Raw genomic sequence first — 56,591 nt, 5'->3', positions numbered from 1 at the left:
TTTCCGGAGCCGGTCAAATCGATCCTTCACCAGCTCCCTCACCATATTCTGAGCGTTGTGGAGGAGGTACGCATCCGTGAAGGCAGGCCGCTGGAGATCAACGGCGCAGGCTCACACCACTATGTTACGGGACAAAGCACGCTGACGCTGGATGCGGACAAGGCGTACAAGCCGCAGCGGGAGGTCAGCCGAAGGCTGCTCGATCTGATCAGCAACCATTCGCTGTACACGATGGAGGAAGAGCTTCGCAAAGGCTTTATCACCATTCCCGGCGGACACCGCATCGGTTTGGCAGGTAGAACGGTGCTTCACGCCGGACATGTCGAGCATATCCGCGATATCAGCGGATTCAATGTGCGGATTGCCCGGGAAGTGAAGGGTGCCGCTGACGGCATCCTCCCCTTTCTGATCGATAGGGAAGGAAACAGGATTCGGCATACGCTTCTGCTCTCGGCACCGCAGCAGGGCAAGACGACCCTCCTGCGGGATTTGGCGAGACAGATCAGCAGCGGGCTTCCCGGGCTGGGCAAATCCAGCCTGCCGGGGATGAAGGTGGGCATCGTCGACGAGCGTTCCGAAATCGCCGGCTGCCTCAAAGGCGTGCCGAGCTTTGACGTCGGACCCCGCACCGACGTGATGGATGCCTGTCCGAAGGCGGAAGGCATGATGATGATGATCCGGTCCATGTCGCCGGATGTTCTCATGGTGGATGAGATCGGCCGGGGAGAGGACGCCGAATCGGTGACGGAGGCGCTGCATGCGGGCATTACGGTCGTCGCCACGGCGCATGCCGGCGGCATCGAAGAGCTGAAACATCGGCCCGCCCTGGCCGGACTCATAGAAACCGGAATGTTTGAGAGGTACGTTCTTTTAAAAAGGAAGGCACAAGGGTTAAGCTGCCGGATCCTCGACCAGCAGCACCGGCCGCTGCAGCTTCAGACGGGCAGCCAGAGAGGGGTGAACTTCCTTGCTTAAGCTTTTTGGCGCCGTGCTGATTCTGCTGTCCGGCACACTTGCCGGATTCCATCAGGCCAGGCAGTTTGCCAGCCGGCCGAAGCAGATCCGGGAGCTGATCCTGGCCCTGCAGCGGCTGTCTACCGAAATCACCTATGGATTTACCCCACTTCCGGAAGCACTTCGCAAAATAGCGGATCAAATGCGGGAGCCTCTCCATACCTTTTTTCTGAATGCAGCACGTGAGATGGGGCCGGCCACAGGACTGACCGCCCAGGAGAGCCTCCAGCGTTCTCTCCATGAGAACTGGAAGCGGACCTCCATGAAGGCACCTGAACGCGAGGTGCTGCATCAGCTCAGCTTCACGCTCGGGACAAGCGACCGACAGGACCAAATCAAGCACATCCAGCTGGCCGTCGAGCAGTTGAAGCATGAAGAAGCAACAGCCAGGGACGACCAGGCCAAATACGAGAAGATCAGTAAAAGTCTCGGGCTGCTCATCGGAGCATTGATCGTTATTTTGATCTTTTAGCGAGGTGCCTAGGAATGAACTTTGAAGTGAACGCAATTTTCCAGATTGCGGGAATCGGCATCATCATTGCCATGATTCACACAGTGCTGAAGCAAATGGGAAAAGAGGATATGGCTCATTGGGTGACGGTCATTGGTTTTGTCGTGGTGCTGTTCATGGTCGTCCGGCTGCTCGATAACCTGCTGCAGGAGATCAAAACCATCTTTTTGTTCCAGTAGGGGTTGCTAACCATGGAAATTATTCAAGTGGTAGGCCTTGGGCTTCTGTCCACGATTCTGATCCTCGTCATCAAGGAGCACAAGCCGATGTTCGCTTTCGTCCTGGCCGCCGCGACCGGCGTGCTGATCTTCATGTTCCTGATCGGCAAAATCGGTATGGTGATCCAGGAGCTCCAACGGCTTGCCGAGGCGTCGGGAGTCCAGATGATCTACCTGAAAACGATACTGAAAATTATAGGGATCGCTTATATCGCCGAGTTTGGGGCGCAGCTCGTCAGAGACGCCGGGCAGGAAAGCATCGCTTCCAAAATCGAACTCGCGGGCAAGGTGCTGATCATGGTGCTTGCCATCCCCATTATCGGCATTATCATCGAAACGGTGCTTAAGCTGCTGCCAGCCTGAAGGAGAGGGGTGAAGACATGCCGGGACTGCGGAGGCTGCCGGACAAGATGCACATCGTTATTTTGTTTATCGTGTTCATGGTGGCAGGGATCACCCGGGTCTTCGCGGCTTCACCCACGGATCAGCTGATCCAGAGCCAGGCGGAGAATTTGCCGAAGGATCAGGTGGAGAAGTACTGGGACACCTTGATGAAGGAATACGGGGGATTTTTTCCGGACCAGAAAACACCATCCTTCATGGATATGCTCCTTCCCGGCGGCAGCGGCTTCAGCCTCAAATCGGTGCTGACCGCGGCAGGGACCTTTATGTGGCATGAGGTGCTGTACAATGGCAAGCTGCTCGTCACGATCGTCATCCTGAGCATCATGAGCATGATTCTGGAGACGCTTCAGGCGGCTTTTGAGAGGAAAACGGTCAGCAAAGTCGCATACGCCCTATGCTATATGGTTATCATCGTGCTGGCCATCAACAGCTTCAACGTCGCGATCGGATATGCCAAAGAGGCGATCGACCGGATGATCGACTTCATGATGGCGATGGTACCGCTGCTGTTCGCACTGCTGGCTTCAATGGGCAACATCGTCACCGTGTCCGTTACGCATCCGCTGATCATCTTCATGATCAATACGATCGGAACGCTGATCCACGTCATGGTGTTTCCGCTGCTCTTCTTCTCAGCCGTGCTTCATCTGGTCAGTTCGCTGTCGGATAAGTACAAGCTGACGCAGATGGCGAACTTGCTGCGCAACATCAGCGTGGGGCTGCTCGGGGTGCTGCTGACGATCTTTCTCGGCGTTATCTCCGTGCAGGGCATCACGGGATCCATCACCGACGGGGTGACGATCCGGGCGGCCAAATACGTCTCCGGAAGCTTCATTCCGGTCGTCGGCAAAATGTTTGCGGATGCGACGGACACGGTGATCTCGGCATCGCTGCTGGTGAAAAACTCCATCGGTCTGGCAGGCGTCATCATCATCCTGTTCCTTTGCGCCTTCCCGGCCATCAAAATCCTGACGCTCGCGCTGATCTATAAAGTATCGGCAGCCATCATGCAGCCGCTCGGCGATTCCCCGATCACCGCCTGCCTGGACACGATCGGCAAATGCATGATTTACGTCTTTGCCGCCCTGGCGGCGGTCGGACTGATGTTTTTCCTGGCGATCACCATCATGCTGACGGCTGGCAACGTGACCGTCATGATGCGGTGAAGGGAGGGGAAGCCCGTGGAATGGCTTGGAAACTGGCTGAAAGAGGTCGTCATGGTCGTGCTGCTTGCCACCTTCGTCGACATGCTGCTGCCGAGCAGATCCATGGAGCGATACGTCAAGCTGGTCCTGAGCCTGCTCGTGCTGGTCACCCTGCTCAATCCGCTGATCCGGATCGTGACTGACGCGCCGCTCGACAAGCTGAGCGCAGCGATCGGCCGGATGGACCGGCAGCCGGGCGGCAGCGGCTCCAAAACCAGCCTCGAGCAGATTATGGACGAGGCCGAACAGATCAAGCATCGGCAGCAGAAACAAACGCTCCAGTGGGCGGGAGAGCAGGTGGCTTCCACCATGAAGGAACAGATCAAGCAGCAAACCGGCGAGGAACCTGCGAACGTGCAGGTTGTTCTCGGACTGCCGAAGTCTAATGACGATCCGAATGCCGGAGCCGGCCAGTCACAGCCATACATTAGCGCAGTCACCGTTACAATGAGGGATTCGCAAGGCGATTCGGGCAGTTCGGACGGCACCCGGGGGGAGAGCGGCATCCAGATCGAGCCGGTGAAGCCGGTTCACGTGCAGGTCACGATCGAGCCGGATGAGAAGCAGGCTGGAACAGATCAAATGAATTCTGATCCGGGTGAGGATCAAGCGCAGGAGGCCGCAGGCGCTGTGGATGACAAGAGCGCCGGCGAAGTCCGCAAGCTGCTGGCAAGCGAATGGAATATCGATCCGGAAGTAATCACGGTACGAAGCGGATCCGGGCAGGAGTCCCGGTTATAAAGGCGGAGGTGAAACGATGGGGAAGTGGCTGAAGAAGCTTGAGCAGTGGCTGGGGGGCGGACAGGGAGGGACGAAGCGAGTACATACGTTCAGGTGGCTGATTATCGTCGGCTTGATCGGGGTGGCAATCGTGCTGTTCAACTCCTTTGTCAATGTGAAGAAACTCGATAACGAAAACATAGGGAGGGAGCCTCCGGCTGGGGCTGAGTCCCAGGAAACGTTCCAGAGCTCGGCAGGTCAGACTTCGGACTTTGCAGCGATTGAGGAAACGGCCGAAGGCAGGATGAAGGACATTTTGGAGAAAATCGTTGGCGTAGGCACGGTGGACGTCATGGTCACGGTGGATTCCACGGAGGAAATCGTCTATCAACGGAATGTGAAAGACTCCCAGCAGCAGTCGGAAGAAAACGACGCGAACGGCGGTCAGCGCCATACGACCCAGTATACCCGGGATGGCGAGATCGTCACCTACGAGCAGTCGGGAACGCAGACGCCGATCATTACGAAAAAGGTAAAGCCGCAAATTCGCGGTGTGCTGATCGTAGCCAAAGGTGCAGAGAACGAAGTGGTTCGCAACTTGATTGTGGACGCGGTGGAAAAAGGCCTGAACGTACCGGATTACCGGATCTCCGTCGTTCCGCGCAAGCAGGGGTAAGCCGATTTCCCCGATATAATCCAGTTGACTTATGAGGAGGATTTAACGAATGAACAGTAAAAGACAAACGATTTGGTTGGTGTCGATGCTCAGTTTGATGGTAGTCCTGTCCGCTTATTATCTGTTTACCGAGGACTCCGGGACGTCGAAGACGCCGGTCGCCGACAGCCAGCAGGTGGACAGCAAGACAGACAAAGACGCCAAGACGACGGCCTCGGCCGGCAGCAAAGACAACGGGGTTGTCGTAGACGAAGTCGTGACATCGGGCCAATCGGGTGACAAGACTGCGGATGCGGGCAAGGCCGACGGTTCCGCCGCGAAGGATACAGCCCAGGATACGTCGAAGGAAGACGCGGCTAAGGACGCGACAAAGGATACCGCAGCTGCTGGGAGCACGGCCGATAAGGACGCTGCAGCCAAAGACACAGCCAAGGATACGGCTGACGCCGGACAAAAGAGCGCAGCGACAACCGACAAAGCTGCGGACGATAAAACGGCATCCACAAGTAAAACAGACGCCGGCAAGACAACCGCAAGTACGGAAAAAACGGACGATGAGATCCTGAAGGAAGTGGCTTCCCAGGCTTCGACAGGCAGCAGCATGCTCGAATCTCTTCAATGGCAGCGGTCGCAGACGAATGCTCAAAAAACAAATGACCTGATGGCGGCGATCAATGACATGAGCAAGGACAGCGAAGCTTCGGCCAAGGCGAGCCAGGAACTGCAGGCGCTCGAAAACAAAGAGACGATCATCGAAAGCATCGAGGAAGAGCTGGAGCAAAAATTCTCCTTTGCGAACGCATTCGTGAAGGAAAATGACGACAAGTACCAGGTGCTCGTCCTGAGCGACAAAATGGATGCCAAGCAGGCAGCGGGCATCGTTCAGCTGGTGATGAAAGAGCTGAAAGTGACCCAGGACAAAGTCAGCGTGAAAGTCGTCTCCGAGTAAAATGGCGGAAAAACAGAAATATCGTCGAAAGAGTCCGGGACAGCCCAGGACTCTTTCCATTTCTTCCGATTATGTTATAATACTTATCGTTATGTGTATGAATTGTCCGAAGCCACGGCTTCCACGCAGCTGAAGGAGTGAATTGCGAATGTTTAAATTGAACGAGATAAAAGAATTGATCAAGCTGGTCGATGAGACCTCCGTACATGAACTTGAACTTGAATCAGAAGGAGCACGCCTTTCCATCCGCAAGCCGGGCAAAACCGAAGTGGTTAGCGTTCAGGCTGCGCCTCAATTTGTACAGGCCCCTGCCGCACAGCAGGCTCCGCAATACGTACAGGCACCCGCCGACAATGCGCAGGCCCCTGCAGCAGGACAGGCAGCAGCACCGGATGCGGCTTCTTCCTCACTACATAAAATCGTCTCCCCGATGGTAGGAACGTTCTACAAAGCCTCTTCTCCGGACGCCGCGCCGTTTGTCAGCGTCGGTGACCGCGTTGACGAGAAAACGACGGTTTGCATTATTGAAGCGATGAAGCTGATGAATGAGCTCGAAGCAGAAGTAAAAGGCACCATCGTTGAGATTCTTGCGGAGAACGGACAACTGGTGGAATACGGGCAGCCTCTGTTTCTGGTGAAGTCGGAATAGGCACCGCACAATGGAGGAGGTTACTTGCATGAAATTTCAAAAAATTCTGATTGCCAACCGCGGTGAAATCGCAGTCCGGATTATCCGGGCCTGCCGCGAGCTCGGCATTTCCACCGTTGCGGTTTATTCGGAGGCCGACAAGGAAGCGCTGCACGTCCGTTTGGCGGATGAGGCATACTGTATCGGCCCTACGCTTTCGAAAGACAGTTACCTGAATTTCACCAACATTATGAGCGTCGCCACGTTGACGGAGTGCGACGCCGTTCATCCGGGATACGGATTTCTCGCCGAGAATGCCGATTTCGCGGAAATTTGCGAGTCCTGCAACATTACCTTTATCGGACCTTCGGCCGACGCCATCAACAAGATGGGCGACAAAGCGGTTGCGAAGCAGACGATGAAGAGCGCCGGCGTACCGGTCATTCCGGGTTCCGACGGCCTGGTTGAAGATTTGGATGAGGCTGTAATGATCGGCCGGGACATCGGCTACCCATTGATCATCAAAGCGACGGCCGGCGGCGGCGGAAAAGGAATCCGCATCGCTGAGGACGAGCAGGCGCTGATTAAGCAAATCACGGCGGCACAGCAGGAAGCCCAAAAGGCGTTCGGCAATGCCGGCGTTTATCTGGAGAAATATTTGACCGGCATGAAGCACGTTGAGATTCAAGTGATTGCCGACAACCACGGCAACGTCGTTCACCTGGGCGAACGCGACTGCTCCGTACAGCGCCGCCGCCAGAAACTGATCGAGGAAGCGCCTTGTCCGGTGCTGTCCCCCGAGATTCGTCAGCGGATGGGTGAAGCCGCAGTCCGCGCAGCCCTTGCCGTTAACTATTCGGGTGCGGGCACGCTCGAGTTTCTGCTCGGCAACGACGGCCAGTTCTACTTCATGGAAATGAACACCCGAATTCAGGTGGAGCATCCGGTTACGGAAATGGTCACCAATGTGGATTTGATCAAAGAGATGATTTCGGTCGCGGAAGGTCACCCGTTGTCGTTTACGCAGGAAGACGTTCAAATTAACGGCTGGTCGATCGAATGCCGCGTCAACGCGGAAGATCCGGACCGCAACTTTATGCCGGCTCCGGGCAAAATCCAGTTTTACCTGCCTCCGGGCGGTCCTGGTGTACGGGTGGACAGCGCAGCCTATCCGGGCTACAGCATTCCTCCGTTCTACGATTCCATGATCGCGAAGCTGATCGTATGGGCGCCGACGCGTCAGGAAGCGATTGCCAAGATGAAACGGGCGCTGTCCGAATTCGTAATCGAGGGCGTGCACACCACCATTCCGTTCCATCAGAAGCTGATGGAGCATCCGGTGTTCAACCGCGGCGATTTTGACATCAAGTTTTTAGAGGAAAACGAAATCTGACGCCAGCTTCGGATTGTTTGTCATAAAGTTCCCCAAATGGTATAGTATGAATGATTAGGGGCAATCCTGCTTTCGTCTGAAGCGGTTTTATATATTATCTGAAAGGTGTGTTGATTCAGGGATGAGCACATTACCGAGTGAATTTGAACGTACGGACATCGGTGAAATTCAAATAGCACCTGAAGTGATTGAAGTGATCGCGGGTCTGGCTACGGTGGAAGTGAAAGGCGTCGCCGGCATGAGCGGCGGATTTGCCGGAGGCATCGCCGAGCTGCTTGGCCGCAAAAATTTGTCCAAAGGCGTGAAGGTGGAAGTCGGACAGCGCGAAGCGGCTGTGGACGTCTCGGTGATTATCGAGTACGGAAACCGCCTGCCGGAAGTGGCGACGGAAATCCAGCGCAATGTCAAACGCTCCATCGAAATGATGACAGGCCTTACGGTCATTGAAGTCAATGTGCATATCCATGATGTTTACTTCAAAAACGCGGAGAGAGCCGAAGACGTTGATTACAGTCAGCGCGTAAAATAAAGGATTCAATTGGTCACCATAACCCCCGACACCCGAAATGTCGAGGGTTTACTCTAATTTAAGGAGGCTGTGCTGTTCGTGGCTAAGATACTGGACAGACTTCTGCTGTTTATTTACAGCTTGAGTATCGGAGTAATATGTGTATTTGCCATCCTCCTCATGAGTGATTTGGTTCCATCTCCGGATGAACTGCTGAACACAGCCGAGCTTCAGCTGACGGTCATCGTGGCAGCGGTGATCCTCTTTTTACTCAGTATCCGCTTTTTCTATATCTCGATTCGCCCGGACAGAACGCATGTCCACTCGATTGACCAGAGGACCGAATTCGGCGACATTCAGATCTCGGTCGAGACGATCGAGAACCTGTGTCTCAAGGCGGCTTCGCGGGTGAGGGGCGTCAAGGACCTGAAGGCCAGAATCCATGTGACGGAAGCGGGCCTTGAAATTATGATTCGTGCCGTCGTTGACGGCGATGTGTCTATCCCGGCCATGACCACCGACGTGCAGAAGCAGGTTCATGATCACCTTCAGGAAACGACAGGCATTCCGGTCTCTAACGTGGCGGTATATATAGCGAATGTGGCCCACGCACCAGTGATCAAGAGTAGAGTGGAATAGAGGTGAATTCTCCGAGTGATCTGGAAAGAAATTTGGGAGAGTCACAAAGGACGGATTACCGGTATTGCCGGCGGTATTTTTTTCGGTTTTATTTATTTGTTTGCGGGTTTTTGGGATATGTTGTTCTTTGCATTGGTAGTGTTCATAGGATATTCTGCCGGCAAAAGGAAGGATCTTCGGATGGATTCCTTTTTCCGCTGGCGGGAAATGGGTCAGTGGCTCTCCGAGCGCTGGCGCCCCTTTAAATGAACCCGTGATATGCCTTTCTCCGGAAAAAGAGCTGCAGCTTCTTGAAGCCCATATTCTGGAGATTGACATGCTCACGGTTTTTTTTGTGCAAATCACGATGTTTTTATTCCCGCGGTGACCCATAATAAGGACAAGAGGAAATTTCAAGGTTCTAGGAGGAACATAATGAAAAGACGTGTAGCCAGGGAACTGGTCGTTCAGTGCCTGTATCAGATGGAAATGAACGAAGCAACAAGCGAAGAAGCGCTGGAAATGCTGCTGGAGGATGCCGCTGAAGAAAATGATACCGAGCGGACCATCACCGATGAAGCGGAACTGAAGGAATTTGTGCTGGGGCTCGTAAACGGCATTTGGGGCAGCAAAAAAGCGGTGGACGACCTGCTGGAAAATTATTTGAAGGGCTGGCAAATGAGCCGCCTCTCCAAGGTGGACCGCCAAATCCTCCGCCTCGCCGCCTATGAAATGCTGTATCGCGATGACGTGCCGGCCAAGGTTGCCGTCAATGAGGCGATCGAGCTGGCCAAGCATTTCGGAACCGAGGATTCGGGCAAGTTTGTTAACGGAGTTCTGGGGAACATGATCCGCGAGCTGGATCAATTGAAGTCATAGTCTTGCATAAGGACGTTTAGCCGTCCGCTTTGCCAATCTAAAACATAGGGGAGAGAGCGACATGACAGCATCTATTATCAATGGAAAACAGGTTTCTGAGGATATCCGGACCGGAATTGCCGCCGAAGTCAAGGAGCTGGCCGCCAAAGGCGTCACTCCGGGGCTTGCCGTCGTGCTGGTAGGCGAGGATCCGGCTTCCCAGGTTTATGTGCGAAACAAGGAAAAAGCGTGCCACGACCTCGGATACTATTCGGAGGTTCACCGGCTTCCGGCTTCGACAACTCAGGAGGATTTGCTTGCATTGGTGGACAAGCTGAACAAGCAGGACACCATTGACGGCATCCTCGTCCAGCTGCCGCTTCCCGGGCATATTGACGAGAAGGCGGTCATTAACGCGATCGCGGTAGACAAGGACGTTGACGGATTCCATCCGGTAAACGTCGGCAACCTGGTCATCGGAGATGACAGCCTTCTTCCATGCACGCCGGCAGGCGTCATCGAGCTGATCAAGCGTGCGGGTGTAGAGCTGGCCGGTAAGCATGCCGTTGTCATCGGCCGCAGCAATATCGTCGGCAAACCGGTTTCGCTGCTGCTTCAGCGCGAAAACGCGACCGTGACGATGTGCCACTCCCGGACGATCGGCATGGCGGACATTGCGCGTCAGGCCGACATTCTGGTCGTTGCGATCGGCCGGGCCAATTTCATCGATGCAAGCTTTGTGAAACCGGGTGCCGTCGTCATCGACGTGGGCATGAACCGGCTGGAGAACGGCAAACTGGCCGGAGACGTGGATTTCGAAAGCGTTAAGGAAGTATCTGGCCCGATCACGCCGGTGCCTGGCGGTGTAGGACCGATGACGATTACGATGCTGATGCAGAACACCTTGATCGCGGCCAAACGCCACCACGGATTGGCATAACGGAGCGGATGCCATGGAACCGCAGCGTATTTTTTCAATCAAGGACTTGAATCGTTATATCCGGATGAAGATGGACTCGGACAGTCTGCTGTCCGACGTCTGGATCCGGGGTGAAATATCGAATTTTACCCACCATTCCAGCGGGCATATGTATTTCACGCTCAAGGATGAAGGGAGCCGCATCAAAGCGATCATGTTTGCCTCCCACAACCAGCGGCTGCCGTTTCGACCCAAGGAAGGCTCAAGGGTCATCGCTAGAGGGAATGTTACGGTATACGAGCGGGATGGGCAGTACCAATTTTATGCCACCCAAATGCAGCCCGATGGGATCGGCAGTCTGTATTTGGCTTATGAGCAGCTTAAGGAAAAGCTGGAGAAAGAAGGGCTGTTTGCTGCAGACCGCAAGCGGCCGATTCCGGAGTTTCCGGAGACGATCGGCGTCATCACATCACCGACAGGTGCGGCCGTACGCGATATTATGACGACGCTTGAGCGGCGTTACCCGCGGGCGCGGATCATTCTCGCCCCTGTCCTAGTCCAGGGAAAAGGGGCCGCTCCTTCGATCGTGAAGGCCATTCGCACGATGAACGAGCTGGATGAAGCGGACGTGCTGATCGTCGGCCGCGGCGGCGGCTCACTGGAGGAGCTGTGGGCCTTTAATGAAGAAATGGTCGCGCGGGCGATCCGCGCCTCGCATATTCCGGTCATTTCGGCCGTTGGGCACGAAACCGACTTCACGATCGCGGACTTCGCTGCAGACCTGAGAGCGGCGACTCCGACCGCGGCCGCGGAGCTGGCCGTGCCGCATGCAGGCGAGCTGAAGGCGCGGCTGCAGCAGCGGGAACGGCTGCTGCTCCAGCTGCTTCAGCAGCGGGTGAAGCGCAGCCGCCAGCAGCTGGCGTCACTGCAGCGCTCGCCCGTGCTGCTGCATCCGCGGCGCTACATGCTGCAGCATGCGGAGCGCCTGGACATGCTGCGCCAGCGGCTGAGCGGCAACCTGCGTTCCCGGGTTCAGCTGAACCGGGAAAAGAGAAGCCGCATGTACCATGCGCTGATGCGGTACAATCCGCAGGAGCAGCTGACAGGGGCCCGGAGCCGCAACGATGCGGCGCGCCGGCAGCTGCTTCAGTCGATGCAGAACATACTGAAAGACAAGAAATCCCAGCTTACTTCCAGCGTGCGCCATCTGGATGCCCTCAGTCCGCTGAAGGTGATGGCCCGCGGCTACAGCCTCGTTTATGACGAGCAGGAGAAGCGTTTAATTAAATCGATTCATGAGGTACAGCCTGGCGACGTGGTCCAGATCAAAGTGAACGACGGCCAGTTATCCTGCCAGGTATGGGAACTGAAGGAGGATGCACAGGAACATGGGGAATGAAAAAGAGCTCAGCTTTGAGGACGCAATGATTCAGCTCGAGGATATCGTCGGAGAACTGGAGCACGGCGACGTTCCGCTCGAAAAGGCGATCGAGCTGTTCCAGCAGGGAATGAAGCTGTCCCAGCTGTGCGGGCAGAAGCTCGAACAGGTGGAACAGAAAATCGAGATGATCGTTGAAGAGGATGGAGAGCTTCGCAAGAAGCCGTTCGGCGGCGGACAGCTCGATCAGAGCGGCGGTGAAGTTTTTGAGTGACCGGGTTTCGTTCCAGGAATACATGCAGCAGATTTCCGAGAAAGTAACCGCCTCGTTGGAGGACAGCCTGCCGCATCATTGGCAGGTTCCTTCTTCTTTAAAGGAATCCATGACGTATTCCTTGATGGCCGGAGGAAAGCGACTCCGTCCGCTGCTGGTGATTGCGGCATGCGAAGCGCTCGGAGGCAATGGGGAGGCGGCCCTTGATGCGGCATGCGCCGTTGAAATGGTGCATACCTACTCGCTCATTCATGATGATTTGCCAGCTATGGATAATGATGACTACCGCCGGGGCAAACTGACCAATCATAAAGTATATGGCGAAGCTACCGCCATTCTGGCCGGAGACGCCCTGCTGACGCATGCCTTTTATACGATCGCCCGAATCTCGGCGAAGCATGGCATTGATGCGGCCCCGATATTGGCCATTGTGCAGGACCTCGCGGAAATGGCCGGTCCAAGAGGCATGGTTGGCGGACAGGCGGCCGATATGGAAGGGGAGCAGGGAGTCACGGATCTGGAGCATCTTCAGTATATCCACCAGCACAAGACGGGCGATCTGATTATTTTCTCCCTCCTTGCCGGCGGACGGATTGCCGGAGGCTCGGAGCGCGAGTTGGAAGCGCTGCGTACGTTTGGCAGCCGCCTGGGGCTCGCCTTTCAAATTCAGGACGATATCCTGGACCTGGTTGGAGACGAGGCAAAACTGGGTAAGAAGACACAGAGCGACATCAAGCAGGAGAAGGTGACATATCCTTATTTTATCGGCCTGGAAGCTTCGCAGCAGCAGGTCGAATTATTGACTCGAGAAGCCAAAGCGGCTGTCTTGAACGCCGGTTTTCAGGATCCGGAGCGCCTGCTGGAGATCGCCGATTATTTAATGCACAGGGACCATTAGAGCATGATGCTTTATGTATGATGGGCATTTTATGATATAATGGCGAAAAGAATCTAATCATGGAAGAATGTCATGGATAACCATACACTAATTACGAAGGAAAGCGGGGAGATTGCCGTGCTGCTTCCACAAATTAACGAGCCAGGACAATTGAAATCACTATCGGTTGACGAGCTCACTTCTCTGGCGGCCGAAATCCGTCAATTTCTGATTGAGAAGCTGTCGGTCACCGGGGGGCATCTCGCATCAAATCTGGGAGTGGTGGAACTCACGCTGGCCCTGCACTATTGCTACAACAGCCCGCGCGATAAATTTATTTTTGATGTAGGACATCAGGCGTACGTACACAAGATGCTGACGGGCCGGATGGATCAGTTCGACACGCTGCGGAAATACAAGGGGATGTGCGGCTTTGTCAAACGCAGCGAAAGCGAGCATGACGTCTGGGAAGCCGGGCACAGCAGCACCTCATTGTCCGCGGCTATCGGCATGGCCGTTGCCCGGGACTTAAAAGGGGAAAACAACAAAGTGATCGCCATGATCGGGGACGGTGCGCTCACCGGCGGCATGGCATTCGAAGCCTTGAACCATATCGGACATGAACAGAAGGACCTGATGGTCATTCTGAACGACAACGAGATGTCGATTGCGCCGAACGTCGGCGCCATGCATAACTATTTGAGCAAAATCCGCTCGGACCGCCATTATTTGCGTGCAAAAGACGAGCTTGAGATGATGCTGAAGAAGATCCCGGCGATCGGCGGCATGCTGGCTAAGACCGGATCCAGGCTGAAGGAAAGCCTCAAATACATGATGGTTCCCGGCGTGCTGTTCGAAGAGCTGGGCTTAACTTATCTCGGACCGGTGGACGGCCATGATATCCACAAGCTGATCGAAACGTTCAAGCAGGCCGACAACGTGCGCGGACCGGTATTCGTGCATGTGCTTACCACCAAAGGCAAAGGATATAAACCCGCAGAAGCGGATTCATATAAATGGCACGGGGCATCACCATACAAAATCGAAACGGGCCAGGTGCTCAAATCGGTAGGAAATCCGATGTACACCGACGTGTTCGGCAAGACGCTGATCGAGCTTGGGGAGCAGGATCCGCGTCTGATTGCGGTAACTCCTGCAATGCCAAGCGGTTCAGGTCTCATTCCGTTCAGCGAACGGTTTCCGGACCGCATGATCGACGTCGGCATTGCGGAGCAGCACGCGGCGACGATGTGCGCCGCGTTGGCGATGGAGGGCATGAAGCCGGTGTTCGCCGTCTATTCCACGTTCATGCAGCGTGCGTATGACCAGATCGTTCACGATATTTGCCGCCACAACGCCAATGTCATGTTCGCCATCGACCGGGCAGGTTTCGTAGGAGCCGACGGCGAGACGCATCAGGGTGTGTTTGACATCGCGTTTATGCGCCACATTCCGAACATGGTCATGATGATGCCGAAGGATGAAAACGAACTGAGACATATGATGAAAACCGCCCTGGAGTATAACGACGGACCGATTGCTTACCGCTACCCGCGGATCAACGGCCTGGGGGTTCATCTGGACGAGGAGCTTGTGCCGATTCCGATCGGTAAATGGGAAACCGTCCGTGAAGGCGAAGGGTACGCCGTCTTGGCCTGCGGCCCGATGGTTCAGGTTGCGCTCGAGGCAGCAGACCAGCTGAAACGGGAAGGTATTCACCTTCAGGTGGTCAACGCCCGGTTCATGAAGCCGCTGGATGAAGAAATGCTGCTGGAGCTAGCCGAGAACGGCACGAATATGGTGGTGCTTGAGGAAGCCAGCGAAGCGGGCAGCTTGGGCAGCGCCGTACTGGAGTTTTATGCTTCGAAGCATATATTTGACACGAAAGTGTCCTTGATGGGTGTGCCCGACCGCTTTATCGAGCATGGCAGCGTGAAGGAGCAGCGGGAGGAGACCGGTCTAACGGCAGCAGGAGTCGTCGGCGAAATCAAGAAGCTGATGTCCCTGCATCCTTACGAGATCGGCAAAACCCAGTTTCCTTCCTAATGGACGCCGAAATCGCCGTGCAGTCAGGAGATAACGATGAATTTGCCTAAAGAACGAATCGATGTCCTGCTCGTTGAGCAGGGCTTTTACGAGAGCCGGGAAAAAGCCAAGGCGGCGATTATGGCCGGGCTGGTCTTAGCCGCAGAAGAACCGGTCGAAAAGGCGGGAACGAAAATTCCGCGCGATACGCCGCTTAGGGTCAAGGGAGCGGTGCACCCGTATGTCAGCCGCGGCGGTTTGAAGCTGGAGAAGGCGCTCCGCACCTTCGGGATCGATCTGACCGGCAGAACGATGCTGGATATCGGGTCTTCCACAGGCGGCTTTACCGATTGCGCGCTTCAGAACGGAGCCAGCTATGTGTACGCCATTGATGTCGGGTACAATCAACTGGATTGGTCGCTGCGAAATGACGAGCGGGTATGCGTGATGGAACGGACCAACTTCCGCTATATGACGCCCGAGGATCTGAAAGGCCCGGCCCCGGATTTTGCCAGCATCGATGTATCCTTCATTTCGCTGCGCATCATCCTGCCCCCGCTGATGGCGCTCCTGAACAAACCGGCCGACGTAGCTGCGCTGATTAAGCCGCAGTTTGAAGCCGGCAGGGAGAAGGTCGGAAAGTCCGGCGTCGTCCGGGAACCTGAAGTTCACCGCGAGGTGCTGATGAACGTGCTGTCTATTGCCGCGGAGTTAGGCTTTATTCTAAAAGGACTAACGTTTTCGCCGATCACCGGCGGTGAAGGAAATATCGAATTTCTCGCGCATTGGCATGTGCCCGCGAGCCCACCGGATACAGCAGGACAACCTGTAGCTGAAGAAGAACTGCAGGCTTTGGTTGCTGATGTAGTTGCGCAGGCACGCCATACGTTTACAGGGAACTCATCCAAGGGATGAGTTCTTTTTGTAGGGACGGTCATCATTCTGCTGAAACAAAAACTTTGGAATAACGATTGATGAGAACGTTTGTTTGGGTTATAATGAGCTTGTTTATATGCGTTTATACATTCGAAAAACGGATTTTTATACATTTAAAAAAGGGATTCTTCCGCATTTCCGCGAATACCAAGGCGAGGTGATGAGGATGGAGGGACGTGCAGACTTGCTGGTCATGGTGCTGATCGGCGTGCTCCTGATCATTTGGATCGCGTACGGTCTGAGATCATGGCTGTTTAACCCTCTGCCTGCCCGCGTACCGGAAATGCCGATTAACGAACAGATACATGACCATCCCGCGGTAGATCTGCTGGAGGAGGCAGGCTATGAAGTGATCGGCGGCAAAATCAAGATCCCGCTGCTGTTTGAGGCGGACGGGGAGGAATATCACAGCCGCCTGTTTATCGATTATGTCGTGAGGGACGATGATGAGGTATTGTACCTTGTGAAAGTCGCCAGAAGGCGTCTGCCCCTGGAATGGACCGGATCCGGTCTGCGCGACCGTCTGCTGCCCTATTTTCTGCTGTATCCGGGCTCAGGCGGCGTGCTCTTCGTCGATGCCGACGAAGGGGAAATCCGGCGTATTCATTTTGATTGGGATGAAGAGGACTGGAATGGTTATGATGATTAAATATGAGCAACTAACATTTGGGAGGCTACTATGAAAGGACAACGCCATATCAAAATACGCGAGATTATCACCCAGCAGGAGATCGAGACCCAGGACGAGCTGGTGGAGGCTCTGCGTGAAGCGGGTTTTCAGGTGACCCAGGCAACCGTGTCAAGGGACATCAAAGAACTGCTGCTGATCAAGGTGCCGATGGATGACGGCAGGTATAAATATTCACTGCCGACGGATCAGCGCTACAATCCGGTTCAGAAGCTTAAGCGCGCGCTGGTGGACAACTTCGTGCACATCGATTACACGAACAACCTGGTCGTCATGAAGTGCCTGCCGGGAACGGCCAATGCCGTTGCCGTTCTGCTGGATAACATGGAATGGAACGAAATCATGGGAACGATCTGCGGCGATGACACGGCGCTGATCATTTGCCGGACGAATGAGGACAGCGAGCGGCTGGTCCAGATGATCAACAGCTTTATTTCATAGTACAAATTATAGATTTGCCTTAGCGGAGGTGCGCTTTTTATCATGCTTTTAACATTGAGTATCCGAAACTTGGCGGTCGTCGAATCCGTCGACGTCCATTTTCATCCCGGCTTTCACGTGCTGACCGGGGAGACCGGTGCCGGGAAATCCATCATTATCGATGCTTTGGGGCTGATTGCCGGAGGAAGAGGCTCGGCGGACTTGATCCGCTACGGCTGCGACAAGGCGGAGATTGAAGCGATGTTCGAGCTGCAGGAAGGCCATCCCGTGTGGGAAGCCTTGGCCAAGATCGGTGTCGGAGGAAGTCATGATGAGCATTTAATTATCCGCAGGGAACTGACGTCCCAGGGTAAGAGCACGTCAAGAATCAACGGGCAGCTCGTTAACTTGACGATGCTGCGGGAAGTCGGCGAGCAGCTGGTCAACATTCATGGCCAGCATGAGCATCAGAACCTGTTGCGCGCAGACAGGCATCTCAGCTTGCTGGATACTTACGGGGATACGCTGATCGGACCCATCAAACGGGAATATCAGGAACGGTATGCGGCGTTCTCCAAAGTGGAGAAGGAGCTGCGGGAGCTGATGGAATCCAGCCAGAAAGCGTATCAGATGCTCGATCTCTATCGTTTCCAGCTGGAAGAAATCTCAGCCGCTTCATTAAAATCCGGAGAAGATGAATGGCTGGGCGAAGAAAGGGTCAAGCTATCCCATAGCGAGAAAATGATGGATGCAGTATCGGGATCCTATGAGCTGCTGAACGGGCATCAGGGAATCAGCGTGATCAGCACGGCCATTTCCCGTCTGGAAGACGTTATGAAGTATGATGAGAAGGGTCTGAAGCCGGTACTTGAGCAGCTGCAGTCCGCTTTTTACCAGCTGGAGGACGCTGCCTTTCAGCTCCGGGATTACAGGGATCAGGTCGAGTTTAACCCCGAACGGCTGGAAGAGGTGGAGCAGCGTTTGGATCTCATCTCCACACTCCGACGAAAATACGGGGACAGCGTAGAGCAGATTCTGGCCTATTACGAGTCGATCCTGCAGGAAACGAGCCTGCTGGAGAACAAGGATGAGCGTCTGGAGCAGCTGAAATCCCAAAGGGAAGGACTGCTGAACGGACTGGTTGAATCCGCCCTGGAGCTAAGCGAAGCAAGACAGCAGTCCGCTGCGGATCTCGCCCGACAGGTCGAGGCCGAGCTGAAGGACCTGCACATGGAGCGAACGTCACTGGAAGTCCGTCTGGAGCGGCTTGACGATCCCCGGGGGATCGAGGTCGACGGCCGGAAGATCCGGCTCACCAGACAGGGACTTGATACCGCTGAGTTTATGATATCCCCGAACCCGGGCGAGCCGCTGCGGCCGCTCAGCAAGATCGCGTCAGGCGGTGAGTTATCCCGGATGATGCTGGCGATGAAGAGCATCTTTGCCCGCCATGACCGCATTCCGGTCCTGATCTTTGACGAAGTGGACACGGGGGTCAGCGGAAGAGCGGCACAATCCATCGCCGAGAAGCTGAACAAGCTGGCTGAGACCTGCCAGGTGTTTTCGATTACCCATCTTCCGCAAGTGGCCTGCATGGCGGATCATCAGTATTTAATCGAAAAGAATGTGGATGAAGGACGTACAATGACGCACGTGGAAGAGCTCTCGACGAAGGGCCGGGTTGAAGAATTGGCCCGCATGCTCGGCGGGGTGGAAATCACGAAGAAAACGCTCCATCATGCCCAAGAAATGCTGAAGCTGGCGGACGAGCGGAAAGCCGTCAAATCCGCACCAGAGTAATGATTGACAGTAATAAAAGCCTAGAGGCGGGGTAATCTTAAAGGTACGCAATTGGCGACCACCTTTCGTCAAGCGAAAGAAGCAAAAGGGAGCGTGACAGCCATTGAACTCCAGCCTCAGGAATAAAATGCTCGGTCTTTTCATTGTCTTCTTTCTTTGTTTTTTAGGAACAACAGAGCCGGTACAAAGCCTGGCCGCCATCCCGAATGAAATCAGGATGTTTGCGGGAACGGCACAAGCGCTCTCCATGCCGGTGACGGCCCAAGCTACCGTCGACCGTCCGGGCGTTCTGCATCTCAACGGTTCCGCTGTCACCGCCAAGGTGACTCCAGGGCGTCCATTGCAGCTGACGCCTCAGCACAGCGGAATGGCGAAAGTAACCTTGAAATTATTCGGAACCATCCCTTTTAAAACCGTTCAGATCCATGTCGTTCCCGGACTCAAGGTTATACCGGGAGGACAAACCATTGGAGTGAAGGTGAAATCGGCAGGCATTTTGGTCGTTGGGCATCATCTGGTCAGCGTGGATGCCGATACAAAGGTGTCCCCTGGCGAGAATGCCGGAATCCAGCTGGGTGATTTAATGACCCACATGAATGGGGTTCCGATGGACGATGTCGCAAAAGTTGCCAAAGTAGTCGAAGAGGCGGGCAAAAGCAAGCGACCGGTCGAAATCAAATTCAAACGCGGAAACAAAGAGATGAGCACGAAGCTGTCCCCCGCCTATGACCAGGAAGACAGGGTGTGGCGATTAGGACTGTATATTCGCGACTCAGCCGCAGGTGTCGGAACGTTAACCTTCTATGCTCCCGATCAAGGCGTTTATGGGGCGCTGGGCCATGTTATTACGGATATGAACACGCAAACGCCGATTTCCGTCGGCAGCGGGGAAATTTTGCAATCCAGCGTAACCTCGATATCGAAGAGCCAAGATGGCGAACCTGGCGAGAAGAGAGCGCATTTTCTCAAGGAAAGTAAAATCCTCGGTAATATTGAGCGCAACACGCATTTCGGAATCTTCGGCAAGATGAATCAGAATCCGGAGCACAGTTTGTATAAAGAAGGCATCCCGGTAGCATTCGCCCAGGAGGTTAAAGAAGGCCCGGCCGAAATTTTAACTGTGGTGGATGGGCAGCAGGTCGAACGGTTCAAGGTCAATATTGTCCATGTAGCGAAGCAGGAATCGCCGGCCACCAAAGGACTGGTCATCCGAATTACCGATCCGCGGCTGCTGGAGAAGACCGGGGGCATCGTCCAAGGGATGAGCGGAAGCCCAATCGTGCAGGACGGCAAATTGGTCGGAGCAGTGACCCACGTGTTCGTTAACGATCCGCGGTCCGGTTACGGATGCTTCATCGAGTGGATGCTTCAGGATTCCGGAGTTCTCCCTCAATCGAAAAGTACTCAAAAAAGTCTTAAGGCCGTGTAGCCTTAAGACTTTTTGTCGTTTCATCGCGAAATAGTTAGAATAATGGATGAAAATATTAATTATAATTCAACAAGGTAAAAAAATAAACAAAAATAATTTTCGACAGAAGGAATTTAATGTTGGGTGTCGAAAACTTATCTCTGCAGAAAAATAAGGGAATACGATTCTAAGGAGGAAGCAGCCAGTGCAAAAAATAGAGGTATTGTTGGCGGATGACAACCGGGAATTCACGAATTTGCTTGCGGAATATATTACCGAGCAAGACGATATGATGGTAACGGGAATCGCCTATAATGGCGAGGAAGTGCTAAATATGATCAGTGAATCGAGAAAAATACCGGACGTATTGATTTTGGACATTATTATGCCGCATCTGGACGGATTGGGCGTTCTCGAAAGACTGCGCGAGATGAATCTGTCCCCGCAGCCTAAAATCATTATGCTGACTGCTTTCGGCCAGGAGAACATCACCCAAAGAGCGGTACAACTCGGTGCTTCATACTACATTCTTAAGCCGTTTGACATGGAGGTTCTAGCCAGCCGTATTCGTCAGCTCGTGGGGCAGCAGCATATCACGACAGGCAATATGACGGTATCAACGACCAAATCCAATGTGGTTCCGATGGCGAAAGGGAAAAACCTTGACGCCAATATTACGTCCATCATTCATGAGATCGGCGTTCCGGCCCATATCAAAGGTTACCAATATTTGCGCGAAGCGATTACGATGGTGTACAACAACATCGAAATCCTCGGTGCCATTACCAAAACGCTGTATCCGGCGATCGCCGAAAAGTTCAAAACGACGCCATCCCGGGTCGAGCGGGCGATCCGTCATGCGATTGAAGTCGCCTGGACGCGCGGCAACATCGATTCGATCAGCCATCTGTTCGGTTACACCATCAACATCAGCAAATCGAAGCCGACCAACAGCGAGTTTATCGCGATGGTGGCCGACAAGCTGCGCATTGAGCATAAGGTGTCGTGAAAGGAATAGCATGACCCTAAAGAATACGCCATACTATGACGATGATCATAGTATGGCGTTTTTTTATTTGATGAAGATCCATCTGTTCCAGAAAAATTTCGATATCCATTATTTTCATCTTGAGAAGGGTAATAATATATAGATTGAACTAAAATTTTGCAGTTTCTTCGTTCATTCCATATAGTTACAAAGTTTTATCTGGATATCAAGCCTGATTAAAATTACACTTAAATTGTTATCAAAAATTGGAAACCTTGCTGGGCGAATACGGGAAGGAGTTTAACATTGAAAGCAAAAGGATGGATCATTGCCACCACGGCTGCGATGGTGTTGTCGGCAACGTCAATAATGGTCATGGCGAAACCGGACCCCATCAAAGTGATGCTCAACGGAACCGAGTGGGTGACGGAAGCGGCACCCGTTCACATAGATGATGAAATTATGATACCCTTGCAAACCTTCGGAAAGCTTTTTGGCAAACAAGTCACCTATGACAGCCAAAGCAACACGGTTCGAATTGATGACAAGAAACAGGTTCCCTTTGCGCAATCCGACGACCAGACGATACAGATCAGCGGAGATGCCAGCGAATCGGGAACCTATGAAAACTTAACGCTGAAGACTCAGACTTTCAGCCGTCACATCCCTGGGTACAATGTGGACAATCCAAGCTATGCTCCAATCATCGAAAGGGCCGATTTGACGGGTGACGGCAAGAAGGATATTGTTATCATTTTAACGACAGGATATGGAACCGGCGTTTATACTTCCAATCCGCTCGTGTATGCCGAAACAGCAGAACCCATACCTGTAGAGGACGCATATACGGCATTTTTAAAACAGTTCGACAGTAAAGTGACGGACAAGCAAGTCGAGCTGGATATTCGCGGCGAGCGGACGGTCATCCCTATATCCAAACTGCAGTCCGGCCCTGTAAAGCACCCGCTGGGGATCGGAAGCGTTATGACTTATACCCTTGAGGGGAATACCCTGAAAGCGACTACGGCCGTGCAGGTGTCCCCTGCCGAATTTATCGGCGATTTAACCTTAAGCTACACGTTTAAAAACGGTCTTCTTCAAGCAGGTGATGCTCAGTTCGCCTTGTACCCCGAGTACGGTTCGTGATAAGATAACGTTCTGGCAGTTATTACTAACTTGTTAAGGCTACAGCCGTGAAAGGAACGATGATGAAGACATCCAAGATAACCACTTTACTGCTGACAGGCGTCATCACGGCGTTGCTGATCCTGAGCGGATGCAGTCTGGAGATCAACCCGGCACCGGAGAACAACAGCACCCCAGCGAGCACCGGGGGGAACCTTCGAGTCGTTTTTCTTGATGTAGGGCAGGGAGCTTCTCAGCTTATTATTTCCCCTTCCGGTAAAACGATGCTGATTGATGCCGGGAACAATGACAAAGAAGAGCTGATGCTGCAATATATGGAGCAATACGGCATCACCAAGCTCGACACGGTCATCGGAACTCATCCGGATGCCGACCATATCGGCGGACTGGATGCGGTCATTAACCACATTCCGGTGGGCCGCATTTATATGCCGAGAGCACAGGCCAATACGAAAACGTTTGAATCCGTTCTGCGTGCCGTAAAAAATGCCAAACTGAAGGTACAAACGGCGAAGGCCGGGATCTCTTGGGAGATGGACGATGAGGTTCATGTCGATATGCTGGCGCCCCGCAAAAGTTATGACGACTCGAATAACATGAGCGCCGTGGTGAAAATAACGTACGGCCGCACTTCTTTTTTGTTGACCGGTGACGCGGAGGCGGACAGCGAACGGGATATGCTTGACGCCGGAACGGATTTGCAGGCGGATGTTATGCTGGTGGGGCACCACGGCTCCAAATCGTCGACCACGCTTGCATTTCTCAAACGGGTTCATCCGAAGTATGCGGTGATACAGGTAGGTGCAGACAATACATACGGCCATCCGAAAAGCGTCATTCTAAACCGGCTGAAGCAGCAGGGCGTCAAGGTATACCGTAACGATCTTCAGGGAACGATTGAAGCGGAGTCGAATGGGCAGAAGGTGACATTCCGAACGGAAAGGTGAGAACGATGACGGGATATGTCGAAAGCTATGAAGGACCGTATTGCCGCATTGAAGTGGACGGTAAGATCCAGGCCGTTCCCCGTGAACAAGTGGATCCTCAAGTGAAGGCAGGAGACGCTGTGGAACTGAAGGACGGAAAATGGGTGACCGATCCGGCTGCAACCAAACGGCGCACGGACGAAATCAAAAAGCTGATGGACGATGTTTGGGAATCATAAGAAAAACGTCTATCGATGTACCTTCAAAGAAGACAGACCGCGTTTAGAGGAGGTTTTTCTTGCAATATCAGGAAGGAATGGCTCTGCAATTTATGCTTTCTGATATTATAAAAAAACTCTTCGCCGGATGATGTGCTGATCGATCTTGCTCATCATCCCGAAGAGTTTTTTTGTATGATCAGGCGCTTCCTTTGGCACTGACCTTATGCGGTGGAACAAAACAGCACCGGCACCGCGGCTCGTAATCATCGGAATCCCCGATCATGATGACCGAGCCCAGCGGAGCGGGGTGGCCGTTGACAATCCGCTGTGTGAACACGGCTTCCGGGCTGCCGCATACCGCACAAAAGGCGGTCAGCAGCTGGATGTCGTCGGCCATGGCCAGCAGCCCGCCTATGTAGCCGAATTCTTTTCCACGATAGTCCAGATTCAGTCCGTCCACAATGACATGCTTCCCGCTGTATGCCAGCTCTTCCACCAGGCCCAGGATCGGCTTGCTGAAGAACTGAACCTCGTCAAAAGCGACCACATCCGCGTCAGCGGTTTCCGCCAAGATTTTGGCGGTGATGTCAGCGGTCAACTGCCGCGGAATGGAGATGGCTGGCAGCCGGTATCCGATCCGGCTTACGATTTCGTCCTTCGCGTAGCGCTGATCCTCCTCGGGCTTGTAAGCCACCAGCTTTTTCCGCCCGTATTGGATCAGTTTTTGGCACCGGCGGATAAGTTCACCCGATTTTTCGCTAAACATGGGTCCCGTAATTACGGTAATCCGTCCTTTATTCACGTTCAGCCTGCTCCTTTCCCGTTAGCATAACCCGTTCATGTTCTATATGATGACAAAACACGAAAAATTGCGACTTTTATAGAGTACCACAATTAAAACGGACATGGCTACAAAAATAACCGAAAGTGGCGTGCAGGCGTTTGGCCGTGGTATGGTTAATATAAAGAAGGATCGAATGAGCATTTGGAGGAGACGGCATCATGCAGGAAAAAATAGAAGCTTATAAAGCAAGGATCGCTGAACTGACAGCAGAGCTCGGCAAGGAGCCGCAAGTGGAAGAATTGGTCAGCAGTCTGCTCGCGGACCTCGAAGAAGCGGTTCAGCAAAACCATAAACTGCGGCTCACGCTGCTGAAGTCTTCATCGAAGGAATCACGGATGTCCACCAAGCTGAGAGAGGCGCTGTACGAATAATTTATCCGGTCCGGTTCATGTCTAGGTGCTTGCTGCAGCTTTTGCGGCAAATTGGGATACACCAATTCACACGATCCGCTATATCCTAAAGTGAGCAGGAATACATTGAAGCGGGGTGATTGGGTGAACCGGTCCACGGATAACAAGAAACGGCGAAAGCCGGCAAAACCGGTTGTAAAGTATGCCAAAGCCGGCGTGCCCCCGCCGAAATTGAGCCCGCAGCAAATCGCCATCATTGCGGGATTACTGAACAATTTCTTTGTGGTCGAATCTGTGCTTTACAACCGCGATAACGAGCTGAAGGTCGTCTTAACGAGCAGAACGCTGACGAATCTTCCGGTGCTGGGCAATCCGGAGTACGGATTGGTGAAGGAGGACATCGTTCTTGACATTATCGCCAGCGAAACCGATCAAGATTCGGACCAACAACAAAACCCCGTTCTGAGATAAATCTGCAGTCCGGGGTTCTTTGTTCGATTCCTGGTCTTGGAATCTGGCATTATGAAGATTGTACGGGCGGTTTGGGCTTGCGCTTCTCCTTGAAACGCGGCCCTACATAGTTTCGTTTGCGGTCCCGGAACAGAATCCAGCCGCCTAGAAAGCTCATCCCTGCCACGAACAGGAGCAGGCCGAGCACAAAATGTCCCCACGCAAACGACGGATGGGCGACGCTCGCATCGCCGTGGAGCGAATAATATTCGAATACCGCATCTTTCATAAACAAAAATCCGGTCATTGCCGCCAGTCCCGGAATGACGAGGATCAGGATGGCGATAAAGCGGGAAATAATCAGTTTCATGAAAAATCCCTTCCTGTTGGCCTGTTTTAGTCCACTATATCATAACTCGTCCGGCGAATCTTTGTCTATTTCCGGACATGTGATAACATTTTGTAATGCGGTGAAAACCGAGTACAATATAAAAGCGATGGAGTGCTTCTTACTCCGGGCACAACTTGTCATAAGTTATGCGCCAAATGGTTTCAATATAAACATGTTAATATGGGGGATGGACAATGACTATATCATGTGACGTAGCCGTTCTGGGCGGCGGTACCGGCGGTTATGTGGCTGCAATCCGCGCAGCTCAGCTGGGCAAGGAAGTCGTTATTATCGAAGCGGACAAGCTGGGAGGAACATGCCTGCACCGCGGCTGTATCCCAAGTAAGTCTTTGCTGCGGAGCGCGGAAGTATACGCAGAGATCAAAGAAAGCGAGAGCTACGGCATCCAAACAGCAGGGGCCGCACTCCAATTTCCCAAGGTTCAGGCGCGGAAGGAAGCGATCGTAGATCAGCTGCACCAAGGGGTTCAATACCTGATGCGTAAAAATAAAATTCAGGTGGTTCATGGAAAAGGGCGGGTCATCGGTCCTTCCATTTTTTCGCCGAAAAGCGGTGCCGTTGCTGTGGAGCTTGCGGATGGGGAGATGGAGACGGTGGTTCCGACGCATTTGATTATCGCCACAGGCTCCCGTCCAAGAGTGCTGCCAGGACTTGAACCCAACGGAATACATATTTTGACCAGCGACGAGGCACTACAAATGGAGGAGCTTCCGAAGTCCATCATCATCGTCGGCGGCGGCGTGATCGGTGTCGAATGGGCTTCGATGCTGAACGATTTCGGCGTAGAGGTTACCGTTGTGGAGGCGGCAGGCCAGCTGCTGCCCGCAGAAGATGAAGAGGTGGCCCGTGAGCTTCAGAAGTCGTTTTCGCGCCGGGGCATCAAAATTATTACCGGGGCCCAGCTGCAGACGGAGACATACGAAGCAGCGGATCATCAGGTGCAGATCGATGTGCGTGTTGGGGAAAAAAACGAACGGCTTCAAGCGGACAAGCTGCTTGTGTCGATCGGCCGCCAGGCGAATGTGGAGAACATCGGTCTGGAGAACACGGATGTCCGGGTGGAGCGCGGTTTTATAGCTGTCAATAAACATTATCAAACCGGCGAATCCCATATTTATGCCATCGGCGACGTCATTGGCGGACTGCAGCTCGCGCATGCGGCAAGCCATGAAGGAATTGCGGCCGTCAACCATTTGGCAGGAGAAGAAGTTCACCCGGGGGATGCGGATCTGATTCCAAGGTGCGTGTACACAAGACCCGAAGTGGCCAGCGTCGGCATCACCGAGAAGGAAGCCCGCAGCCGCGGATTCGAGGTTAAGGTCGGCAAATTCCCGTTCCAGGCCATCGGGAAGGCGTTGGTACAGGGGAGCAAGGAAGGATTCGTAAAAGTAGTAGCTGATCCTAAGACAAACGACATTTTAGGAGTTCAAATGATCGGAGCCCATGCGACCGACCTGATCAGCGAGGCGGCATTGGCCCAATTTTTGAATGCAACCCCTTGGGAGATCGGACAGATGGTGCATCCGCATCCGACGCTCTCGGAAATTTTGGGCGAGGCGATGCTGGCGGTAGACGGCAAATCCATCGGAATGTAAGACCAAAATTTAGAATCGGTTCTTTTCTTTTCGCCGCGGTTATGATTATAATAGGGTTAAGCCAAGTCTTAGTACCAGGTTTTAATAGTAGATCAGGGACAGACTGCAGGCTCTAAAATAAGGAGGTACCTCCCATGAATGATCAGGGTACTGTTCACACGCCACATGAGCATGAGCAGCTTGGACTCACCAATGGCCAAGTCATCGACATGTACAGATATATGCTGCTCGGGCGCAAATTTGACGAGCGTAACCTGCTGCTGCAGCGGGCTGGCAAGATTAACTTTCACGTATCGGGAATCGGTCAGGAAGCGGCCCAGGCCGCCGCGGCGTTTGCGCTGGATCGGGAAAAGGATTACTTTTTGCCTTATTATCGCGACTATTCATTTGTGTTATCGGTAGGAATGACTCCGTACGAACTGATGCTGTCGGCCTTTGCGAAGGCTGACGATCCGAACAGCGGCGGGCGGCAAATGCCTGGACACTTTGGCAGCAAGCGGCTGCGGATCGTAACGGGCTCAAGCCCCGTCACGACCCAAGTGCCCCACGCCGTAGGCGTAGCCTTGTCCGCCAAGATGAGGAAACAGGATTTCGTTTCGTTTGTCACTTTTGGCGAAGGCTCGAGCAATCAGGGGGACTTCCACGAGGGAGCCAACTTTGCGGGCGTTCATAAGCTGCCTGTGATTTTTATGTGCGAAAACAACCAGTATGCCATTTCGGTACCGCTTCATAAGCAGATCAGCGGCAAAGTCAGCGACCGTGCGCTTGGTTATGGGTTTCCGGGCATACGGGTGGACGGCAACGATGCGCTTGCGGTCTACAAAGCCGTGAAGGAAGCGCGTGAACGTGCTGTACGCGGTGAAGGACCTACGCTGATCGAAGCCATGATGTACCGCTTGTCTCCGCACTCCACCTCGGATAACGACTTGGCATACCGTACGAAAGAAGAAGTGGAAGAGAACTGGAAAAAAGACGGCATTGTCCGTTTTAAACAATATTTGATCAGCTGCGGCATTTGGGATGAAGAAAAGGATGCGGACTTGCAAGCGCAGTTGGCTCTTGAGATCAAGGAAGCAACCGAATCGGCCGACAATGCTCCGTTCCCGAAACCCGAGGATACGCTGAAGCATGTGTATGCGGGCGATAGCGAAGAGGGGGTATACTAATGGCCGAAATGGAATATATCGATGCGATTCGTCTGGCAATGAAAGAAGAAATGGAAAAAGACGAAAACGTGTTTGTCCTCGGTGAGGATGTCGGCGTTAAAGGCGGCGTGTTCACTACGACCAAAGGCCTGCAGGACCAGTTCGGCGAGGAGCGGGTCATCGACACGCCGCTGGCGGAATCCGCCATCGCCGGCGTTGCGATCGGCGCGGCCATGGTCGGCATGAAGCCGATCGCGGAAATGCAGTACTCCGACTTCATGCTGCCGGCAACGAACCAAATTATTAGTGAAGCCGCGAAAATCCGCTATCGTTCCAACAACGACTGGAGCTGTCCGGTCGTCGTTCGTGCGCCAATCGGCGGAGGCATTTTCGGGGGATTATACCATTCCCAATGCCCGGAATCGATCTTCTTCGGCACCCCCGGTTTGAAAATCGTAGCGCCTTTTACCGCCTATGACGCGAAAGGACTGCTGAAAGCTGCGATCAACGATCCGGACCCGGTGCTGTTTTTTGAAAATAAAAAATGCTACCGCATGATCAAAGGCGACGTGCCTTTGGACGACTATACTGTACCGATCGGCAAAGCTAACGTGCTGCGCGAGGGGACCGACATCACGGTCATCGGCTACAGCATGCCGCTGCACTTCTGCCTTCAAGCCGCCGAAGAGCTGGAGAAAGAAGAAGGCATCTCGGCCCATATTCTGGATCTGCGATCCCTGCAGCCGCTGGACCGTGACGCCATCATTGAGGCGGTCCGCAAAACCGGCAAGGTGCTGATCGTACACGAAGACAACAAAACGGGCGGTGTGGGCGCCGAAGTGTCCGCCATTATTTCGGAAGAATGCCTGTTCGACCTCGATGCGCCGATCAAGCGGCTGTGCGGTCCGGACGTACCGGCCATGCCGATCAGTCCGCCGATGGAGAAGTTCTTTATGCTGAGCAAGGATAAGGTCAAGCAAGCCATGCACGAACTGGCGGTTTATTGAGAATTGCCGAGTGAAGGAGTGAAAATATGTCAAATCAAAAGTTTACCGATATGGTGATGCCGCAGCTGGCAGAATCGCTTGTGTCCGCCACCATCGCCAAATGGCTGAAGCAGCCTGGCGATAAGGTGGAACAGTATGAGCCGATCTGTGAGGTCATCACCGATAAGGTCAACGCGGAAATCCCGTCCACGGTGGACGGGATAATGGGAGAATGGGTCGCCGAGGAAGGCCAGACCGTCGCCGTCGGCGAGGTCATCTGCCGCATTGCGGCGGCAGGCGCCGCGGGGGCTCCGGCGGAGGAACGGCCGCAGGCGGAGCCGCGTACTACACCGGCCTCAGTACAGGCTGAAGCCTCTGGAGACCAGTCGATGCGCGGCCGGTATTCTCCGGCGGTGCAAAGCCTTGCAGCCGAGCATGGCGTGAACCTGAGCGCCGTCCAAGGAACAGGCATGGGTGGACGGATCACCCGTAAGGATGTCCTTGCTTATATCGAAAACGGCGGTGCGGCAGCGGAAACCGGCCGGGCTGAGGAAGCTCCGGCGAAGAGAGAGGTTCATTCTCCGTTCGAAGGGCTGCCGCATGCCAATCCTGCGGTCCGTCCGGAGCAGTACATCCCGGTTCCGCCGGCATCCAGCCGGCAGTCAGGTCTGCATATGACCGAGTCGCCGCGTATTCCGGCCGTGGAACTCGAGGACCAGAACGGGCGCGCCGAGACGATGATCGATGTCACCCCGATCCGCAACGCCATTGCGACGAACATGCGCCAAAGTGTGTCGGAAATTCCGCATGCCTGGACGATGATCGAAGTCGACGTGACCAACCTGGTGCTGCTGCGCAACAAATTGAAGGATGAATTTAAGCGCAGAGAGGGCTATAATTTAACCTATCTGGCGTTTCTTCTGAAGGCTGTGGTCAATGCGATCAAGGATTACCCGATCATGAACTCGGTCTGGGCGGTCAATAAGATTATTGTGAAACGGGACATCAACATTTCTCTCGCCGTCGGGACGGAAGACTCCGTTATGACACCGGTTATTCAACGGGCCGATCAGAAAAACATTGCCGGTCTCGCCCGTGAAATCGAAGAACTGGCGACCAAAACGCGGCAGGGCAAGCTCAAGCTGGAGGATATGCAGGGCGGCACCTTTACGGTGAATAATACCGGATCGTTCGGTTCGATCCTGTCTTACCCGATTATCAACTATCCGCAGGCAGCCATCCTGACCTTCGAATCAATCGTGAAGCGGCCTGTCGTGATTAACGACATGATCGCCGTCCGTTCGATGGCGAATATCTGCCTGTCGCTGGACCACCGGATTTTGGACGGAGTCATCTGCGGGCGCTTCCTGCAGCGCGTGAAGGAAAACGTGGAGGGCTATACGCTGGATACCAAAGTTTACTAATGAAAAGTCTACGAAAGCTTGGTCATCATCTGAAAGGGCGTGAAGCAGTCATGACAACCAAACTTGAAGTATCCTATACGCCGATGATGGATTATGGTGCGGCCTGGGATTTGCAGAAAAGCATCGTCAGCCGCATAGACCTTGGAGAGCAGCAGGAAACCCTGCTGCTCTTGCAGCATCCACCGACGTATACGATCGGATCGCAGCGGCACCCGGAGCATCTCTTGCTCAGCAAGGATCAGCTGGAGCAGCAGGGCATCGGGCTGTTTGAAATCGACCGCGGCGGCGACATTACCTATCACGGTCCGGGGCAGCTGGTCGGGTATCCGCTGCTGCTGCTGGCGGGCAAGGAAGGGCTGGATCTGCACGGCTATTTGCGCAATCTGGAGCAGGTCATCATCAATTACCTTGCGCATTACGGGATCGAGGCAGGCCGCAAGCCCGAATATACGGGGGTCTGGGTAGGCGATCTGAAAATTTGCGCGATCGGGGTCAAATTCAACAAGTGCAAACACCAAAGAGGGTTCGTGACCAGCCACGGGTTTGCCTTCAACATAACGTCCGGCATTCAAAACGAAGGCTTTCAGGGAATTATACCGTGCGGAATTCAGGAGTATGGCGTCACGTCGCTTGAGGACTGCATTGGAAAGCCGATCGCGGTCGAGCAGGTGGCGGAGGAGATTGTTCCGTTCTTTACCGAGGTATTCGGATTTGAGGCCGTTTCAGCCCACGGGGCAGAGGAAAGCCCGCTGAAATCAGCGGGCCATTAAGGACTCGACGAGCCCAAACACGACGGATCCGACCATGGCAATGAGCATGAGGTATACAAAAACGCGAAACCATTTTTTTCGTTGCATAAATAGCTCCTTTATTCATCATTAATGAAGGCTCGATGTCGAGCCGGGACAACCTATGTACTATTGTAACTTAACGCCGAAGGAGAGGAAAGTCCATTGATTAAACAAGACCATTTGATACAGGAGTTTATGGAATTGGTTCAGGTGGACAGCGAAACAGGCCATGAAGCGGAGATCGCCGCGCTGCTCAAACAGAAATTTACTCAGCTTGGACTGGAGGTCGTTGAAGACGACTCCCAGGCCAAAACCGGACACGGCGCCGGCAACCTGATCGTGACCTGGAAGGGGGAAGGCGGCGCGGAAGCCCCGAAGCTATTGTTCACCTGCCATATGGATACCGTAGCCCCAGGTAAAGGAATCAAGCCAATCCTGGGAGAAGACGGTTGGATCCGCAGTGACGGGACGACGATTCTGGGGTCGGACGATAAAGCGGGCCTGGCGGTGCTGCTTGAGACGATCCGCGTTATCCAGGAGCAGCAGCTTCCCCATGGACAGATCCAATTCGTAATTACCGTAGGTGAGGAGTCCGGACTGCTGGGAGCACGTTCGATGGATCCGCAGCATTTGGATGCCGAGCTTGGATTTGCTCTCGATTCCAATGGAGAGGTCGGATCGATTGCCGTTGCGGCACCAACCCAGGCTAAAATCCAAATGAAGATTTTTGGCAAATCGGCGCATGCCGGCGTGAATCCGGAAGACGGAATCAGCGCCATTCAGGTCGCCTCCAAAGCGGTATCGCGAATGAAGCTGGGCCGTCTCGACCAGGAGACGACAGCCAACATCGGTAAATTTTCCGGCGGTGGAGCGACCAATGTCGTGTGCGATTTTGTCCAGCTCGATGCGGAAGCGCGCAGCATCGTTCAGGAAAAGGTCGATCAGCAGATCGCCCACATGCGGGAAGCGCTCGAAACGACCGTCCGCGAGTTCGGCGCCCAGTGTGAGTTCCGGAGCGAAATCGTGTATCCCGCTTTTAATTTCAACGAAAACGATCCTGTGGTGAGCCTGGCCAAACGTGCCATTGAGCGCCTTGGACTGAGCGGAAGAGTGTTCCGTTCGGGCGGCGGCAGCGATGCCAACATTTTCAACGGGCTTGGAGTTCCTACGGTGAATCTGGCCATCGGCTATGAGGACATACATACGACGAAGGAACGGATCCGCGCGGAGGATATGGTCAAAGCGGCTGAAATGGTGCTCAGCATCATTCAGGAAACCGTCAAATAGAGCTTTAACCCTATACAGCAGAATAAACCTGCACAAACAGGCTGTTCCATGCATGCGGCAAACCGCGCTGGAACAGCTTTTTTGCTGGGCTTAACCTTCTTCACGGGCAAACGGGTAGGCTTGCAGGTTAGTGAACATAACGCCGGCGATCGGCGGCAGGATGATTTCTGCGCTGTGCCGGGGTCCATACTGTATGCCAGCTGGTGGATTGGATAATTTGCAGGGCCAGGGTGATATTCGTCAAATATTCGTCAATTTGAAAATACAGATCACTTCCGATCACTTGACGTTCCTGTCTGTGATCCAAAGAGGTACGGGTCTCCTCCAGGAAGCAGGAGGCTGCCGCAAACCGTGCCAAGGAGTGGGATGGATCCGTTGCATAAATCGACTCGAACAGCTGCGCTGCTTTGGCGAAGTCACCTTGATCGTACAGCATTTCAGCAGCGATAAAGCAAAGATCGAGCGAGCTCTGGCTTCTGTCGTGCGTCGGAATTCCCTCCAGTTTGTTCAGGAGCGTTTTGGCCTGTCCCACATAGCCCTCCCGGTAAAGGGTATAAATCAATTCGCTGGATTCATGGAACGAGGGTTCGGGCTGAAGGGACATCCCAATGTCCACCATGCCGAGCACGATCGCGGACTTGGCTGTTTCCAGCCGGTTAAACCTGGACAATTCAGGCAATCCCCGGCCCTCCTGAAGCGCACGGCAGCACAAATACGCCGCATGGGATGCGGTAACAGAATGGGAAGCTGATTTGACCACGACCTTGTCCGGATCCATCGTGCGCTGCGTCAGCCGCGCGTGCGCTTCCTTGAATTGATGGGTGTGAATAAGGCACAAAATATAAACGAGTTGAAGAGATTCATTGAACCGTACGTCATTCGTATAACGGCTTAGGATGCCAAAGGCTTCCTCGAACGCCCCCAGATCCGCCAGCGTTTGGCCGACCTGCAGTTCGGTCGTGTCTGAGAGCGGGACCATTTCCAGAAGGCACTGGCCTATGTCCGCATCTGTTTTTCCTGCGTCGTAGAGCAGTGCTCCCCACTCTGCGAGCGTTTTCCGATGATGCTGTCCGAGATTGATCGCCCGGCGGAAAGCTTCTTCGGCTTCCTCGGTACGGCTGCATGCATATAAGAGCCTTCCGTACTCGAGCCATCCCTGCGCTTCGTCAAAGCTTTCAGCATGGGGCAAACTTCCGGAGTCATCATGTGCATGCGTCAGAGCCGTCCGAATGTGCGTCATCGCCTCACTGTTGTGTCCGCGCGATTTATACCATAATCCCAGCTTAAAATGCAGGGACGGGGAATTCGGGTAGGCTTGCAGCAGCGTCATCAATTCATCTTTGGTCATAATTGTACCCTCCAATATATAGAACAACCTGGTGAGTGAATAGTTGGTCGGAATGCTAAAAAAATGTTTAAAAAGTTAGATCGCTTATCGTTTTCAGATCATATCCGAAAAACCTGGAGATTTCGGGGGATATTAAAGGACAAAGATTCATCCGTCCCTTAATGATCCCGCCGGGAGGACGCGAGCGATTGCAAAATATGCTGCAGCGGCGTGTCAGGGTTCCATTCCTTCTGCAATTGGCGGAGCATGATTTTAATCTGCCAGGCCCGTCCTACCATATGGACCGAGTTCGCTGTACGGTAACTTTTCATGAAGGGATCCCTCTTTCCTTGGGGTGAAGTTTGTTATAATAAGACCATATGTGTCAGCATGGCCAAAAATGCTAGGTTTTAAATATAAGAGGTTGTTGAGCACGTACTATAAGGAGGATCATAGAATGAAAGAGTCTTTGCCACATATGAAGAAACCGTCCAAACATCTCGAGGAAGAGACCCTGTCCACCGAATCTATTTTTCAGGGAAAGGTCGTATCTTTGCAGATTGACAAGGTCCGGCTTCCCGACGGCAAAACAGCTACACGGGAAATCATCCGCCACCCCGGTGCGGTAGCTGTTCTGGCCATCAAGGATGACCGGATCATTCTGGTCGACCAGTATCGCCAGCCCATGGGACGGTGCGAGCTTGAAATCCCGGCAGGGAAGCTCGAGCCAGGGGAGGACCCGTTGGAAGCGGCCAAGCGCGAGCTTGTGGAGGAAACGGGGTATACATGCGGCCGCCTGGAGCTGCTCCATTCCTTCTATACCTCTCCGGGGTTTGCCGATGAGGTGATCCACCTCTACGTGGCTCATGATCTTCAAGAGGGCGATGCGGCGCCGGACGAAGACGAGTTTGTGGAGCTGCTGGAATTGACGATGGAAGAGGCGCTTGAGGCGATTTCGCAAGGCCGGATCAGCGACGCCAAGACACTTATGGCGGTGTACGCCTGGAAGTTGAACAAGCTGACGGGTGAATTCCGCGTATGAGCCGTCCGGAACGTGTCAGTCACCAAGAGCTTGCATACGAGTCGGATATTTTAAGCGAATACTTTGCAGATCTGCACATCCATATCGGCAGGACGAACGACGGGCATGCGGTCAAAATCAGCGGCAGCTCCAATCTGACGTTCGCGAACATCGCCAAGGAAGCGTCGGAGCGCAAAGGGATCGAGCTGGTGGGCATTATCGACTGCCACTCGCCGGTCGTCCAGAAGGACATTATCGACTGCCTGGAATCCGGTGAAATGAATGAAGTGAAGGGCGGCGGGATCGCCTACCGGGGAACCACGATTCTTCTGGGCTCCGAAATTGAAATCTATGAACAGGGTAAGGGCGCTGCGCATTTGCTCGTTTATTTTGCGGACCTGCCGACGATGCAGGCCTTTACGGCCTGGATGTCGGGCCATATGAAAAACGTAAACCTCAGCTCACAGCGCATTTACGTTTCGGGACGGGAGCTGCAGGCCAAGGTATACGACATGGGAGGCATCATGATTCCCGCCCACGTGTTCACTCCGCATAAAGGCTTGTACGGCAGCATGACGCCGCGAATGGAGCAAGTGCTCGACCCGGGGCTTGTGAGCGGAATCGAGCTTGGGCTGAGCTCCGATTCGGAAATGGCCGGACTGATATCGGAGCTCGATCCGTATACATTTGTAACCAACTCCGATGCCCATTCCCTGGGTAAAATCGCCCGCGAATACAACCGGATCCGTTTGGCGGAGCCCAACTTTGCCGAATTCCGCAAGGCGCTGGAGAGGGCAGACGGCAGGTGCGTGACAGGGAACTACGGCCTCAATCCGCGCCTGGGCAAGTACCACCGTACCTATTGCCATGGCTGCAGCCGCGTGTTGGACATCGAACATGGGGGCGCAGGCTGCCCGTTCTGCGGCAGCACCAAGCGGGTACAGGGGGTGCTCGACCGGATCCTCGATATCGCCGACCGCAAGGAGCCGTACATGCCTGCCTTCCGGCCGGCATATCATTACCAGGTCCCGCTTGAGTTCATTCCGGGTCTCGGCAAGGCCAAAATGAAGCAGCTGCTGGAGCGGTTCGGTACAGAAATGTCGATTCTCCACCATGCGGCTGAAGCAGAAATTGCCGAGGTCGTGGGCACCGATTTGGCGCGGATGATCGTCATGGCCAGAAACGGCACCCTGAAGCTGACCTCGGGCGGAGGGGGAACTTACGGGAAAGTGGAAGGGGCTTCCGTGTCCAAGACATAGTTTGGGACTTGCTTTCATACAGTAAGGGTATGCGAATGGAAAGGGGAGAAACTGCATGCGAGCTTTCCGCCATGCCCTGAAAGAACAAAACATCCTGTATATTTTTGTCGCCGTACTGTTTCTGGTTGGAGTTATCTTCGGCGCGCTCATGGTCAATGCTCTTTCCCTTGAACAGCAGCAGGACTTGGGACGGTATTTGGGCAATTTTTTCGTAACCGTTAATCAGGGAGCGGAGGCCGGACAGCCTGCGCACTCCTACTGGGACATCGCCGGGCTGCATTTGAAATGGGTTGGGCTGATTTGGATTCTCGGCCTGTCGGTCATCGGCCTGCCGGGCATTCTGATCCTCGATTTTTTGAAAGGCGTTCTGGTCGGCTTTACGGTTGGCTACCTGGTTGGCCAGTTTTCGTGGCACGGTCTGCTGTTTGCGCTGGTGTCGGTGGCTCCGCCGAACCTGCTTATCATTCCGGTGCTGATCGTTTGCAGCGTATCGGCGATCGCCTTTTCGCTTCATATTATTAAAAACCGGGTGATGCTCCAGCGTCCGGGCAACATTACCCGCCCATTTGCATCGTATGTCGGGATGACGCTCGTCATGGGCCTGATCATGCTGGGCATCTCCTCGTTTGAAACCTGGGTGACTCCCACGATGATGAGATGGGTGACGCCCATGCTGATCCACGCTCCGGCCATCTCCGGCATGTGAGGCAAAAGCGTTTGACTTTGTTTGGCAACTCCCCATATAATGAGAGAAGCGGTTATAGATAGGTGCAGAGATTTTCCTGTGGGGAGGGAGACAATGGAAGCACGGATCGATAAAATCAAACAACAATTACAATCCCAGGGCTATAAGCTGACACCCCAGCGGGAAGCTACCCTTAGAGTACTATTGGAGAATGAAGAAGACCATCTGAGTGCGGAAGACGTATTTATGCTTGTGAAAGAAAAGGCTCCGGAAATCGGTCTGGCAACCGTGTACCGTACCTTGGAGCTGCTGAGTGAGCTGCATGTCGTCGAGAAGATCAACTTTGGCGACGGTGTAGCCAGATACGATCTACGCACCGATACGGCCAAGCATCACCATCATCATATGATCTGCGTGAAATGCGGGAGCATGGATGAGATCCGCGAGGACTGGCTTGGACCGCTGGAAGAGCGGGTTGAACGGGAATTCAATTTCACCGTCTCGGACCACCGTCTTGATTTCCACGGGGTATGCTACCGCTGTAAGGCGAAGGAAGACAACGGCGGCAGCGATGACAAGTAATCATACAACGATTTTATAATATGATCTTGACGATCAAAGCTCTCTGCCCGGCATGCTGCCGGAAGGGGGCTTTTTTGGTCGGGGCGTCCTGGGGCATACATAAGGACAAACGTTCATATGCTGGATATAGCAAGGATGAACGGGAAGGAGAGGCGTCTCCTTCAAGAATGTGAGGTGCTTCCGGGATGATCATTCCGCTGCGAAAATGGCTGTCCGTGCTAAAGTTTCTGATCGTGTTCGTTTCTTTGGCCTATATGTTCTACCATGTGCTGACCCTGTTCACCGCATGGATCACGCCGGTGGACCATTACCGCATTCCGGAGGGGCATGCCGTCAAGGCGTTCCAGTCCGGTGACGGGAAGCAGGATGGTGAGCGGATGGGGGACAGGCTCCGTTTTTATTTTTGGTACGGTGAATAATGCCTCCGGCAGGGGACGTCCGCCCTGCTGTCGAAGTAGAACAGGACGAAGATACGTCAATCCAAAATGAACCCGAAGGAGCTGTTTCACAACATGATGCAGTATGTACAGCCCTTCATTCGGTACATCCGTGAGGAGAAAGGGCTGTCCAGTAACACACTTGAATCGTACACCCGTGATGTCCGTCAGTTTGTGGAATTTGTAGAGGAACGGGGGCTGAACTCGGCGGATCAGGTCAAACGGACGCATATCCAAATGTATTTGAACCTGAAGAAGCAGGAGCGCATGGCCCCGGCTACGCTCGCCCGCAAGCTGGTTTCCGTGCGGTCTTTTATTCATTATTTGATCCGGGAATCCGTCATCCGGCAGGATCCGAGTCTTGGACTCGACGCTCCCCGGCTGGAGAAGAAGCCTCCAAGAGTTTTGTCCATCGGGGAAGTGAACCGGCTGCTGGAAGCCCCCGATGTTTCCGCACCGCAGGGGCTTCGGGACAAAGCCATGCTGGAACTGCTCTACGGTACCGGTTTGAAAGTATCGGAGCTAATCTCCCTGAATGTGGACGATGTCAATTTGGACATGCATTTCCTCCGCTGCACAGGCAGCGCAGGCAAGGAACGGGTGCTTCCGATCAATGGGATTTCGGCCGGGGCGGTCAAGGAGTATATAACCGGAATGCGGGATCCGCTCGTACGGGAAACCTCCTCGGACGACAGAGCCCTGTTTCTGAACCTGACCGGCAGCCGCCTGACGCGCCAAGGATTCTGGAAGGTGTTGAAAAAATACGCCGCCGATGCGGAGATTGAAGGCGAGATTACGCCGCATACGCTCAGGCATTCATTTGCCGCGCACCTGCTGGAGAACGGAGCCGATCTGCGCTCCGTACAGGAGATGCTGGGGCATGCCGATATGGCGACGACTCAAATGTACACCACAAGTACGAAAAGAACGATGAAGGACGTTTATGAAGAGCACCATCCCCGTGGACGGGATCATTCCAATACCGATTAGGAGAGATTATACGCATGTCAACGACACAGCTGAAGCAAATTCAAGAGGCAGCCGCCTTTATCCAGAGCAAGGGAGGCGTTCAACCGGAAGTGGGCCTCATACTCGGTTCCGGTCTCGGAATACTGGCTGACCTGATCCAGGACGGCATATCCATTGCCTACGAGGATATCCCTCATTTTCCGGTGTCGACGGTGGAAGGCCATGCGGGAGAGCTTCTGCTCGGTACGATTGAAGGACGAAGCGTCGTCTTAATGAAGGGACGCTTCCACATGTATGAGGGTTACGGCCCGGAAGTGACGGCTTTCCCGGTAAGGGTCATGAAAGAGCTCGGCGTGAAGAGCCTGCTGGTGACCAATGCGGCCGGCGGAATCAACACGGCTTTCGAGCCGGGAGACCTGATGGTCCTGACCGACCATCTGAACCTGACCGGCCGGAATCCGCTCATCGGCGCGAACGACCCTGCGCTTGGCGTCCGCTTCCCCGATATGTCCGAGGCGTACAGCCGGCGGCTTCGCCAGCTGTTGAAGGACACGGCCGCGTCGAAGAACATTCCGATTCGCGAAGGCGTATATGCCGGTCTGCTTGGACCGACCTACGAAACGCCGGCCGAAATCCGTATGCTGCGCACGCTGGGTGCAGACGCTGTCGGCATGTCGACGGTTTCGGAGACGATCGTGGCCCGGCACGCCGGCCTGGAAGTGCTCGGCATTTCCTGCATCAGCAACATGGCGGCGGGCATTCTGGACCAGCCTTTGTCCCATGAAGAGGTCATGGAAACGACCGAAAGAGTCCGCGAGAAGTTCCTCGGCCTGGTGCTTGCGGTCATCCCTCATATGTAATATGCACGCCCCGTTTATTCAAAGCAGCCCCCGCAGGAGTGATCCTGCGGGGGCTTTTGCATTTTTCAAAAATAATTCGGCGTAAGCCGCCCCTGGCATGGAATATTTTCCTGTGATCCTGACGAAACTGAAAGACAGTAACCATTTCAATTGAACCATATAGACATGAACTAAAGAAACGAAAGTTATAGGCCGTATCAGGCCTTAATAACAGGAAGTTCAATGAAGAAGCTTTAGTTCAATCTATACAATAGGTCAGGAGGGGACTTATTTTGAAAAAAACGATACTGGCGCTCGCGCTGTCCTTCGGGCTGTCCACGGTGGCGCTGCCTTATCTGGGGTATGCCGAAGAAGCGCCAAAAGGCGGTCAGGCTCCGGGCGTGGAGCTGGCGGCGAATGCTAGGTCAGCCATCCTTATGGATGCGGATACGGGAACGGTTATTTATGAGAAGAACAGCCATGATAAACTTCCGCCGGCAAGCATTACGAAAATTATGACCATGCTGCTGACCATGGAGGCCATCGACGAGGGCAAGCTGAAAATGACCGATATGGTCCGGACGAGCGAATATGCGGCATCGATGGGCGGTTCGCAAATATTCCTTGAGCCGGGTGAAGAGATGACGGTCAACGAAATGCTCAAGGGCATCGCAATGGCATCCGGCAACGATGCCTCGGTGGCGATGGCCGAAAAAATCGCCGGAACGGAGCAGGCCTTTGTCCAAATGATGAACGACAAGGCACAGGAGCTGGGGCTGAAGGATACCCATTTCGTGAACTGTAACGGGCTTCCTGCCGAGAACCATTACTCTTCGGCGCACGATATCGCGGTGATCAGCCGTGAACTGTTGAAGCATTCGGAAATTACGAAATACACTGGTTCCTATCAGGATTATTTACGGAAAGATTCCGAAAAGCCCTTCTGGCTCGTGAATACGAACAAGCTGGTCCGCTTCTATACTGGGGCCGACGGTCTCAAAACGGGGTATACCTCCGAGGCGAAGTTCTGCCTCTCGGCTACGGCCAAGAACGGCAACCTGAGAGCGATCGCCGTGGTGCTGGGCGAGCCTAACACCAAGACACGGAACGAAGAAGTGTCCAAAATGTTCGACTATATGTTTGCCCAGTACAGCACGCATACCATTTTCAATCCGGGTGACGTGATGGGTACGGTGAAGGTGAACAAGGGCAATTCGAAGGAACTGACTTTGAAGGCCGGACAAACCTACAGCGTTCTGACAAAGAAAAACGCCAAGGCAGCGGACATCCGCCACGAAATGGTCGTTCCGAAGGAGATCAAGGCTCCGGTCCAACAGGGACAGGTTCTCGGTAAACTGGTCGTCTATGAAGGCGGCAAGGTGCTGAAGGAATTCGAGCTGAAGTCGCCGGAGACGGTGGGCAAGGCCGGATGGTGGAAGCTGTTTAAACGGACGACATCAAAATTGTTTCTTGTAGATTGATAGCGGTTTTCTTCTAGTTTTGTCGTGATGCAGGAATCCGGTTTTACTCCGTAGAAATCGTTGTTCATGACAGGGAGGAGAGTGAGCAAACGTGAATCTGCAAGTGGAAATGGAGCATCACCGCAACATCTTGATTGTGCGCTTATCGGGAGAGCTCGATCACCATACGGCTGACCATGTCCGCATGAAAATGGATGAGACGATCCAGCGCGGACTGACAGACCATCTGGTGCTCAGCCTGAAAAATTTACAGTTCATGGACAGCTCAGGCCTGGGTGTGATCCTCGGAAGGTATAAGCTGATCAAGGCCAAGGGCGGCAAAATGGCGGTGTGCGACGTCAATCCTACCGTCTACCGGCTGCTCGATATGTCCGGCTTGTTCAAAATTATGCCCATTTACGATAACGAGGGTCATGCACTCTCGGGTCTGGAGGTCGTGTCATGAGTAAAGAAAAGGCCATGGAACGCAATTTCATGACGCTCCAATTCGCAGCCAAGTCGGAAAACGAATCGTTCGCTCGTGTGACGGTGGCCGCCTTCATTTCACAGCTGGACCCGACCATGGATGAGCTGAGCGACCTGAAGACGGTCGTTTCCGAAGCGGTGACCAACAGCATCATTCACGGGTACGACAGCGATCCCGAGGGGATCGTCACGATCACTGCGGAAATTGTGGGAGATACCGTCACGCTGACCGTGGAGGATCGGGGAAGAGGCATCGAAGACCTGGAGCTTGCCAAGCAGCCCCTCTATACGTCGAAACCGGAGCTGGAACGGTCGGGCATGGGCTTTACGATCATGGAGAACTTTATGGATGAATTCGAGGTATCCAGCGAGCCCGGTTCCGGAACATCAATCAAGATGAAGAAGAGGATCGAATCTAAGAAAGCTTTGTATAATTAGGGGTTGGGCGCATGGATGCTGATGTGAAGAAAGGTTCGCAGACTTATTTGGATGATGCCGAAGTCAAACGTCTGATCGCACTCAGCCAGACCGGGGACAGCTTGGCCCGCGATACGCTGGTAAACTGCAACATCCGCCTCGTCTGGTCTGTCGTGCAAAGGTTTATGAACCGGGGGTACGAACCCGAGGATCTGTTCCAGATCGGATGCATCGGCCTGCTGAAATCGGTCGACAAATTCGATTTAAGCTATGACGTCAAGTTTTCCACCTATGCTGTTCCGATGATTATCGGCGAGATCCAGCGCTTTCTCCGCGATGACGGAACGCTGAAGGTCAGCCGGTCGCTGAAGGAAATGGCCAACAAGGTACGCAAGAAAAGGGACGAGCTGTCGAAGCACCTGGACCGGCTGCCGACCGTCAAGGAAGTGGCCGAGGAGCTTGGGGTGACGCCGGAGGAAGTTGTGTTCGCCCAAGAGGCCAACAAGCCGCCGACCTCGATCCACGAGACCGTGTTCGAAAATGACGGGGATCCCATTACGCTAATGGACCAGATCGCCGACGAATCCCAGGAACGCTGGTTTGATAAACTGGCGCTGAACGAAGCAATCGACGGCCTGTCGGAGCGGGAAAAGCTGATCGTCTATTTAAGGTACTACCGCGACCAGACCCAATCGGAGGTAGCCACCCGGCTCGGGATATCCCAGGTACAGGTTTCGCGCCTCGAGAAAAAAATACTGCAGCTGATCCGCGATCAGATTGCCCAGTGAACAAGGAACCGTCTTCCGTATGGGAAGGCGGTTCCTTTTTTTGGGCAGCGATGCAAATCGGACTAGAAAGTAGACCTTTTTCCTATACTAACGGTAATTCAGCAGCAAAAGGAGTGATTGGATGTCTGATCACGGATTGCCTACGGTCTACCTGCAGCTGCGCAGCCGCGTACCGATTTCCCATGGAAGGGTCGTGACCCTCGGCCACATCGCCCGGATTTTATGCGACCCCGAGTGGGAATCTTCGCTCCGCAGCCTGGAGCTGGTTCATCCCCATAAGTGGGATGGAAATTTGTTGTTAATTGACATGATGCACATCATACCGAAGATCCAGGAGCTCATTCCGGGCGTCCGCATAGAGTCGATGGGAAACAAGCACTCCCTGGTGGAAGTGGTAAAAAAGGAGAAGAAACCGTCACTGATCCTATTCCTCCTCGTCTGGCTCCTCCTTTTCTTCGGGTCAGCGCTGACGATCATGAATTTCCATGCGGACGTGAACATGCAGGAGGTGCAAATCCGTACGGTGGAAATGGTGACCGGCCGCCGGGATGAGCATCCCTACCTGTTCCAGACGGCTTATTCCTTCGGCATCGGATTTGGCATGGTCGTTTTCTTCAACCATTTATTCAAAAAGAAGTGGAACGAGGAGCCGACCCCGCTGGAAGTGGAAATGTTTCTGTACCAGGAAAATATCGACCAGTACGTCGTTGCCGAGGAATATAAACGGATGAAAACCGCGAGCCGTCAGGGGGATTCGTCTTGATTCTGGTCGGCTGGTTCATCCAAATACTGCTCGGGATTGCCGGGGGAATTGCGGTTGGCGGCGGCGTTATCGCGCTGTTCATCGTCCTCGACATGATTCCAAGGCTGGCTCAACTGACTTCATCCTATAACCGGGTTCACTGGTACGAAGGGGCGATGGTAACGGGGTCGCTGGTCGGGACCGTGTTTGACTTTTGGAACTGGAAACTATCCTTGGGACCGCTGGCGAGCCTCTTGATCGGGCTGTTTAACGGGATATTCGTCGGTATGCTGGCCGCCGCGCTCACCGAAGTGCTCAACGTGCTGCCCATTTTGGCTAAAAGGCTGCAGATGACCCGCTACTTGTTTGGTTTTTTGATGGCGATGGTCACGGGAAAAGTGGCGGGTTCCCTGTTTGACTGGTTTGTTTACAGAAAGTAAGGAGGAACGCTTCGTGAGAGATGACAAGGATCAGGAAATCAACGTAGAGGACCCTGCGGGTATTGCGATGATCATGCAGTACGGGGACGAATCGAAAGAAAAGAAGGAAGACGCTTCTCATCCGTCGGAGGAGGGGAAGGAGCCCCGGAGGACGGCGAGCCGGCGTGAAGGCGGTGAAGAACAGGCTGAGGATGAGCATAAGGCAGCGGGTGACGGCGGAGAAGATAAGCGGATGCAGGAAAAACGCGACCGGGAAAGGTCCGATACGGTCGAGGAATCCATCATCTATTGGCAGGATAAGGATGTCATCCCGGAAAGCCTGGAGACGACCAAAAACACGCTCAAGGAAGTGGTGGGCCTGGGTTCATCCTTTGACATCGTGTTTCGCGAAATGACCCTCGCCGGCCAGAACACGGGATTGTTCTTCATTAACGGCTTTGCCAAAGACAACATCATGCTGGAAATACTGAAGCGGCTTACCTATTTGTCCGCCGACCAGCTTACTTCGGATGCGCTTAAGTCCTTTTTTGAATTTTACATCCCGCATATTCAGGTCGAGATTGTCGACAAGCTCAGCGCGGCAGTCAATAAAGTACTGATGGGGATGTCCGCTCTATTCATCGAGGGAGAACGGGCGTGCATCATTTTAGATACCCGGAATTATCCGGTCCGTAGTCCCGAAGAACCAAGTATAGAACGGGTGGTGCGGGGTGCACGCGACGGGTTCACCGAAACGCTGCTTACCAACATCGCCCTTGTGCGGCGGCGGATCCGCGACCCCGGATTCAAAAGCGAGCTGGTGCAGGTCGGGCGGCGGACGCGGACGGACGTCTGTATTGCCTATATCGACGACATTGTGGATAAGGTTCAAGTGGACTCCATCCGGAAAAAAATCAAAAGTCTCGACATCGACGGGCTTCCCCAAGGCGACAAACAGCTGGAGGAAGCGATTATCAATAAGGGATGGCATCCGTATCCGCTGGTCAGATATTCGGAGAGACCGGACGTGGTCGCTTCGCATATCATGGAAGGCAGGGTAGTGGTGTTCGTGGACACCTCGCCGAGCGTGATGGTCATGCCGACTACGTTTTTCGACCTGTGCCAGCATGCCGAAGAGAACCGGCAGACGGCCTTTATGGGAACCTACCTCAGATGGGTCCGGTTTCTGGGCATTTTCGCCTCCATGTTTCTGCTTCCGCTCTGGATGCTGCTTGTGATCGATCCGCACCTGAAGCCTCCGGAATTAAATTTCATCGGGCCGCACGATACGGGCAAAATTCCGCTTATCGCCCAGTTTCTGCTGGTCGAGTTCGGCGTCGATCTCCTACGATTGGCCGCTGTGCACACGCCGACCCCGCTGGCTTCGGCCATGGGCCTCATCGCAGCGATCCTCGTCGGGGATATCGCGGTGAAAACAGGCTTGTTCGTCAATGAGGTCGTCTTATACATGGCCGTAGCGGCCATCGGCATGTTCGCCACGCCGAGCTATGAGCTGGGGTTGGCCAACCGGATGGTGAGGCTTGTGCTGCTGGTCGCGGTGGCCATTTTCAAAGTGCAGGGATTCGTTGTCGGGACGACGCTGCTGATCCTGCTGCTAACGCTGCACCGGTCTTACAACTCGTCTTATCTATGGCCGTTTATACCTTTTAATGCAAAGGCTCTGTCTGAAGTGCTGCTGCGCTTCCCGGTGCTTGAGAGCAAGAAAAGGCCGTCTTTCAACAAAACGAGGGATAATACGCGGATGGCGAAGAACCCGGACAACCGCGAACAGTCGTAGGAAAACACAAATGTTGTGCAAAAAAATCCATTCATTCTCTTCCCTTGTCTGGTATACTGATGTAAAAGTTCACATGGAATATTTACATTTCCAAGGAAAGCGAAGGGATGCATAATATGTTTCTACATGGTACAAGTAAAATCAATGCGGACGGTCACCTGGAAATCGGTGGCTGTGACGTTACCGAGCTGAAGAAGCAGTATGGTACGCCGCTTTATATCGTCGACGAGGAGCTGGTCCGCACGCGGTGCCGCGAATACGTCGATGCGTTCCGCGCGTCCGGACTGAAATTCCAGGTGGCTTACGCCAGCAAGGCGTTCTGCGTCATGGCCATGTGCCGGATCGCAGAGGAAGAGGACATGTCCCTAGACGTCGTGTCCGACGGCGAATTGTTCACGGCGCTTCAGGCAGGCTTCCCGGCCAAGCGCATCCATTTCCACGGCAACAACAAGACGGTGGAAGAGATGGAAATGGCGATCGACGCCGGCATCGGCTGCTTCGTCGTAGACAATTTTGTTGAGCTGCATGTGCTGGAATCGGTGGCGGCTGAGAAAAAGGTGAAGGTCAACATTTTGCTCCGCGTCACACCAGGGGTTGAAGCTCATACGCATGAATATATTTCAACCGGCCAAACCGACTCGAAATTCGGTTTCGACATCGGTAACGGCTCTGCGTTTGAAGCAGTCAAAGCAGCTGCCGCTCAGGAGCATCTGGAGCTTCTCGGCGTACATTCCCATATCGGGTCGCAGATCTTCGAGGTCGACGGATTTCAGATGGCGGTTCAGCGTGTAGCCGAATTTGCCAAGAGTGTCAAAGAACAGCTGGGCGTGCAGTTCAAAGTAGTGAACCTCGGCGGAGGCTTTGGCATCCGTTACGTTGAAGGCGACACGCCGCTTGAAGTCAGCCAGTACGTGAAGGCGATTACCGACGCGGTGAAAACGCATTTTGCCGAGTGGGGAAGCGAGCTGCCGGAAATTTGGGTGGAACCGGGCCGCAGCATCGTGGGCGATGCGGGGACAACCTTGTACACCGTCGGCACCAGCAAGGATATTCCGGGTGTGCGCAAGTACGTGGCCGTGGATGGCGGCATGACGGACAACCCGCGCCCGGCGCTGTACGAGTCGAAGTATGAGGCCATGCTGGCCAACCGTGCCAACGACAAGCCGGAAGAAACCGTGTCCATAGCCGGCAAATGCTGCGAGAGCGGCGATATGCTGATTTGGGATGCAGAGCTTCCGAAAGTCAATAACGGTGACCTGCTCGCCGTTTCGTGCACAGGGGCCTACAATTATTCGATGGCGAGCAACTACAACCGGATCCGCAAACCGGCGGTCGTGTTCGTGAACCAAGGTCAAAGCGACCTGGTCGTTCGCCGCGAGAGCCTTCAGGATATCATCGGCCACGATGTCATTCCTGAGCGGATCGCAAAGCAGGCTGTGCTTAAGTAAGGAGATGCATTAAGGGGGCAGGCGCTGTTCGCCAGCGCCTCTGGTAAATGAATTGGTGCGCAGTATAAAGGATCATCTCTGTATTGGGGAATGCAGAGGGGTCCTTTTGCGCGTTTATAGAACGAGGAGAAATGCGGAATTATTTTGCTTCGCCCGGGATTTCATAGTAAACTAGAAGATGTCTGTTAACACTCAGGAAAGACATGAAAGGAGTCATTGACATAATGGCCAAGCAAGCAAAAATCACTCTTGAAAACGGCGGCGAAGTGCTGCTCGATCTGTTTGAAAAAGACGCTCCGAACACGGTGGCGAACTTTGAAAAACTGGCAAACTCCGGTTTTTACAACGGTCTGGTGTTCCACCGCGTCATTCCGGGATTCGTTGCGCAGGGCGGATGCCCGAACGGCACCGGTACCGGCGGCCCTGGCTACACAATCAACTGCGAAATCAACCCGAACAAACACGAGCGCGGATCGCTGGCGATGGCACATGCCGGCCGCAACACCGGCGGAAGCCAGTTCTACATCTGCTACCAGCCGCAGCCGCATCTCGACGGACAGCATACCGTATTCGGCAAAGTGACGAAGGGCATGGAATACGTCGACGCGTTCCAAGGCCGCGACGTGATGAAGACGGTCGAAGTATACGAAGCTTAATCTGCGAGTCGCGCACGATTTATCAGCCGCTTTCCCTGTTTCAAAGAGGGACAAGCGGCTTTTTGTTCAGGGCCGGGAAAAGGGGCGTATTGATTTTTTGCCGAGGCAGTGTTAACATTTCCTAGTATAGATGGGGCTTCCACTAGGCAGCCATTCCATCTGACAATTGCATATTGATATTGGTTTTATCCTTCGGGGCAGGGTGAAATTCCCTACCGGCGGTGATGACGCGGCAGCCGATCAGTTCTGGCGCCCGTCTCAGTCCGTGACCCGGACGCTTCGTTTGACGATTAGCGTACGGTGGACCTGGTGCAAATCCGGGACCGACAGTATAGTCTGGATGGGAGAAGGAGAGAAAGCGTGCACTTCAGTTCGGAGTGCAGCTGTCCAATAAGATGTCACGTGTACGTGGTTGTTTTCACATAGTAGAAGGTTGTCCCTGGAGGGACGGCTTCTGTTTACTGATGACTTTACGTTACCGATGACTTATTTGGCTGATCCTGATTTTTGGGATTCTGCAGCCTTATTGGAGTGTATCTGACTTGTCTTTCACAGCCCCGAGGATGGTTTAAGCCATCCCGGGGCTTTTTGCTTTTTTACAAAGACCTAGGGATCCCTGGAGAGTACCGGTTTGAACAGCGCGGAGCCAAAGCTGTGCATGGTATAGTGATTTACCATGGAAATTCCAACATGCGAAGTATCCGCAAAGCGCTCGAAGCCGAGACTTAGCTTTGAGGGGATGTCCCGATTCCGAACAAGGGGGGAGATGAATGGACGGCATCATCAACGATGAATTTTATATGGCGCTTGCGCTCGATATGGCGGAGCGGGCACAGGGTCAGACCGGAATCAATCCGGTTGTCGGCTGCGTTGTCGTTAAAGACGGGGCTATGGTTGGGCTTGGAACGCATTTGCAGCGGGGAACCGCTCATGCGGAAGTACATGCGCTGAATATGGCGGGTGACCGTGCGGAAGGGAGTACGGTCTATGTAACGCTGGAGCCCTGCAGCCATTACGGAAAAACGCCGCCATGCAGCGAACGCCTCATACGCGAGAAGGTGAAGCGGGTCGTCGTGGCCTGCGAAGACCCCAACCCCCAGGTGGCGGGCAGAGGAATCGATCTGCTCCGCCGAAGCGGGATTGAGGTGGAGGTTGGGCTGCTCGGTGACAGGTCCCGCCGCTTGAACGAAAAGTTTATCAAGTATATTACAACCGGGCTTCCCTATTTGACGGTCAAGACAGCAAGCACGCTGGACGGGCGCATCGCGGCCGAATCGGGAGACAGTAAATGGATCACGAACGAAGCGGCCCGGGAGCAGGTTCATACGCTCCGCCACCGGCATCAAGGGATTATGGTTGGTGTAAATACGGTGATCGCGGACAATCCGCAGCTGACCACCCGGCTGCAGGGCGCCATCGGTCTGAATCCTGTGCGGATCATCGTCGATTCCTTACTGCGGATACCGCTTGAGTCGAAGGTGGTTCGGGATGGAGCTGCGCCGACCGTCATTTTGACGACGGAACGCGCCGATCTGGATAAGGCGGAAGCCCTTAAGAAGATCGGCGTAGAAACGATCCGCTGCGGATCAGGCCCGCAGGTCGATCTTCGCCTGGCGATGCAGGAGCTGGGCAAACGTGAGATCGGTTCGATTCTGGTGGAAGGCGGCGGCCGGCTGAACGGTGCCTTGCTGGAGACCCGGCTGATCGACCGGATCGTGCTCTATTTCGCACCGAAAATCGTTGGAGGTCCGGCGGCCCCCGTCAACTTCTCGCTGCGTGGCGCCGACAAGATGGCGGACGCCGTCCGGCTGGAAGACGTAGAGACCGAAGTGCTCGGGGATAACGTCTGTATCAGCGGAAAGCCGGTTTGGCCGGCATGACCTGATCCGGAAAAACGATACTTAACTTTTTAAGGCTGCACACGGTTAACGATATGAATCGTATGAAATACTTCTTTACAGGACAGAAAGGAGCGGTTGCGATGTTTACCGGTTTGGTTGAAGAGGTCGGCGTCATGCGGGGTGTCTCCAGCAAAGGGGAAGCGATGATCCTGCATATTGAGGCCTCCCGGATTATGGGCGATCTCAAAATCGGGGACAGCGTCTCAGTCAATGGCGTCTGCCTCACGGCTGTCGAGATTGGAGCCCGTTCGTTCGCGGTGGACGTCATGCCGCAAACGTACCGCCACTCCAACTTGAAATCGCTGGGGGCCGGAAGCCGGGTGAATTTGGAGCGCGCCATGCAGGTGGGTGCCCGCTTCGGCGGACATATCGTGCAGGGACATGCCGACGGGACGGGGACGATCCGGGCGATGGACCGGGATCAGAATGCGGTGTTGATCGAAGTGGAGCCGGAAGATACCGCTCTGCTCCGCTACATCATCCCGCAAGGATCTATTACCCTGGACGGCATCAGCTTGACGGTAGTCAAGACGAGCGCCAAGACATTCACCGTTTCCATTATCCCGCATACGCTTGCGGAGACAAGTCTGGCAGACAAAAAGCCTGGAAGTGCGCTGAATCTGGAATGCGACATTCTCGGAAAATATGTGGACCATTTGCTTCACTACCGAACAGGGGAAGGGAACGGACGTCCTGAACCTTCGGGAATCAGCATGGAGCTGCTAGCACAACACGGATTTGCATGAGGCAGGCAAGAGGACAGACAGGCCAATAAGCCCATGCAGGAATAGGAGGGAAACCCATGAAGGAGGATTTTGTGTTTGACCGCATTGAAGATGCGGTGTCCGACTTGTCGGCAGGCAAGGTCGTTATCGTCGTGGACGACGAGGACCGCGAGAACGAAGGCGATTTTATCGCCTTGGCGGATCAGGCAACGCCTGAAGTCATCAACTTCATGATCACGGAAGGACGCGGACTGGTCTGCATGCCGATTACCGAGGAAAGAGCCGCTGAGCTCGGCCTGAAGCCGATGGTATCGAACAATACGGACCATCACGGCACGGCTTTTACCGTCTCCATCGACCACAAGGAGACGACGACGGGCATCTCCGCTTATGAGCGGTCCCTGACCGCCAAAGCGCTCGCCGATCCGGAAGCGACCGCAGCCGATTTCCGGCGCCCCGGCCACATGTTTCCGCTGATTGCCAAAACCGGCGGCGTGCTCCGGCGCGCCGGCCATACTGAAGCGGCGGTGGATCTCGCCCGTCTCAGCGGATCGTTCCCGGCCGGGGTGATCTGCGAGATTATCAAAGAGGACGGGACGATGGCACGGCTGCCGGATCTGGTGCAGATCGCCAAGAAACATGGCCTCAAGCTGATCAGCATCAAGGATTTGATCCAGTACCGCAACAATAAGGAAAAGCTCGTTACCCGCGAGGTTTCGGTGCGGATGCCGACGGACTTCGGCGAGTTCCAGGTCGTCGCCTATACGAATGCGGTGGACAATAAAGAGCATTTGGCGCTCGTCAAAGGGGACATCGCATCCGGGGAGCCGGTGCTCACCCGCGTCCATTCCGAATGCCTGACAGGGGACGTGTTCCATTCCCATCGCTGCGATTGCGGCCCGCAGTTTGAAGCCGCACTCCGGCAGATCAACGAAGAAGGCCGCGGCGTGCTGCTGTACATGCGCCAGGAGGGACGCGGCATCGGGCTCCTTAACAAGCTGAGAGCCTATAAGCTCCAGGAAGAGGGCCTTGATACGGTCGATGCCAACCTGAAGCTCGGATTCCCCGCGGATCTTCGCGATTACGGCATCGGAGCTCAAATATTGAAAGATCTCGGCATTCGACAAATTCGGCTGCTGACGAACAATCCGCGCAAAATCAAGGGCCTGGAGGGCTACGGGCTGGAAATCGTCGAGCGCGTGCCGATCCAAATGCAGGCCAATAAGGATAATGAGAACTACTTGCATACGAAGCAAATGAAGCTGGGGCACATGCTGAAGTTTGAGCAGCCCGATTCATTGACGACGACTACCGAATAATTACAGGAGGCTGATGAAGCATGGCACACATTTATGAAGGAAATTTGGTATCCGAAGGATTAAAATACGGCATCGTGGTTGGAAGATTCAATGAGTTTATCACCAGCAAGCTGCTGGGCGGCGCACTCGACGGATTGAAGCGGCACGGCGCCAAGGAAGAAGAAGTGGACGTGGCGTGGGTTCCGGGCGCTTTCGAAATCCCGTTGATTGCCCAGAAGATGGCCGAAAGCGGCAAGTACGACGCCGTCATTACGCTCGGCACGGTTATCCGGGGGTCAACCTCCCATTACGACTACGTGTGCAACGAGGTGGCCAAAGGCGTGGCGGCGATCAATCTGAAAACCGGCGTTCCTACCATTTTCGGCGTCTTGACGACAGAGAACATCGAGCAGGCGGTGGAACGGGCCGGAACGAAGGCCGGAAACAAAGGATACGATGCTGCGGTGGCGGCAATTGAAATGGCCAACTTGACGAAACAGTTAAAATAGTGCTTATTTAATGTAGTACCCTTTTTCCGGGTACTGCATTTTTTATGTCCGCAAAGTGCCTTACGGGCCCATTGGGACACAGCCCCGCTTGGCGGGCGTACTTTATGTGACGGGAGGATAAGCCGTGAACACCGTATTATATAAGCTGGAGACGTTTGAAGGTCCGCTTGATTTGCTGCTGCACCTGATTGACAAAGCGGAAATCGACATCCAGGATATCCCCGTCAGTGAGATTACCGATCAATATATGGAATATTTGCAGAGCATGCAGGAGCTCGAATTGGATATCACCAGCGAGTTTCTGGTTATGGCGGCCACGCTGCTGTCGATCAAGAGCAAGCTCCTGCTGCCGAAGCCTCCGGTATTTGAAATGGACGAGTTTGACTTTTATGAAGAAGAAGAAATCGATCCGCGGGCGGAGCTCGTGCAGAAGCTGATCGAATACCGCAAATATAAAGGGATTGCCAAGCATTTGCAGGAAAAGGAATTTGAACGGAGCCTGATCTACTCCAAGGAGCCCGAGGATTTGACGCCGTGGGTTCCGCGCGTGTCGGACAATCCGGTCAAAGGCCTGCACGCCTCCGATTTGGTCGCGGCATTTCAGAAGGCGCTGCGCAAGGCGTCGAAGCGGACCAGCTACGCCAAAATCCAGCGGGACGAAATTTCGGTGAAGGATCGCATCCGCGAGGTGGTGAATGCCCTGGAATCCAGCGGGCCCGGCGGCAAGCTATTGTTTTCCAAGCTGCTGCATGATGAGATGGTACGGCATGAAATCGTCGTGACGTTTCTGGCCATTTTGGAACTGATGAAGATGAAACAAATTATTTGTTATCAGGAAAAGCTGTTCGACGACATTGTGATGGAATGGAAAGGGGGAGGTCTCTCGAATGGACTTTCCGACATTGAAATCGATTATTGAGGGTCTGCTCTTTTTGGCGGGGGATGAAGGGCTGACGGCCAAGCAGATTGCCGAGGTCGTCGAGCACCGTCCCGAGCTGGTGACCGACGCCCTGGAGGAAATGAAGGAGGATTTTGTCAGGGAGAAAAGGGGGATCCAGGTCGTCCAGATTGCCGGCAGCTATCAGCTGGCTACGCTGCCCGATCACGCCCCGTATTTTGAGCGGCTCGCTTATTCCCCATCCCGATCCTCGCTGTCGCAGGCGGCACTCGAGACGCTGGCCATCGTGGCCTACCGGCAGCCGATTACCCGGGTGGAAATCGAAGAGATCCGCGGCGTCAAATCCGAGCGGGCGATCCAGACGCTGGTCAACAAGGACCTGATCGAGGAGACGGGACGGGCGGAGGCGATCGGACGTCCGATTTTGTACGGTACGACCAAGTCGTTCCTCGATTACTTTGGCCTGCCGAATATTCAGGCGCTCCCGGAGCCGGCTATTTTTGAAGATACGGATAATCTGGAGGAAGAAACCCAGCTCTTGTTCGAGAAGCTGGACGGAAAACAGCTGACGTTTGACGATGTGCCGTAAAACTGCATAAACAACAAGACCCATCCGGATTCCCCGGGTGGGTCTTTGGCGTTCAAAAAAAGCTTGTGGCCGAATCTTTTCCATTGGGGAATGCCATACTATGCACAGGAAGATTTATGGACAGACTTGGGGGTTTATACGTGTGGATTGTAGTCGCCATTATTGTTCTCCTGATCATTCTTCTGGTTGCGGTCATAATGTCAAGCATTACCATTACATTATGGTACAGCAAGCACAATAAGGATGACAAGGCCGTATTGGACGTCAAGATGCTGTATGGAATCGTAAAGATGCATTATGAAATGCCTTCCCTGGTGTTTGCCAATATGAAAAAGGGCTTTATGCTCCGGCTTGAGAGCAAAAACAGTTTCCGTAACGGCCAAACCGTCGGAAAAGCGCATATTAACAAAAGACGGCTGGACCATTGGGCAGATGAAGTGAGGATTATGCTCCGGTCGACGGCTTCGTTAAAGGAATGGTTTTACCGTACCATGCAGCATGTGAACATTATGAAGCTGGATTGGTCTACCAATTTATCAACCGGCGATGCAGCATGGACTGCGATTGCAACGGGAACCGTGTGGGGGCTCAAAACGACCCTTGTGGGCTGGCTTTCCTTTAAAGTACGCATGCGAAACAATCCAAGGCTCTTTGTCGTTCCGGTGTTTAAGGATGAGCCGCAGTTTGCCACCGAGCTGTCCTGCGTCGCCCGCATATCCTGCGGTTATGCCTTGTATGCCGGCATTATGCTGATGGCCCGAATTCTCAAAGTACCGGGAGGTCCGATCCATTGGTTCCGATTGGCCAAACAGGTTCTGCGATAACAAAGGCTTACTTAATTTAACGGTACCGGTCGCGCAGGCCGAGCTACATACTTCTATGGGATATGGGCAAGCTAACATCTGTGGCTCAGAGCTTATTATCAACACACTAGGAGGAATCATCATGGCAGAGCATCCGATTCAAGGCTTAATGCAGACTGCGATGGAAAACATCAAAGGCATGGTTGATGTCAACACAATCGTCGGCGACCCTGTAGAAACTCCTGACGGCAGCGTCATCCTTCCGATCAGTAAGGTGGGCTTTGGCTTTGCCGCAGGGGGAAGTGATTTTAACGCGGATGATATCAGTAAAAGCGTGAGCGCGGCACCCGGACATGAATCCAAGTCCTTGCCGTTTGGCGGAGGCAGCGGCGGCGGAGTTTCGATTCGTCCGATCGCGTTTCTCGTTGTCGGCAAAGCAGGCGTGAATATCGTTCCGCTCGATAATCAAACGCATTTATTCGAGAAATTAATTGATTCCGCACCGTCTATGGTGGATAAAATCACGTCGATGTTCCAAACGAATACGCAAACGGGTGCTGTCAATCCAGCCCAAACGACGACTTCGGAGATCAATCCTTCATTGTTTTAAGCCTGTGCCAATCCCTTCCGTCAGCCGGGAGGGATTTTTTGTGAAGAAACGGTTTCTGAAAAAGGGCATCGATTTTTTCTGGTTTGCACGTTTGGCATACCCGAGTTAGGCCAAGCATATACTTGTACAAGATTTTCCGAACCGAAAGGAAAGATAACATGTGGATCAAGCATAAACGAATATGGAGCTGGATTGCGGTCATCACGCTCATCGCCAGCGGCTTTGCCGGTACAAGCCGGGCATCGGCCGCGAAAAATTTACCCGCTCTCGGCACCCACGCTCAGGCCGCAGCCTTGATCGATGTCACATCAGGCAGGCTGCTGTATTCCAGCCACGGGGACGATGAGCTCCGGATCGCCAGCCTGACGAAAATCATGACCGCGATCGTAGCGATTGAGCATGGCAAGCTGGACAGCGAAGTGAAGGTCAGCAAAAACGCCTTTGGCAAAGAAGGGTCTTCCATCTATCTCAAGCTGGGGGAAGAAATGACCCTGGAAAATATGCTGTACGGACTGATGTTGCGTTCAGGCAATGACGCGGCCACGGCGATTGCCGAGCACGTCGGCGGTTCTGTGGAGGGGTTCGTCTATTTGATGAACGAGAAAGCCCGTATGCTGGGCCTTTCCCATTCGCATTTTATGAATCCGCACGGACTGGACGAGGAAGGCCATTATTCATCGGCCAACGATTTGGCCAAGCTGACGGCATATGCCCTGCATAATCCGGTTTTTAAGGAAATCGTGAAGACGCCGACGAAGAAGGTTCCGAATCCGAATGAATCCTGGGACTACAAATGGGATAACAAAAATAAAATGCTCCGCCTTTATGAAGGAGCGGACGGGGTCAAGACCGGCTATACCAAAAAGGCGTTCCGGTGCCTGGTCAGCTCGGCAACCCGCAACGGCCAGCAGCTGGTCGCCGTGACACTGAAC

The 56,591-nt window shown here is 53.9% G+C and carries 66 protein-coding genes and 1 riboswitch (2 of these 67 running past the window's edge); of the genes, 61 read left to right on the top strand and 5 right to left on the bottom strand.

The window, feature by feature from the left end; all coding sequences use genetic code 11:
- The 28 genes from spoIIIAA to BCV73_RS17770 form a co-directional block, all read left to right on the top strand.
- Positions 1–975: the 3' portion of a stage III sporulation protein AA gene (gene spoIIIAA, locus BCV73_RS17905; protein ID WP_256992888.1), read on the top strand. The gene continues 69 nt to the left of window position 1, outside the view; only the last 975 of its 1,044 coding nucleotides appear in the window; its start codon lies off the left edge, out of view; it ends in the stop codon at positions 973–975.
- Positions 968–1,486, top strand: a complete 519-nt coding sequence (gene spoIIIAB / locus BCV73_RS17900) for a stage III sporulation protein SpoIIIAB (protein ID WP_076170007.1) — start codon at positions 968–970, stop codon at positions 1,484–1,486. The genes spoIIIAA and spoIIIAB overlap by 8 nt, the downstream gene beginning before the upstream one ends.
- 14 nt (positions 1,487–1,500) lie before the next feature.
- On the top strand, positions 1,501–1,704 hold the full coding sequence (spoIIIAC, locus tag BCV73_RS17895; protein WP_076170008.1) for a stage III sporulation protein AC: 204 nt from the start codon (positions 1,501–1,503) through the stop codon (positions 1,702–1,704).
- Between the two features lie 12 nt (positions 1,705–1,716).
- Positions 1,717–2,106, top strand: coding sequence for a stage III sporulation protein AD (gene spoIIIAD / locus BCV73_RS17890; RefSeq protein WP_076170009.1), 390 nt, complete (start codon positions 1,717–1,719; stop codon positions 2,104–2,106).
- 17 nt (positions 2,107–2,123) lie between these two features.
- Positions 2,124–3,314, top strand: a complete 1,191-nt coding sequence (gene spoIIIAE / locus BCV73_RS17885; RefSeq protein WP_089548098.1) for a stage III sporulation protein AE — start codon at positions 2,124–2,126, stop codon at positions 3,312–3,314.
- Positions 3,315–3,329: 15 nt separating this feature from the next.
- Positions 3,330–4,094 (top strand): stage III sporulation protein AF, encoded by a 765-nt coding sequence (gene spoIIIAF / locus BCV73_RS17880; protein WP_076170011.1) that lies wholly within the window; start codon positions 3,330–3,332, stop codon positions 4,092–4,094.
- Positions 4,095–4,110: 16 nt separating this feature from the next.
- A complete protein-coding gene (gene spoIIIAG, locus BCV73_RS17875; protein ID WP_076170012.1) occupies positions 4,111–4,749 on the top strand; it encodes a stage III sporulation protein AG in 639 nt (212 codons plus the stop codon).
- 49 nt (positions 4,750–4,798) lie between these two features.
- Positions 4,799–5,698: a SpoIIIAH-like family protein gene (locus BCV73_RS17870; protein ID WP_089548097.1), complete on the top strand. Its 900-nt coding sequence runs from the start codon at positions 4,799–4,801 to the stop codon at positions 5,696–5,698.
- A gap of 148 nt (positions 5,699–5,846) precedes the next feature.
- Positions 5,847–6,347 (top strand): acetyl-CoA carboxylase biotin carboxyl carrier protein, encoded by a 501-nt coding sequence (gene accB / locus BCV73_RS17865; protein ID WP_089548096.1) that lies wholly within the window; start codon positions 5,847–5,849, stop codon positions 6,345–6,347.
- 28 nt (positions 6,348–6,375) lie between these two features.
- Positions 6,376–7,719: an acetyl-CoA carboxylase biotin carboxylase subunit gene (gene accC, locus BCV73_RS17860; protein WP_076170015.1), complete on the top strand. Its 1,344-nt coding sequence runs from the start codon at positions 6,376–6,378 to the stop codon at positions 7,717–7,719.
- A 121-nt stretch (positions 7,720–7,840) separates the two neighbouring features.
- Positions 7,841–8,248, top strand: coding sequence for an Asp23/Gls24 family envelope stress response protein (locus BCV73_RS17855; protein ID WP_076170016.1), 408 nt, complete (start codon positions 7,841–7,843; stop codon positions 8,246–8,248).
- Positions 8,249–8,326: 78 nt separating this feature from the next.
- A complete protein-coding gene (gene amaP / locus BCV73_RS17850) occupies positions 8,327–8,866 on the top strand; it encodes an alkaline shock response membrane anchor protein AmaP (protein WP_076170174.1) in 540 nt (179 codons plus the stop codon).
- Between the two features lie 15 nt (positions 8,867–8,881).
- Complete coding sequence (locus tag BCV73_RS17845; RefSeq protein ID WP_076170017.1) at positions 8,882–9,115, top strand: DUF2273 domain-containing protein; 234 nt, start codon at positions 8,882–8,884, stop codon at positions 9,113–9,115.
- Between the two features lie 165 nt (positions 9,116–9,280).
- On the top strand, positions 9,281–9,724 hold the full coding sequence (nusB, locus tag BCV73_RS17840) for a transcription antitermination factor NusB (RefSeq protein ID WP_076170018.1): 444 nt from the start codon (positions 9,281–9,283) through the stop codon (positions 9,722–9,724).
- A gap of 61 nt (positions 9,725–9,785) precedes the next feature.
- A complete protein-coding gene (gene folD, locus BCV73_RS17835; protein ID WP_076170019.1) occupies positions 9,786–10,643 on the top strand; it encodes a bifunctional methylenetetrahydrofolate dehydrogenase/methenyltetrahydrofolate cyclohydrolase FolD in 858 nt (285 codons plus the stop codon).
- Positions 10,644–10,656: 13 nt separating this feature from the next.
- Entirely contained in the window at positions 10,657–12,021 is a 1,365-nt protein-coding gene (gene xseA, locus BCV73_RS17830) for an exodeoxyribonuclease VII large subunit (protein ID WP_089548095.1), read from the top strand.
- On the top strand, positions 12,011–12,274 hold the full coding sequence (gene xseB / locus BCV73_RS17825; RefSeq protein ID WP_089548094.1) for an exodeoxyribonuclease VII small subunit: 264 nt from the start codon (positions 12,011–12,013) through the stop codon (positions 12,272–12,274). The genes xseA and xseB overlap by 11 nt, the downstream gene beginning before the upstream one ends.
- Complete coding sequence (locus BCV73_RS17820) at positions 12,246–13,172, top strand: polyprenyl synthetase family protein (protein WP_179232147.1); 927 nt, start codon at positions 12,246–12,248, stop codon at positions 13,170–13,172. Before xseB ends, BCV73_RS17820 begins: the two co-directional genes overlap by 29 nt.
- A 117-nt stretch (positions 13,173–13,289) precedes the next feature.
- The gene (dxs, locus tag BCV73_RS17815) at positions 13,290–15,197 is read left to right on the top strand and encodes a 1-deoxy-D-xylulose-5-phosphate synthase (RefSeq protein ID WP_076170175.1); all 1,908 of its coding nucleotides are present in this window, start codon (positions 13,290–13,292) and stop codon (positions 15,195–15,197) included.
- A 36-nt stretch (positions 15,198–15,233) separates the two neighbouring features.
- Positions 15,234–16,091: a TlyA family RNA methyltransferase gene (locus BCV73_RS17810; RefSeq protein ID WP_089548092.1), complete on the top strand. Its 858-nt coding sequence runs from the start codon at positions 15,234–15,236 to the stop codon at positions 16,089–16,091.
- A 187-nt stretch (positions 16,092–16,278) separates the two neighbouring features.
- Positions 16,279–16,761 (top strand): hypothetical protein, encoded by a 483-nt coding sequence (locus BCV73_RS17805; RefSeq protein ID WP_089550304.1) that lies wholly within the window; start codon positions 16,279–16,281, stop codon positions 16,759–16,761.
- A gap of 30 nt (positions 16,762–16,791) precedes the next feature.
- Positions 16,792–17,241: a transcriptional regulator AhrC/ArgR gene (gene ahrC / locus BCV73_RS17800; protein WP_076170024.1), complete on the top strand. Its 450-nt coding sequence runs from the start codon at positions 16,792–16,794 to the stop codon at positions 17,239–17,241.
- A 42-nt stretch (positions 17,242–17,283) separates the two neighbouring features.
- Complete coding sequence (gene recN / locus BCV73_RS17795; protein ID WP_089548091.1) at positions 17,284–19,020, top strand: DNA repair protein RecN; 1,737 nt, start codon at positions 17,284–17,286, stop codon at positions 19,018–19,020.
- A 103-nt stretch (positions 19,021–19,123) separates the two neighbouring features.
- Positions 19,124–20,449 (top strand): SpoIVB peptidase, encoded by a 1,326-nt coding sequence (spoIVB, locus tag BCV73_RS17790; RefSeq protein ID WP_089548090.1) that lies wholly within the window; start codon positions 19,124–19,126, stop codon positions 20,447–20,449.
- Between the two features lie 184 nt (positions 20,450–20,633).
- Positions 20,634–21,437, top strand: a complete 804-nt coding sequence (gene spo0A, locus BCV73_RS17785; RefSeq protein WP_076170026.1) for a sporulation transcription factor Spo0A — start codon at positions 20,634–20,636, stop codon at positions 21,435–21,437.
- Positions 21,438–21,722: 285 nt separating this feature from the next.
- Entirely contained in the window at positions 21,723–22,562 is an 840-nt protein-coding gene (locus BCV73_RS17780; protein WP_089548089.1) for a stalk domain-containing protein, read from the top strand.
- Between the two features lie 62 nt (positions 22,563–22,624).
- Positions 22,625–23,509 (top strand): ComEC/Rec2 family competence protein, encoded by an 885-nt coding sequence (locus BCV73_RS17775; RefSeq protein ID WP_256992887.1) that lies wholly within the window; start codon positions 22,625–22,627, stop codon positions 23,507–23,509.
- 5 nt (positions 23,510–23,514) lie between these two features.
- Positions 23,515–23,727 carry a DUF3006 domain-containing protein gene (locus tag BCV73_RS17770; protein ID WP_089548088.1) on the top strand — a complete coding sequence of 71 codons (213 nt, stop codon included), beginning with the start codon at positions 23,515–23,517 and terminating at the stop codon, positions 23,725–23,727.
- A 178-nt stretch (positions 23,728–23,905) separates the two neighbouring features.
- On the opposite strand, the gene BCV73_RS17765 is transcribed toward BCV73_RS17770, so the two are convergent.
- The gene (locus BCV73_RS17765) at positions 23,906–24,511 is read right to left on the bottom strand and encodes a thymidine kinase (RefSeq protein ID WP_084203876.1); all 606 of its coding nucleotides are present in this window, start codon (positions 24,509–24,511) and stop codon (positions 23,906–23,908) included.
- A 200-nt stretch (positions 24,512–24,711) separates the two neighbouring features.
- Between BCV73_RS17765 and BCV73_RS17760 the strand changes: the two genes are divergently transcribed.
- The gene (locus BCV73_RS17760) at positions 24,712–24,924 is read left to right on the top strand and encodes a hypothetical protein (protein ID WP_089548087.1); all 213 of its coding nucleotides are present in this window, start codon (positions 24,712–24,714) and stop codon (positions 24,922–24,924) included.
- A gap of 105 nt (positions 24,925–25,029) precedes the next feature.
- Positions 25,030–25,374, top strand: coding sequence for a hypothetical protein (locus tag BCV73_RS17755; protein ID WP_076170031.1), 345 nt, complete (start codon positions 25,030–25,032; stop codon positions 25,372–25,374).
- 49 nt (positions 25,375–25,423) lie between these two features.
- Here BCV73_RS17755 and BCV73_RS17750 read toward each other — a convergent pair whose 3' ends face one another.
- On the bottom strand, positions 25,424–25,723 hold the full coding sequence (locus BCV73_RS17750) for a DUF2627 domain-containing protein (RefSeq protein ID WP_076170032.1): 300 nt from the start codon (positions 25,721–25,723) through the stop codon (positions 25,424–25,426).
- Positions 25,724–25,938: 215 nt separating this feature from the next.
- Here BCV73_RS17750 and lpdA point away from each other — a divergent pair, with 215 nt between their 5' ends.
- The 5 genes from lpdA to lipB all read left to right on the top strand — a co-directional run bounded on the left by lpdA (position 25,939) and on the right by lipB (position 31,685).
- Positions 25,939–27,360 carry a dihydrolipoyl dehydrogenase gene (gene lpdA / locus BCV73_RS17745; RefSeq protein ID WP_089548086.1) on the top strand — a complete coding sequence of 474 codons (1,422 nt, stop codon included), beginning with the start codon at positions 25,939–25,941 and terminating at the stop codon, positions 27,358–27,360.
- Between the two features lie 134 nt (positions 27,361–27,494).
- Positions 27,495–28,526: a thiamine pyrophosphate-dependent dehydrogenase E1 component subunit alpha gene (locus BCV73_RS17740; RefSeq protein ID WP_089548085.1), complete on the top strand. Its 1,032-nt coding sequence runs from the start codon at positions 27,495–27,497 to the stop codon at positions 28,524–28,526.
- On the top strand, positions 28,526–29,512 hold the full coding sequence (locus BCV73_RS17735) for an alpha-ketoacid dehydrogenase subunit beta (RefSeq protein WP_089548084.1): 987 nt from the start codon (positions 28,526–28,528) through the stop codon (positions 29,510–29,512). Before BCV73_RS17740 ends, BCV73_RS17735 begins: the two co-directional genes overlap by 1 nt.
- A 26-nt stretch (positions 29,513–29,538) precedes the next feature.
- Complete coding sequence (locus tag BCV73_RS17730) at positions 29,539–30,915, top strand: dihydrolipoamide acetyltransferase family protein (protein ID WP_089548083.1); 1,377 nt, start codon at positions 29,539–29,541, stop codon at positions 30,913–30,915.
- Between the two features lie 50 nt (positions 30,916–30,965).
- Complete coding sequence (gene lipB, locus BCV73_RS17725; RefSeq protein ID WP_089550302.1) at positions 30,966–31,685, top strand: lipoyl(octanoyl) transferase LipB; 720 nt, start codon at positions 30,966–30,968, stop codon at positions 31,683–31,685.
- On the opposite strand, the gene prli42 is transcribed toward lipB, so the two are convergent.
- The gene (gene prli42, locus BCV73_RS17720; RefSeq protein WP_076170037.1) at positions 31,671–31,772 is read right to left on the bottom strand and encodes a stressosome-associated protein Prli42; all 102 of its coding nucleotides are present in this window, start codon (positions 31,770–31,772) and stop codon (positions 31,671–31,673) included. The genes lipB and prli42 overlap by 15 nt on opposite strands.
- Positions 31,773–31,868: 96 nt before the next feature.
- On the opposite strand from prli42, the gene BCV73_RS17715 reads away from it, so the two are divergent.
- The gene (locus BCV73_RS17715) at positions 31,869–32,993 is read left to right on the top strand and encodes a tripeptidase T (RefSeq protein WP_089548082.1); all 1,125 of its coding nucleotides are present in this window, start codon (positions 31,869–31,871) and stop codon (positions 32,991–32,993) included.
- A gap of 127 nt (positions 32,994–33,120) precedes the next feature.
- On the opposite strand, the gene BCV73_RS17710 is transcribed toward BCV73_RS17715, so the two are convergent.
- Together BCV73_RS17710 and mciZ are read right to left on the bottom strand one after the other, a co-directional pair.
- Positions 33,121–34,341: a tetratricopeptide repeat protein gene (locus tag BCV73_RS17710; protein WP_089548081.1), complete on the bottom strand. Its 1,221-nt coding sequence runs from the start codon at positions 34,339–34,341 to the stop codon at positions 33,121–33,123.
- 158 nt (positions 34,342–34,499) lie between these two features.
- Positions 34,500–34,652, bottom strand: a complete 153-nt coding sequence (gene mciZ / locus BCV73_RS17705) for a Z-ring formation inhibitor MciZ (protein WP_076170040.1) — start codon at positions 34,650–34,652, stop codon at positions 34,500–34,502.
- A 125-nt stretch (positions 34,653–34,777) separates the two neighbouring features.
- On the opposite strand from mciZ, the gene BCV73_RS17700 reads away from it, so the two are divergent.
- The 25 genes from BCV73_RS17700 to BCV73_RS17580 all read left to right on the top strand — a co-directional run.
- Positions 34,778–35,362 (top strand): NUDIX domain-containing protein, encoded by a 585-nt coding sequence (locus tag BCV73_RS17700; RefSeq protein ID WP_089548080.1) that lies wholly within the window; start codon positions 34,778–34,780, stop codon positions 35,360–35,362.
- Positions 35,359–36,600: an endonuclease Q family protein gene (locus BCV73_RS17695; RefSeq protein ID WP_179232027.1), complete on the top strand. Its 1,242-nt coding sequence runs from the start codon at positions 35,359–35,361 to the stop codon at positions 36,598–36,600. The genes BCV73_RS17700 and BCV73_RS17695 overlap by 4 nt, the downstream gene beginning before the upstream one ends.
- A 55-nt stretch (positions 36,601–36,655) precedes the next feature.
- Positions 36,656–37,306 carry a stage II sporulation protein M gene (gene spoIIM, locus BCV73_RS17690; protein WP_089548079.1) on the top strand — a complete coding sequence of 217 codons (651 nt, stop codon included), beginning with the start codon at positions 36,656–36,658 and terminating at the stop codon, positions 37,304–37,306.
- A 93-nt stretch (positions 37,307–37,399) separates the two neighbouring features.
- Complete coding sequence (gene fur, locus BCV73_RS17685; RefSeq protein WP_076170043.1) at positions 37,400–37,867, top strand: ferric iron uptake transcriptional regulator; 468 nt, start codon at positions 37,400–37,402, stop codon at positions 37,865–37,867.
- A 185-nt stretch (positions 37,868–38,052) separates the two neighbouring features.
- Entirely contained in the window at positions 38,053–38,286 is a 234-nt protein-coding gene (locus BCV73_RS17680) for a DUF4227 family protein (protein WP_089548078.1), read from the top strand.
- A 93-nt stretch (positions 38,287–38,379) separates the two neighbouring features.
- A complete protein-coding gene (xerD, locus tag BCV73_RS17675; RefSeq protein ID WP_089550300.1) occupies positions 38,380–39,294 on the top strand; it encodes a site-specific tyrosine recombinase XerD in 915 nt (304 codons plus the stop codon).
- A 14-nt stretch (positions 39,295–39,308) separates the two neighbouring features.
- Complete coding sequence (locus tag BCV73_RS17670) at positions 39,309–40,133, top strand: purine-nucleoside phosphorylase (RefSeq protein ID WP_089548077.1); 825 nt, start codon at positions 39,309–39,311, stop codon at positions 40,131–40,133.
- A 272-nt stretch (positions 40,134–40,405) separates the two neighbouring features.
- Positions 40,406–41,593, top strand: coding sequence for a D-alanyl-D-alanine carboxypeptidase family protein (locus BCV73_RS17665; RefSeq protein WP_089548076.1), 1,188 nt, complete (start codon positions 40,406–40,408; stop codon positions 41,591–41,593).
- A 91-nt stretch (positions 41,594–41,684) separates the two neighbouring features.
- Positions 41,685–42,038, top strand: coding sequence for an anti-sigma F factor antagonist (spoIIAA, locus tag BCV73_RS17660; protein ID WP_076170047.1), 354 nt, complete (start codon positions 41,685–41,687; stop codon positions 42,036–42,038).
- Positions 42,035–42,496: an anti-sigma F factor gene (spoIIAB, locus tag BCV73_RS17655; protein WP_076170048.1), complete on the top strand. Its 462-nt coding sequence runs from the start codon at positions 42,035–42,037 to the stop codon at positions 42,494–42,496. The genes spoIIAA and spoIIAB overlap by 4 nt, the downstream gene beginning before the upstream one ends.
- Positions 42,497–42,507: 11 nt before the next feature.
- A complete protein-coding gene (gene sigF, locus BCV73_RS17650; protein WP_089548075.1) occupies positions 42,508–43,263 on the top strand; it encodes an RNA polymerase sporulation sigma factor SigF in 756 nt (251 codons plus the stop codon).
- A 121-nt stretch (positions 43,264–43,384) separates the two neighbouring features.
- Entirely contained in the window at positions 43,385–44,026 is a 642-nt protein-coding gene (locus BCV73_RS17645) for a stage V sporulation protein AA (protein ID WP_076170050.1), read from the top strand.
- On the top strand, positions 44,023–44,445 hold the full coding sequence (locus BCV73_RS17640; protein WP_076170051.1) for a stage V sporulation protein AB: 423 nt from the start codon (positions 44,023–44,025) through the stop codon (positions 44,443–44,445). Before BCV73_RS17645 ends, BCV73_RS17640 begins: the two co-directional genes overlap by 4 nt.
- Positions 44,446–44,512: 67 nt before the next feature.
- Complete coding sequence (locus tag BCV73_RS17635) at positions 44,513–46,222, top strand: spore germination protein (RefSeq protein WP_481855840.1); 1,710 nt, start codon at positions 44,513–44,515, stop codon at positions 46,220–46,222.
- Between the two features lie 116 nt (positions 46,223–46,338).
- The gene (gene lysA / locus BCV73_RS17630) at positions 46,339–47,670 is read left to right on the top strand and encodes a diaminopimelate decarboxylase (RefSeq protein WP_076170182.1); all 1,332 of its coding nucleotides are present in this window, start codon (positions 46,339–46,341) and stop codon (positions 47,668–47,670) included.
- Between the two features lie 224 nt (positions 47,671–47,894).
- On the top strand, positions 47,895–48,326 hold the full coding sequence (locus BCV73_RS17625; protein ID WP_076170052.1) for a peptidylprolyl isomerase: 432 nt from the start codon (positions 47,895–47,897) through the stop codon (positions 48,324–48,326).
- 184 nt (positions 48,327–48,510) lie between these two features.
- A riboswitch (FMN riboswitch) is annotated at positions 48,511–48,682 on the top strand.
- A gap of 414 nt (positions 48,683–49,096) precedes the next feature.
- Complete coding sequence (gene ribD / locus BCV73_RS17620; RefSeq protein WP_089548074.1) at positions 49,097–50,206, top strand: bifunctional diaminohydroxyphosphoribosylaminopyrimidine deaminase/5-amino-6-(5-phosphoribosylamino)uracil reductase RibD; 1,110 nt, start codon at positions 49,097–49,099, stop codon at positions 50,204–50,206.
- A gap of 101 nt (positions 50,207–50,307) precedes the next feature.
- On the top strand, positions 50,308–50,973 hold the full coding sequence (locus BCV73_RS17615; RefSeq protein WP_089548073.1) for a riboflavin synthase: 666 nt from the start codon (positions 50,308–50,310) through the stop codon (positions 50,971–50,973).
- Positions 50,974–51,029: 56 nt separating this feature from the next.
- Positions 51,030–52,271 (top strand): bifunctional 3,4-dihydroxy-2-butanone-4-phosphate synthase/GTP cyclohydrolase II, encoded by a 1,242-nt coding sequence (locus BCV73_RS17610; RefSeq protein WP_076170055.1) that lies wholly within the window; start codon positions 51,030–51,032, stop codon positions 52,269–52,271.
- 20 nt (positions 52,272–52,291) lie between these two features.
- A complete protein-coding gene (gene ribH, locus BCV73_RS17605) occupies positions 52,292–52,759 on the top strand; it encodes a 6,7-dimethyl-8-ribityllumazine synthase (protein WP_089548072.1) in 468 nt (155 codons plus the stop codon).
- 124 nt (positions 52,760–52,883) lie between these two features.
- Positions 52,884–53,678 carry a segregation and condensation protein A gene (locus tag BCV73_RS17600; protein ID WP_076170057.1) on the top strand — a complete coding sequence of 265 codons (795 nt, stop codon included), beginning with the start codon at positions 52,884–52,886 and terminating at the stop codon, positions 53,676–53,678.
- The gene (gene scpB / locus BCV73_RS17595) at positions 53,647–54,246 is read left to right on the top strand and encodes an SMC-Scp complex subunit ScpB (RefSeq protein ID WP_076170183.1); all 600 of its coding nucleotides are present in this window, start codon (positions 53,647–53,649) and stop codon (positions 54,244–54,246) included. Before BCV73_RS17600 ends, scpB begins: the two co-directional genes overlap by 32 nt.
- A gap of 140 nt (positions 54,247–54,386) precedes the next feature.
- Entirely contained in the window at positions 54,387–55,070 is a 684-nt protein-coding gene (locus tag BCV73_RS17590; protein ID WP_179232026.1) for a DUF2953 domain-containing protein, read from the top strand.
- Positions 55,071–55,191: 121 nt separating this feature from the next.
- Positions 55,192–55,659 (top strand): GerW family sporulation protein, encoded by a 468-nt coding sequence (gene ytfJ, locus BCV73_RS17585; RefSeq protein WP_076170059.1) that lies wholly within the window; start codon positions 55,192–55,194, stop codon positions 55,657–55,659.
- Between the two features lie 158 nt (positions 55,660–55,817).
- Positions 55,818–56,591 carry the 5' portion of a D-alanyl-D-alanine carboxypeptidase family protein gene (locus BCV73_RS17580; RefSeq protein WP_089548070.1) on the top strand. 417 nt of this gene lie beyond the right edge of the window, so 774 of the gene's 1,191 nt are visible here — the first part of the coding sequence; it begins with the start codon at positions 55,818–55,820; its stop codon lies beyond the right edge, outside the window.

This window comes from Paenibacillus sp. SSG-1 (assembly GCF_002224835.1).
Classification (GTDB): Bacteria; Bacillota; Bacilli; order Paenibacillales; family Paenibacillaceae; genus Paenibacillus_AQ; species Paenibacillus_AQ favisporus.
This window is presented reverse-complemented; position numbering and strand designations above follow the sequence as displayed.

Bases quoted from the DNA above. Each gene is read 5' to 3' on its own strand.
- lysA (WP_076170182.1), top strand. From the start codon at position 46,339: ATGTTTCTACATGGTACAAGTAAAATCAATGCGGACGGTCACCTGGAA.
- BCV73_RS17695 (WP_179232027.1), top strand. From the start codon at position 35,359: ATGAGCCGTCCGGAACGTGTCAGTCACCAAGAGCTTGCATACGAGTCG.
- xerD (WP_089550300.1), top strand. From the start codon at position 38,380: ATGATGCAGTATGTACAGCCCTTCATTCGGTACATCCGTGAGGAGAAA.
- mciZ (WP_076170040.1), bottom strand. From the start codon at position 34,652: ATGAAAAGTTACCGTACAGCGAACTCGGTCCATATGGTAGGACGGGCC.
- folD (WP_076170019.1), top strand. From the start codon at position 9,786: ATGACAGCATCTATTATCAATGGAAAACAGGTTTCTGAGGATATCCGG.
- spoIIM (WP_089548079.1), top strand. From the start codon at position 36,656: ATGCGAGCTTTCCGCCATGCCCTGAAAGAACAAAACATCCTGTATATT.
- BCV73_RS17635 (WP_481855840.1), top strand. From the start codon at position 44,513: ATGATCATGCAGTACGGGGACGAATCGAAAGAAAAGAAGGAAGACGCT.
- BCV73_RS17645 (WP_076170050.1), top strand. From the start codon at position 43,385: ATGTCTGATCACGGATTGCCTACGGTCTACCTGCAGCTGCGCAGCCGC.
- fur (WP_076170043.1), top strand. From the start codon at position 37,400: ATGGAAGCACGGATCGATAAAATCAAACAACAATTACAATCCCAGGGC.
- nusB (WP_076170018.1), top strand. From the start codon at position 9,281: ATGAAAAGACGTGTAGCCAGGGAACTGGTCGTTCAGTGCCTGTATCAG.
- BCV73_RS17670 (WP_089548077.1), top strand. From the start codon at position 39,309: ATGTCAACGACACAGCTGAAGCAAATTCAAGAGGCAGCCGCCTTTATC.
- lpdA (WP_089548086.1), top strand. From the start codon at position 25,939: ATGACTATATCATGTGACGTAGCCGTTCTGGGCGGCGGTACCGGCGGT.
- BCV73_RS17810 (WP_089548092.1), top strand. From the start codon at position 15,234: ATGAATTTGCCTAAAGAACGAATCGATGTCCTGCTCGTTGAGCAGGGC.
- accB (WP_089548096.1), top strand. From the start codon at position 5,847: ATGTTTAAATTGAACGAGATAAAAGAATTGATCAAGCTGGTCGATGAG.
- recN (WP_089548091.1), top strand. From the start codon at position 17,284: ATGCTTTTAACATTGAGTATCCGAAACTTGGCGGTCGTCGAATCCGTC.
- BCV73_RS17615 (WP_089548073.1), top strand. From the start codon at position 50,308: ATGTTTACCGGTTTGGTTGAAGAGGTCGGCGTCATGCGGGGTGTCTCC.
- BCV73_RS17700 (WP_089548080.1), top strand. From the start codon at position 34,778: ATGAAAGAGTCTTTGCCACATATGAAGAAACCGTCCAAACATCTCGAG.
- ribH (WP_089548072.1), top strand. From the start codon at position 52,292: ATGGCACACATTTATGAAGGAAATTTGGTATCCGAAGGATTAAAATAC.
- BCV73_RS17855 (WP_076170016.1), top strand. From the start codon at position 7,841: ATGAGCACATTACCGAGTGAATTTGAACGTACGGACATCGGTGAAATT.
- sigF (WP_089548075.1), top strand. From the start codon at position 42,508: ATGGATGCTGATGTGAAGAAAGGTTCGCAGACTTATTTGGATGATGCC.
- BCV73_RS17770 (WP_089548088.1), top strand. From the start codon at position 23,515: ATGACGGGATATGTCGAAAGCTATGAAGGACCGTATTGCCGCATTGAA.
- BCV73_RS17710 (WP_089548081.1), bottom strand. From the start codon at position 34,341: ATGACCAAAGATGAATTGATGACGCTGCTGCAAGCCTACCCGAATTCC.
- ribD (WP_089548074.1), top strand. From the start codon at position 49,097: ATGGACGGCATCATCAACGATGAATTTTATATGGCGCTTGCGCTCGAT.
- spoIIIAC (WP_076170008.1), top strand. From the start codon at position 1,501: ATGAACTTTGAAGTGAACGCAATTTTCCAGATTGCGGGAATCGGCATC.
- prli42 (WP_076170037.1), bottom strand. From the start codon at position 31,772: ATGCAACGAAAAAAATGGTTTCGCGTTTTTGTATACCTCATGCTCATT.
- BCV73_RS17730 (WP_089548083.1), top strand. From the start codon at position 29,539: ATGTCAAATCAAAAGTTTACCGATATGGTGATGCCGCAGCTGGCAGAA.
- spoIIIAD (WP_076170009.1), top strand. From the start codon at position 1,717: ATGGAAATTATTCAAGTGGTAGGCCTTGGGCTTCTGTCCACGATTCTG.
- BCV73_RS17740 (WP_089548085.1), top strand. From the start codon at position 27,495: ATGAATGATCAGGGTACTGTTCACACGCCACATGAGCATGAGCAGCTT.
- BCV73_RS17610 (WP_076170055.1), top strand. From the start codon at position 51,030: ATGAAGGAGGATTTTGTGTTTGACCGCATTGAAGATGCGGTGTCCGAC.
- BCV73_RS17870 (WP_089548097.1), top strand. From the start codon at position 4,799: ATGAACAGTAAAAGACAAACGATTTGGTTGGTGTCGATGCTCAGTTTG.
- BCV73_RS17760 (WP_089548087.1), top strand. From the start codon at position 24,712: ATGCAGGAAAAAATAGAAGCTTATAAAGCAAGGATCGCTGAACTGACA.
- spoIIAB (WP_076170048.1), top strand. From the start codon at position 42,035: ATGAGTAAAGAAAAGGCCATGGAACGCAATTTCATGACGCTCCAATTC.
- lipB (WP_089550302.1), top strand. From the start codon at position 30,966: ATGACAACCAAACTTGAAGTATCCTATACGCCGATGATGGATTATGGT.
- BCV73_RS17625 (WP_076170052.1), top strand. From the start codon at position 47,895: ATGGCCAAGCAAGCAAAAATCACTCTTGAAAACGGCGGCGAAGTGCTG.
- xseB (WP_089548094.1), top strand. From the start codon at position 12,011: ATGGGGAATGAAAAAGAGCTCAGCTTTGAGGACGCAATGATTCAGCTC.
- BCV73_RS17775 (WP_256992887.1), top strand. From the start codon at position 22,625: ATGAAGACATCCAAGATAACCACTTTACTGCTGACAGGCGTCATCACG.
- ahrC (WP_076170024.1), top strand. From the start codon at position 16,792: ATGAAAGGACAACGCCATATCAAAATACGCGAGATTATCACCCAGCAG.
- accC (WP_076170015.1), top strand. From the start codon at position 6,376: ATGAAATTTCAAAAAATTCTGATTGCCAACCGCGGTGAAATCGCAGTC.
- BCV73_RS17680 (WP_089548078.1), top strand. From the start codon at position 38,053: ATGATCATTCCGCTGCGAAAATGGCTGTCCGTGCTAAAGTTTCTGATC.
- BCV73_RS17805 (WP_089550304.1), top strand. From the start codon at position 16,279: ATGGAGGGACGTGCAGACTTGCTGGTCATGGTGCTGATCGGCGTGCTC.
- xseA (WP_089548095.1), top strand. From the start codon at position 10,657: ATGGAACCGCAGCGTATTTTTTCAATCAAGGACTTGAATCGTTATATC.
- spoIIIAE (WP_089548098.1), top strand. From the start codon at position 2,124: ATGCCGGGACTGCGGAGGCTGCCGGACAAGATGCACATCGTTATTTTG.
- BCV73_RS17750 (WP_076170032.1), bottom strand. From the start codon at position 25,723: ATGAAACTGATTATTTCCCGCTTTATCGCCATCCTGATCCTCGTCATT.
- BCV73_RS17735 (WP_089548084.1), top strand. From the start codon at position 28,526: ATGGCCGAAATGGAATATATCGATGCGATTCGTCTGGCAATGAAAGAA.
- spoIIIAG (WP_076170012.1), top strand. From the start codon at position 4,111: ATGGGGAAGTGGCTGAAGAAGCTTGAGCAGTGGCTGGGGGGCGGACAG.
- ytfJ (WP_076170059.1), top strand. From the start codon at position 55,192: ATGGCAGAGCATCCGATTCAAGGCTTAATGCAGACTGCGATGGAAAAC.
- scpB (WP_076170183.1), top strand. From the start codon at position 53,647: ATGGACTTTCCGACATTGAAATCGATTATTGAGGGTCTGCTCTTTTTG.